Source organism: Burkholderia sp. WSM2232, from assembly GCF_000472545.1.
In the GTDB taxonomy this organism is placed as follows: Bacteria; Pseudomonadota; Gammaproteobacteria; order Burkholderiales; family Burkholderiaceae; genus Paraburkholderia.
Genome location: NZ_AWZV01000010.1, coordinates 113692 through 170400, shown reverse-complemented (window position 1 = coordinate 170400; position 56709 = coordinate 113692). Strand labels below are relative to the sequence as shown.

Here is a 56709-nt window from a genome sequence, read left to right as displayed (position 1 = left end):
TTCAGATCAAGGTCAACCATGCGTTCATTGCCCAAATTCCTCGTTCCGCTTTTCTTCGCACTTCCGGCACTCGGGCACGCTCAATCGAACGAAACGCTCAGCCGCAGCCAGGCGCATGAGCATCTCTTGCAATTGGAGAAAGCTGGCTATAGTCCCCTGGTGAACGATCCGCTGTATCCGCATCGTCTGCAGGCAGCTGAAGCAACGTTGTCCAAGCAAAAAGCCGCAGACGCGGCATATGGACCCGAAATGGAAGGTACGGTGCGTTCGGGTCGATGATCGTTCATTGCTCACATCGAGAGCGCGCCGCGACGCGCGCATAACCGATTTAGACGACTGCTTCGTCGCGCACCTTCGGCGCCCATTCGCGTCGCATGAGAATCACCGCGCTCGCTGCGCCAATGAAGAGAAAGACACAGACCGACAGCATCGGCAAGGTGTAGCTGCCACCACCGATATGCAGCAGCCAACCGCATAGACTCGCAGACACCCCACCCGCAAGGCTCGTTGCGATCGTTAGCAAACCGGTGTTCAAGCCGACCGCGGGCTTTGGGATCAACGTCAGCTTTGAGAGCGCCAGATTGTTCGCAGTGGCAATTCCCGCAAGCGATAGCGATGCGACATTCCAGAACAATGCCATCTGCTGCGACTCCACATACGCGCCAAATATCACGGTCATGCCGCCCAATGCGCCCGTCACCACGAAAGCCTTGCGCACGATCAGTGGATCTTTTCCCCGTGCGATGATGCGATCCGCAGCCCAACCTGCCACCACAGCCACAATGGCGACGGAAATAAAGCTGACGAAGGTCAGAAGGCCGGACCTCATGAGGCTGAGGCCGCGCTGCTCGACCAGATAGGACGGCATCCAGGTCGCGCAGTAAAACACAAAATAGGTGTAAGAGAAGGTCATGAGGAATCCGCCCCAGACCACCGGACTCACGAGCAGATTTTTCAGCGGAACACTCGTCGCACGACGCCTCGCCAGCGCGAGTTGCTCCTTCGAGGGGAAATCATTTTTGGCCATCGCGAGCCACGGCATCAACCAGATCAGGCCCAGCAATCCGGTGATAACAAACATCGCTTTCCACGAGTAGGCCACGATTAGCCACGCCGCCACTGCCGCACCGATGGCCGGCCCGATCTTGCCGCCCAGCGAAAACACCCCGGTCGCCGTTCCCTTGTGCGACTCCTTGAAGTTGTTCGCAATGAATCGGTAGCTGGCAGGGAGCACCACCGCTTCACTTGCACCGATTAGCAGACGCACGACGATAAGCGAAGAAAGCGAATGCGTCAGACTGGTGGCGGCGGCTGCAAGACACCACAGGGCGAAGCAGATCGTGTAAGGCCACTTAACGCCAAATCGATCGACGACCCAGCCCATGGGCAACTGCAATATCGCATACGACCAAAATATCGCCGATCCGAGCCATCCGCGCTGCACAGTAGTCAACGCGAACTCATGGATAAATGCCTTGTCTGCCATCGCGGAGGACAGGCTCGTGCGATCGATGAACGAGATCATCCATCCGACCGTGAGCAACAAGAGGATGGTCCAGGGTCTGTCGGTCGACGTTTGTACTCTTTCGCTTGTTGCCGTCATTTCTAAGTTCCTATTCATGCTTTCTCCCGTCGCCATGCAAGCCCCCTTCCCAGACCATCCTTAGAAAGCGTGATTCAGACCAACTGTCGCGCCGATCTGATGCGGGATCTTCTGTGCATTCAGCGATGCGTTCGTGATGTAGCTTCCACCGTATTTCGTGTAATCCACTTCCCCGTACAGCAGGGTCCGCTTCGACAACGCATACGTGACACTCCCGACGCCGAGGCTTCGCTTGCCACTTTGATTCGGCAAGTCCGTAACGTAGTACGCGGCGCCTAAGCGGATGCACGGACTAAGGTCGTAAGTCGCACCACCCCAATAGTTCAGCGTTCGAACGTCGGACACCGGAGCGGCCTGCACCTGATTTTCGTTCATATAGCCGCCTGCAAAACGCACGGGGCCGAAGGTCAATTCGGCGCCGATTGTGTAGTAATTGTTTGGCCGATAAACCGTCGAGGTGCCCTGCTGAATGTCGCGATACTCGTAGGCACCGCCCACTTTGAGCCAGTTCCACTTGTACTGGACGCCTACACCACGCATCGCGGCGGCATTAAAATTGCCCGCCATGCCGCCGAACGAGTTCTCGGCCCGAACGTCGAGCCCGCCGACCTTCGCAATGTATTTGACGTCGTTGCTCACGCGAAAGCCCGCTGACGCTCCCGACACAGGAATCAGGGTTGGATAAAGAAGATTGAACGGGTCGTAATCATATGCGACATCGTGCGCGATGGTGAACTGACGACCCGCAATCAGCGTCCCGTACGGACCGCGCACGCCAAGATACGACGCGCGATTGAATAGTACATCGTTCGTGTTGTCCAACTGCCCGGTCGCCAGGAAGAATCCCGTCTCCAGCCGGAAGAACGTCGCCCAACCCGCGCCCAGATCCTCACTGCCTGAAAATATGACGCGATTCGAGCTGTACCAACCACGGTTGTTCGTCGAATAAGTGCTACCCGCTTTGGAATCCGTGTAGCGGATCCCGCCGTCGAGCACGCCCGAGAGCGTCACGCTCGATTGCGCGCATGCAATACCGGTGAACGATCCCAAGGCAAGGATCATTGAAATTTGCTTGATCATCTGTCTGTCTCCGAAATCATTATATTTTTTGTACCACTAATCGATATCTAACCGTAGCGGCTCTCACAGCCGCGTGACGATTCAGCCGAGCGCTCCCGTGACGTCATCGAACAGATCGTCAACGTTCAGTCGGCGTGGGATGATTTTCTGCTCAGACGCCCATTCGATGGCGAGTTCCAGGTTCTTTCTATTCGCTTCTAGTCCGATAGGCGGAAAAATCGGCGGAAGTCCTTCCGCGAGCTCACGGCTCTCGACGATCATGCGATAAATGTCCCGCACGATGTCGGGTCGTTGCCTCGACAGTTCCTCATGCACGACAAACATGTGATTGATGGGCACAACGCCCTCGCGTGCAAACCAATCTTTCGCGGCAGCGTGCGCGTCGGGAATCAGCGTGCGCACGGCTGCATTCTTCGGCATGTCCGGTGCTCCCAGCAAGGCTGCGGCCAGATCGCCGTCGAGCATGCGCTGCGCGATGGACGTTCCGTGCGGCAAGCGCTCGCAATCGGCGGGATCAACATATTCGGCAACGTGACCGTCTTCGAGCGTCATCCAGTGAACCTTGCCGAGATCGACGTTGTATTCGTGCTGCAAGATGCCTCGAACCCACAGGCCCGTGGTCTGTGCGTAAGAACGCACGCCTACCCGCTTTCCTTCGATATCCTTCGGCTCGAGCTCGCCGAACGTCGAGTTGTAGACCGCGCAATGATGTTGTAGCCGCCCGAGAATCGGCGCGGGCAACAGCACGAAAGGCTTGCCGTAGGCCTTTGCCTGAAGGAACGTGACGATGGCGAGTTCGCCGGCATCGAAACCGTTCTCTTGCAGCATCGACTTGAAGCCGTTGTGCGCGGGCGATGGTCCGCAATACTCCAGATTGACAAGGTCCGACTTCACGCGGCCGTCTCGCATCGCCTTCGAGATAGGATGCACGTCCAGATTGACGCGCAAGGTCGGCACTTCCTGACTTGTTGACATAGCTACTATCCGTTGATGAGTGAGAGCGAGTCGCCTCAATAGCCAGCGAGTTCTCGCGTCTCGCTGACAATGCCGTAGCTCCTGGAAGGCGCTGACATGAGAAAGCGAAAGCCCTCGCTCAGCACGCGCTGATGATTTTTCGACGTCACGTGGGGATGTCCGACGACCACGCCATGCTTCTTGCACGTTTCGACGATTTTGGCCATCGCGCCGAGCACTTCCGGATGTTCGTATTGACGCGGATAGCCGAGTTGCTGGCTCAGATCGCCTTCACCGATAAGGACGAGTCCGATCCCCGGAACGTTTGCCAGAATGTCGTCGAGGTTTTCGATCGCCTCGACGCTTTCGCACATCAGCCCTACGAGAATCTCTCCGTGCGGAGCCAGCGGCCACACGTCCGCTTTCGCGTAGTAGTCGGCGACATTGAGTCCCCAATAGCGTGCCGCCGTTCCAGGACCATCGCCGCGAACGCCTTTCGGCTCGTACAGCGGCGCGTTTTTCGGTCGGGCATAACGGCAGGAGGCCACGGCGTTATACGCCTGTTCGACCGTGGACACGTGCGGCCACACCACGCCATAGCAGCCCCGATCGAGCACTTGCTTCGCGAAGGCCTGATTCATTTCCACGCCATTCGACGGAATGCGGGCAATCGGCGTGACGCGCGGCGAAATAGAGCCCGAGATCGCGATCTCCTTGCGGTTCAACATGTATTGCAAGGCATCGCCGAGCGCCGCCACATCATACGGGTTATGCTCCATTTCGAAGACAATGCCGTCATAGGGCGCATCGCTCATCTCGATGGCCGTTTGTTTGTCGAGTTTCGAAAACGCCGTCAGTGCCGCCTTGCCGGATTCGAATGCACGGATAATGCTGTTGAGTCGCGCGCCGCTCATGATTGACGTCCTTGCGTGAAAGCTGTCGATTTCAAAGTTGGCAAAGCGCCGGATAGAGTCGCTGCGCTGTCTTGCCTAGAATCCATTCCCGGTCTTCCTCACTGACGCAGGCGAGGCTTTCCTGCATGCTTCGAAGAATCTCGCCGAGCGTGCCCGGAGAAGTCGGGTAGTTCGACCCCCAAGCCAGCCGACGCGCGCCGAATGCGTCGATTAATTTCGGAAAGAAGGTTTCAGGTGTCGCCAGTTCCGATCGCGCGTCCTCGCAGTTCTTCGGCGTGATCTTCAGGAACACGTTTTCAAACGAAGCCAATTCGAAGAAACCTTGTGCCTGACGATACGGCGCCCCGTCCTTGAGATTAGGGCGCGCCATGTGATCGATGACGACGGCGACATCGGGAAAGCGTTTCGCAAGCGCCTTGACCTCAGGCAGTCCAGCCGAGCTAGTCGTGATGCACATCGGCAGATTGAGTTCCGCGCACAGCTCCCAAGCCGGATAAGCGCGCGGATCTTCGAGCACACTCGCATCGAATGCCTGCGTACGGCCGCCCGTGAAGAGACGCAGACCGACCAGACCGCGGTCGACCCAGCTGCGGATCGCGTCTGGCGCGTTCGGATCAAGCACATCCACTGAGCCGACTGCCACGAGCCGGTCCGGATAACGCGCGCATCCGTCGACCACGTAGCTGTTATCGAAACCGTATGTGGTCGATGAATGTACAACGGCCGCCTTCGCGACGCCCGCACGATCCATCTGCTCCATTAGCGTTTCGACCGTTGTCGGCCGTTCCTTCGACCACTCGGAGCGTTTGCCGAACAGGGGCGCGGGCGGATAGCGGCCTTCGTCGTCGGAAATGATGTGCGGATGAATGTCGATGATCTGTGACATAGTCGGTGTCCTTACTTGCCGCGCGCGTTCAGACGCTTGTCGAGGCGCGGATAGACGCGCCGCACGTTACCTTCGAAAATCTTGAAGCGGTCTTCGTCGGTCAATGCCGGGCACGCGTCGATATACCGCTTCGTGTCGTCGAAATACTGGCCGGTGGACGGATCGCGGCCACGCACCGCGCCGATCATCTCGGAGCCGAAGAGCACGTTGTCGGACGGAATGACCTTCGTCAGCAACTCCACTCCGGGCTGGTGATAGACACACGAGTCGAAGAAAATATTGTCGAGCAGACCTTCCAGCGGCCGCTCGCGCATCTCCAGCGACATGCCTCGATAGCGCCCCCAGTGATAGGGCACCGCGCCTCCGCCGTGCGGAATCACGAAGCGCAGCGTCGGGAAATCCTTGAAAAGGTCGGATTGGAGAACCTGCATGAAAACGGACGTATCCGCGTTCAGATAATGCGCGCCTGTGCTGTGAAAACAAGCATTACACGACGATGCAACGTGAATCATCGCGGGCACGTCCAGATCCACGAGCGCTTCATAGAGCGGATACCACTCGCGATCCGTCATCGGCTTGCCGGTCCAGTATCCGCCGCTCGGATCGGGATTGAGATTGACGCCGACGAAACCCAGTTGCTCCACGCAGCGTCGCAACTCAGGAACCGAATGAGCGGGTGCCGCGCCCGGCGACTGAGGCAACTGGCAAACCGGCGCGAAGTTGTCCGGAAACAGCTCGGTCACGCGATGCACCAGGTCATTCGACAACTCGGCCCATTCGAGGCTGGTTCGCTCGTTACCGAGATGATGGCTCATCAGGCCGGCGATGGGGGAAAACAGCGTGAGATCGCTGCCGCGCTCGCGTTGCAGCTTGAGTTGACCGTTGATGATGGCGTCGCGTATTTCGTCGTCGCTGACGCGAGCCTCATCGCGCGATGGCGCGTTCGCCGGATCGCTTGCATGTTCGACTTGTTTCGCACGCCAGTTTTTGAAGGACGCCGGCACCGTCGTGAAGTGACCGTGGCAATCGATGATCATCTTGTCTTCCTTGACTCAGAATCCGAAGAGTTCGGCGGGGTTATCCACCAAAACCCGCTTGAGCGTTGCCTCGTCCGGAACGTAGCGATAGAGCAGTTCCAGCAGATCGGCATCGTTGGGCGGCTGCCTCGGGGACACTGGATGAGGCCAGTCCGTTCCGTATATGCAACGGTTCGGCGCCGCCTCGACGAGCTTGTGCGCGATCGGGAGCACGTCATCCCAAGGGCGGCCTTGCTTCGTAATTTTCTCGCCGAGAGAGAGCATCGTCCAAGTATTGCCTTCGGAGAGCATCTCCAGCACGACCTTCAGCGACGGATCGGCGGCGCCCGCGTCGGGATTCGGCCGGCCCATGTGATCGATCACGAGCGGCACGCTCAGCTTTCGGAAAGGCATAATCGTGGATGCGATGCCGCCCGGCTCCGGCTGCACTTTCACATACCAGCCGCGTTCCTTCACACGAGCCAGCGCTCGCTCGATGTCTTTCTCGTCCATCGATGGCCCGAGCCCTGCTCGCGAGAAGCGCGCACCACGCACGCCAGCATTGTGCAGTTTCTCGATGTAGGCGTCGTCACGCTCCTTGAGCACGACCGCATTCGCGCAGCCACGATAGTTCGGGCCGGCGGCAGCGAGCCCATCGAGCACGATCTGATGATCCGCGCCATAAGTGGTGGCCTGCACGATCACGCCGCGCGTAAAACCCAGCACCGAATGCAGATGCAACGCGCGTTCGATCGTCGCGCCAGGCATCTCATACGCTGCGCCTGGCAATACCGGATAACGCTCGGCGGGACCGAACACGTGGAACTGACTGTCGCAGGCAAGCGGCGGCGGCATCTTCGACGGCGTGCGCGGATTCGGGTCGAACGGCAAATAGTCTGACATGGATGTAGGTCCAGAGATCCGTTGATTTATCGCGGCAAGACCGCCATCACGTCGCATTGCACGAGTGATGGACCGTCAGCGGTCAAAGGAAGCGCATGACGCGCGGGTCGGTCGTCGTGATCCGGGAACAACTTGATCCACTCATCGTTGATAGGCTGTCGCTGAGAAGGATCACGTAGCCAAACGGTCATCTTGACGATGTCATCCGGCGTGCCGCCGGCGGCCTCGACGATTGACAGAACATGACCGAACATATTGGCGCACTGAGCCTGAATTTCGGGTGGCATCTCGCCGGTTCGCGGATCGACGCCGAGGATGATTCCCGACGTCAGCACGCCGTCGATCACGCATGCGTTCGGAATGGGGTTTTTGTGTTTGAAGCCGGGAATGTAGATGCTTTTGCGGCGAGACATGTCGTTCTTCCTCGTCAAATGAAGCGGCATGAAATCGAGCCGCATGGACCGTAGTCCGCGTGAATCACATCGCCTGCCGCGACATCGATCATTCGTGTGAACGATCCGGCAAGCACGATCTCGCCCTTCCCGAGAGATTGGCCATGTTGTGCAAGCCGATTTGCGAGCCATGCGACGCCCAAGGCCGGATGTCCGAGCACGCCAGCCGCGACACCGGTCTCGCTGATGGCTCCGTTGTGGTACAGCAGCGCGGAAATCCAGCGCAGATCGAAGTCGTGCACTTTGAAGGGCCGTGCGCCGAGCACGAGCGCGGCATTCGCCGCGTTGTCTGCGATGGTGTCCATGACCTTGCGTCCTCGTTTGGTCACCGGATCGACTCGATGCAGACGTGCGTCGAGAATTTCCAATGCGGGCACGACATAGCGCGTGGCATCCAGCACGTCGAACAACGTGCAGCCGGGGCCGGACAACGGTTTGTCAAGAATGAACGCCAGTTCCACTTCGATGCGCGGTGCACGAAAGCGCGACGCATCGATGCTGGCGCCGTCGTACTCCAGCATGTCGTCGAGCAACACGCCGAAGTCGGGTTCGTCGATTCCCACGGCATCCTGCATCGCCTTCGAGGTCAGACCGATCTTGTGACCAATCACCGAGCGGCCGTTTTCACACTTGATGCGCATCCATTCCGCCTGGATGGCGTAGGCATCTTCGATCGTGATGTCCGGATGAGCGTGCGAGAAGATGTCGATGGGTTTGCGGCTGCGCTCCGACTCTTCGAGCGATTGCGCCAGGCGGCTAATGATTTCGGGTGCGAGCATGGCGGTCACGCCTCCTGAGCCACGGTGTTTCGGAGAGTGCCAATGCCAGGCGACGAAATTTCAACTACGTCACCAGGCTTGAGCCAGCTCGGCGGATCCTGGCGCCACCCCGTTCCGGTCGGCGTGCCAGTGAGGATCAGGTCGCCCGGCTGTAGCGTGGCGAAGGTGCTCAGGTAGGCGATCAGCATATCGAACGGAAACATGAGGCGCGCGGTCGTATCGTTCTGGCGAAGTTCGCCATTCACGCGTGTCTGAATCGCGTGTTCGGCCGAAGGATCGCACTCGTCGGCGGTCACGATCCACGGGCCAAGGCTCCCCGATCCATCGAAATTTTTGCCTTGCGTGACGTTGAACTTGCCGTGTTTGAGCCAGTCACGCACGGAGCCTTCGTTGGCGAGCATCATGCCGGCGATATGCTCGAAAGCGTGTTCGCGCGGGATATGGCGCCCTGGCTTGCCAATCACCAAGACGAGTTCCCCTTCATAGTCGAGTTGCTCGGAGACGCGCGGGCGGATCAGCGCATCGTCGTGACCGACGAAGGAGCCCACGTTGCGCACGAAAAGGCTCGGATAGCGCGGAAGGTCCGAATTGTCCTGGTACTCCTCGTTGCGCTCCTTATAGTTCACCCCGATGCACCAGATCTTTTGCGGCGCGCTCAGCGGCGGAAGCAACTGCGCGTTAACAAGCGGGATGCGTGATGCGCCCGCCGCATCGATTGCACGATGCACGACTGCGTCCAGGTCGTTGGATGCGAGCAGGTCGTCCAGCGTCGCGACCTCGTTGATTTCGACGATGCCGTCGTCGAGCAAGACGCCGGTACGCGCGAGTGCGTCGCCATCGCGCAAAATAAAGCGTAGAAGTTTCATAACCTGTTCCTGATGGTCGTTGAATGAGGAGCCGTGTCTAACGACGCTGGCCGTTCTCGAGCTGAGGGATAGGGTGCGTGGCGAGCTCGGCTTCAGCCGCGCCCGCTGTCAGTCGGCGGCCGCGCGTCTCCGGCAACACGAAGGACACGACGATGAAAACGATGGCAGCCGGCAGCGCGATCAACATGCCGCGCTGTAGCCCATGGCTGAATGCTGCGGCGGCAAGGGGCACGAGCAGTGGCGCAAGACTTCCGGCCGCACGCCCGAACATGTAGATCGTCGAGACCGCAGTCGCCCGCACTTCGATCGGATATAGCTCCGAAAGCCATGCGCCAACCACACCGAGCGCGCTGCTGCCGATGGCGAAGACAATCGGCAGCCAGAAAATCGGCCAGGTCAAATACGATCCGGCGTAGCGGGCATCGGGCGCCACCAGCAAAAGGCTTAGTGCGAGGAGCCAACACACGCTCGGCGCGAGCGCCCCAAAACGGCGACCCAAGCGATCGTTGAGCCAGCCCATCACGATGTAGCTGACGCCGCCCACGATGGCCGCCGCCACGGTCGAAATGCGCACGACATCTCGCGGTGTCTTCAGCACGTTAAGCATGAGGCTCGGCACAAACACGACTACGGCGTAATAGCAGAACATGTAAGCGGTCAGCCACACGGCCGATGCGATTGAGATCGCCTTGAGGCGACCGCTGAACATTGAGGCGAAAGTGTTGGATTGGCTCGGCTTCAGACCCGCGCGGCGCGCCCGGTCGTATTGTTCCCATGCCTGTGATTCTGGCATCAAGAACCGAATGAAGACGACGAGGATGACGGGTGCGCCACCCGTCAGCAAACCTACGCGCCAGCCCCAATCGACGCTGAACGTCTGAACCGCCCACAAGCCGACGATCGACGCGCTCGCGCCCGCAAGCGTCGCCGAACCCTGGATGAGCGCAGTGCCGAGTCCCCGCCGTTGCGGGTTCCATACCTCGTTGAACAGCACCATGCCGGCGCCCCACTCACCGCCCAATCCGACACCGACGATGAAGCGCAGCACGGCAAGCGTCTCAAAGTTCCATGCAAAGGCGGAGCCGACCGATGCCGCTGCGAACACCGCAAGCGTCCATTGCAGCGCCGCTTTGCGCCCGACGCGATCACCGAGCCAGCCAAAGAATCCGCCGCCGACCACCGAACCAACGAGGGTAATGGTGGTGATACTGGCCGCCTCGCCGAGCGTCACATACATGGAGCGCTGAATCGACGGCATCAGGTACGGCATGATCAGCACGTCGTAGAGATCCAGCGCGAAACCGAGCATGCACGACACGATGATGCCCAGTCGTTGCGCGGGGGCATAAGGTGTGGCGGCGGTGTCGTTCATGCGCGTCTCCTACGGCGCAATCATCGTTGCGCTGTCGTTTCGTGTGGCTTGATGATTCCATTTCGAGGAATCGGGGGCCATCGCAAAACCGCACTAATTTCCGCAGGGTGGATTTTTTTCGAAGCGCGCCTGGTTGCAGATCAGCGTGACCGTGCGCGCCCGGCTCGCTGCATTTCCGTCAGTCTTTTGGTAATGAGAGCGGCCTTGTTTCGCATTGCTTTGACGATGCGCGGTAACTCTGGCTCTGCGAGGCGCTCCGCCATGGCGGCGACCGCGATGACGGCGACGGTCTTGCCCTCTTCGTCGAAAACGGGAATAGAAAGCGCCCGAGTGCCGTGCAGAACACCTTCTTCGGAATAGGCATAACCATCGCGCCGCGCCGCTTCGACCCGGGCACGGATGATTTCCATTGACGGCCCGTCCGGCGGCAGACGCGTGGCATTCATGTCGCAAATGTGATCCGCTTCCTCGCGCGGCATCGAAGCGAGCAACATGACGCCCGCGATGCTTACACCCAGCGGACGACGGGTGCCGACATCGATGGCGAGCACCTTAATCGGATACGAACCGGTCTTTCGTTCGATCGCGACCGAGTCCCATCCGGCGCGGATGGTCAGAAAAGTAGTGTCGCCAATTTCGTTCGCCAGTCCCGCGAGGTAGGGCTCAGCGGCGGTGCGCACCGGGAAATTCGCTGGCCGACTGAGCCCCAGAAGGCCGATTTCCGGCCCAACGCGATAACGCCGTGTGGCGATATCCTGCTCTCCGACGCCCTCGGAAATCAGCGTCTGCAAGATGCGATGCACGGTGGGATGACTCAGGCCGGAATAGGTCACGACGTCAGTCAACCTCACGCCGCGCTCGCCGCCCAGCGCCAGAATGCGGAGCACCTGAAACGCGCGGCCTATCACGCGTACGCTGGACGATTCCTCGTCTTCCTTCTTGATTTCCCGTGCGCCTTTCTTCTCTGCCATAGCTCTCGTCATCGCGTGTGATTGATCTCTCAAGATGAAACATTGCCCGTTGTCGGCGTTTGAGGCATGCGGAGATATCCTACATTTTTCCGCCTAGTGGACAATTTTGGTAGAGAGGACGCCGCCCCTGCGAGTTAGCCCACTAATCTGTGGGGCGTCGCGGTCGCTACTTCACGAGGACAAACATGGAGCTTCCATTCAACAGTTTCAAAAGAAGCCTTTCCGAAGGCATTCCGCAATTCGGGTTATGGGCCGCATTCGCGGACGGTTATGTGACCGAGGCCTTGGCATCGTCAGGCTTCGACTGGCTGTTGATTGACAACGAGCACGCGCCGAATGATCTGCGTAGCACACTTGCGCAGTTGCAAGCCATGGCAGCTTATCGCTCGCACGCGGTGGTACGGCCCGTTCGCAGTGATACCGCATTGATCAAGCAACTGCTTGATATCGGCGCACAAACACTCCTCTTGCCGATGATCGACACGCCCGAGCAGGCGCGTGAGGCCGTTGCCGCAACGCGCTATCCGCCGCATGGCGTACGAGGCGTGGGCGCAGCGTTGGGAAGGGCGTCGCGGTGGAATCGCGTTCCTGATTATTTGAGCCGAGCCGCCGATGAGATCTGCGTGCTGCTCCAGGTTGAAACAACGACGGGGCTGAGCAATCTCGCGCCTATTGCAGAGGTCGAAGGTGTAGACGGTGTGTTCTTCGGACCGGCCGATCTCAGCGCTTCGATGGGTTTGCTCGGCAAGGCTGGCGCAGAGCCGGTACGTGAGGCAATTCGAAACGGTATCGCGCTGGTTCGACAGGCGGGGAAAGCAGCAGGCGTGCTTGCGCCGAACGAGGCGCACGCGCGCGAGTATTTGGCTGCTGGCGCAACATTTGTGGCTATCGGGACTGACGTGAGCCTACTGACTGCAGCAGCCAGCAAACTGATCGCGGTCTATAAAGACATAAAAGATGCGAGTGCCGTGAGCGCAAGCAAAGGTGGGTATTGACTGCCGATCAAAGTTTTAGCGGCGCGAAAAGCGTGGCGACGATCGTGGCGGGTACAGTCTATCCAGAAGTACAGAACCGGAATCGCGCGTCGTGCTTGTCGCGTGTCACGCGACTGTTCATCACGGATGTCGGCTCAGCGTACGATAGCCGACATCGTGACGTCCAGATGCTTTCGCGTGCGGACGACTCTTCATGGCCGCATCCGGCCGACGGCGTGCGCACCAACCGCGCCCCCTCTCATAAAAGAGCGAACATCAGATCGTCCGCGAAACGCCCACCAGTCTCGCAATTTCGTGACCGTTTGTCGATCTGACAATATGCCGTTGCCGTCCGACATTTTTGCGTATACGGGTAAGTATACGCAGTCACCGCGAATCACAAAAATAATTTGCATTCAATTACTTGCACAGAATATTCGAGTCCTCTCCTGGCACCATCAGTAGTTCCGGCGTAAGCCGAAGAAGTTCGAGAAACCCCGTAAGATTAAGGTCTTACGGGGTTTTTTATTTCCACCGACGACTGTCAGGTACCGAGGGTATCAACGATTTTTGCGTAACACTTGCGCATACGCGAAAGCGAGGTGTTAGGCCATGCCCCAACGCGTCGAACCTATGTCTGAAGTGGTCTTTCGTGGCCCCAAGCCGCGCGGGCGTCCCTATTTGCTCGCGGATGGGAACGGGATCGGTTACAGCGATGCGCCCGTTGAACTGTCAAAGCTGCGCGGTGCGTCGCAGAGCTCACGCTGATGGGGGCTCACGAACGCGTGAGATTAATGGCTTGGTCCCTGAACGCCGAGTCGCTCTCCACGTTCACAAAGATTCCCACGCTTCACGACGCCCAGTAGCGGAGCGCCCCGCTGCATCAGCGCGAGAACGCCGAGCGTCGCCTACTCGCTTTTCTGCACGTCCCCGCCCGCGTGGTGATTCCCGCCCCCGCGGACTGAAGCAAAAGTCGCAATGTCGCTCAATTGACGCGCACAGTGGGCATCGCGGCCCACGGACCGGCGCGTCGAAACGTGCGCGCTAGCAGTCCACAAGGATCTCGGAGGTCGCGCTGCCCCCCCCCCGGAAATCTATCCGTGTGCTGACGGGCAGAAACCGACCCTGAGCAGCCCTTCGCTCGCCCCCAAAACGGTCAGTCAAGAATTTGCGCCGTATGTGCCATTGTTGACTACGCGTTTGCGTTTCCGCAGACGCGGAAGGCTTCAATGGATTCGACAACGGGTCTAAGGTAGCTGATGAAGGCGGAATACTCCCCCACGCGACTAACAAAGATGGGAGCGTTTCCGACCAGCGAGAAACCAGATTCTCCCGTTTCGAGAAAACGAGCTGACTGATAGTAGAAGACCCAGCCGACATCGAACTCCCGGGTGTATTCGTCGACGACAACCGCGTCGCAGCCTTCCCAACCTGCCTTGGTGATAGCACGTTGGGCAACTTCCTTTGCTCGCTCGGCTGTTAGTTCCATCAGACGTTAGTGTGGATGTATGTACGAACCGATTGTCACCAATCCAGATACTGAAGTCGAGCGGCCGATTGCGGCCGTTACAGGCTATCAATGTCGTTCTTTGAGGAGTTCACCGTCGAACCAGACATCCTCATAGTCCGGCGCCAGCAATACACGCCATCCCGGCGGCAGTGCCAAGTAAGGAACGATGTTTGGACAACGCTCGGTCAAGTGAGCGACATGAAGCGGCTGGTAGAAGTCAGCATCTGGTGAGTACTCGCCACCGTAGATATACCAACCGCTCGTACCGTTCCCGGGAGACAGCCTAACCGCGTGAAGCGGTAAATGCTCGAGGGATGCGAGCGAGATCCCTACCTTTTGGTTCGCCTCGGGCGGCATGTAGCCTGCGCCGAATCTTTGACAAACGTGTCTTTGTTTGTCGCACATGGTAGCGCGGAATATTTTCATCTAGACCGGATTGTCGCCGATCCTGCCGGCTTTGTTCGATGTCTCATGTTGGCCGGTTTCGTGAGTTCGCCATCGGCCGCTTTGTGGCGCTCCGTTCGAAAACCCATGGTTCGACTGACCGTCCGCTTTGGAGATGTTCGTCTGGCCGTAACGGGTCGAAGACTGACCGCTCCACAAGAGCAAAATCGATCTCCCTTTTGCTGAAGAGGAGATCGTCATGGAAACGCTTAAATCTTCCGGCGCTCGTCGGGTGCCGTGGAACAAGGGCAGGCTGACCGGCCAGAAGCCCCCGTTGAAGCTTCGAGAAATATGGGCGATCCGAACAAGACTGCAGATGTCGTCGAACGCCCGGGAGCTGGCGATGTTCAACCTTGCAATCGACAGCAAGCTTCGGGCGTGCGATTTGACCCGTTTGCAGGTTCAGGACGTTTGCATGGGAGGTCACGTGGTCTCGCGAGCGATCTTCATGCAGCAGAAGACGCAGCGACCAGTCCAGTTCGAAATCACGAAGCAAACCCGGCAGACGGTCGCGGCCTGGATCTCCGCACGGGGGCTGAAGCCCGGCGACTATCTGTTTCCCAGTCGCCTGCACGCGTCAGCCCACGTGTCGACGCGCCAGTATGTACGCATCGTCCATCGTTGGGTCGCATCAATCGGACTGGATGACGCCGCGTACGGCACTCACACGATGCGCCGCACGAAGGCAGCCCTGATATATCGACGCACTAAGAACCTGCGCGCGGTTCAGTTGCTCTTGGGGCATACGAAGCTCGAGAGCACAGTGCGAGACCGTTCGTTATTCGTTGTGTTTGTCGTTACTGGCCGAACTCCACCCAGTGAATTACCGCCTCCTCGAAGCGAGCGGGTGCTCATGGCGACTCTGCAGTCCCAGGTGCCGGCCCGCTACGCGAATGTCATAAGGCGACGGTCGGCCACGAGCGGTCGTTCGACATATCGCGGTCCGCGCTGGAAGTGCAGCCAGAAATAATCGATGCCGCGTGGATCGACCTTCGGCGCAATTTCGATGCCCTCCACCAGCCCGATGCCTCGCCGTGTCACGGTCAGTGGTCCGGCGGCCGAGGCATCGCAATCTGGAAGGTTCGCGTTGAGACATGTGGGCGTGTCATGCGAGATGGCGAGCACCCGGCGGATCACACACCGGGCGCGATTCACGCGCGGTGTCCCAGCGCACGCTATGGCGGCCGCTAAACGTCTTACAGAGCGCGATAGAAGGCAGGCTGAGCAGAAGGCCCGTCATCGCTGCACCGACGGTGCCGGAGAACATTGTCTCCACGCCCAAGTTCGTGCCGCGATTGATGCCCGACAAAACGAGCGTAGGTGGTGCGGCCTTCATCGGATGACGCACCGCGATTACGACGCAATCGCCGGGCGCGTCTTGCCGAAGCGCCGCTGCCCCTGACGCGAAATGCGCAGCGGCGAATTCAGGCTTATGGAATGCGACGTTCCGTTCTGGTCGTGTACGGGTGCAACGACCCAGACTTCGTGCGCAGTCTAGCTCCACGATGCTTCTGCCTGTGACCGTCACTCATAGGATCACAAGACGCCTTCTTCCCTCGTTTTCGTTTGCTTAAAGTGACACCACTGCAGCAGCTTTCCTTCTGTCCCGCTGCTGCAAGCACAGTTACTTCGCCACTTTATTCAACGACAACCTTTGGGAGAAATCATGAAATCGCTCATCAATGCTGCTGCAGTCGCCGCCGCCCTTGCCATCCCCGCAGCATCGTTCGCTCAGTCGAATGATCAGGTCACCCGTGCGCAGGTTCGCCATGAACTGGTGCAACTCCAGAAGGCTGGATACCGTGCTGGCCAAGGCGATCAAGCGTTCTATCCGGCTCAAATCGAGGCCGCCACTGCACGTGTGGCTGCGGAGGAAAAGTCCGCGAGCGGCTTCGGCGGTGTAAGCAGCGGTTCGTCCGCCAGTGGCGCACCGGCGACCAACAGCGTCCGGTCTCTGTATTCCGGCCGTTGATTCAACGCCGCGCATGATGTCACGACGAAATGAACGGACCTTGCTGCGCCCTAACCGATTGCAGAGGCGAAGCACTGACTGCATAGCCGTGTCGTCATGACAGCGTTGCCGGCAATTCGCAACTCAAATTCGCAACTGACCTATCACGCATTGGAGAACGACATGAAAGTACTGATGGTTTTGACCTCGCACGATCAATTGGGCAACACGGGCCGCAAGACCGGCTTCTGGCTGGAAGAACTCGCGGCGCCTTACTACACGTTCAAGGACGCGGGCGCCGAGATCGTGCTGGCCTCGCCGCAGGGCGGCCAGCCGCCGCTCGATCCGAAGAGCAACGAGCCGGCCAATCAGACCGACCAGACACACCGCTTTGAAAACGACGCGGCGGCCAAAGCGCAACTCGCGGCAACCGTGCGGCTCGACAGCGTCTCCCAGGTGGACTTCGACACGGTGTTCTATCCTGGCGGCCACGGCCCGTTGTGGGATCTGGCCGAAGACCCGCATTCGATCGCGCTGATCCAGTCGTTCATCGCCGCCGGCAAACCCGTTGCACTCGTGTGTCATGCACCGGGCGTACTGCGCCACGTCACCACCGCGGATGGCAAGCCGCTGGTCGAAGGCAAGAAGGTGACGGGCTTCACGAATTCGGAAGAAGCCGCGGTGGGGCTCACCGAGATCGTTCCGTTCCTCGTTGAAAACGAACTCAAGGCCAAGGGCGGCATTTATTCGAAGACCGTCGATTGGGCTCCGTATGTAGTCACCGACGGCCTGCTCATTACCGGACAAAACCCGGCTTCGTCGTCCTCGGCTGCCGCCATTCTGATGCAGCACCCGGTGCTCGCCGCGCAATAAAAGCCGCCTGTCTGCCGACGCGCGTTGCCTTCGGGCAAGCGCGCGGCGTTTTCACCAGAGAGCCAGTTAGCTGATCGCGCAGATCGCCATGATCGCGCAGCCGGCTCGATCGAGCCCGTCGCAATGCGCGACCTGGGTCCATTCGGGAGCGAAAAGAACATGGAATATCCTTCACTCTTCACGCCGCTTAAGCTCGGGCGGCACATCTTGCGCAACCGTATCGTGCTGCCGCCACTGACGCGCCAGAGAGCCGCCCAGCCCGGCGACATACCGACCGCATCGAGCGCGCTCTATTACGGCCAGCGCGCCGGCGCGGGCTTCATGATCAGCGAGGGCACGCAGATCGAACCGCGCGGTCAGGGCTACGCGTGGACGCCCGGCATCTACAGCGACGAACAGGTCGAAGGCTGGGCTCGCGTGACCGACGCGGTGCACGCCGAAGGCGGCGTGATCTTCGCGCAGTTGTGGCATGTGGGCCGCGTCTCGCATACCGCGTTGCAGCCCCACGGCGCAGCGCCGATTGCGCCTTCGCCGATCGCGGCACAGAAGGTCAAGGCGTTCATCGAAACCGGTCCCGGCACCGGCACGCTGGTCGAGCCTTCGGTGCCACGCGAGTTGAGCGTCGCCGAGATCGGCGAGTTGGTCGGCCTCTACGCAAAGGCAGCGCAGAACGCGCTGCGTGCGGGCTTCGATGGTGTCGAGATTCACGCGGCCAATGGCTACCTCGTGAATCAGTTCATCTCGGCACACTCGAACAAACGTGAGGACGAGTACGGCGGCTCGCTGCACAACCGCTTGCGCTTTCTGCGCGAAATCGTCGGAGCGGTCGCCGCGGTGGTCGGGCCTGAACGGCTGGGCGTGCGCTTCACGCCGTTGTTCACGAGCACCGACCAGGATCGCGTGTACATCGGCCTCGTCGAAGACGATCCTCATTACACGTATATCGAGGCAATCAAGGTGCTGGAAGCTGCCCGTGCGGCCTATGTGTCAATAGCGGAAGCCGACTGGGATAGCGCCCCCGATCTGCCCGCGGCGTTTCGCGAGGAAGTCCGCCGTGTGTTCAGCGGCCGCATCATCTATGCGGGCCGCTACACGGCCGAGCGCGGCGCACGCCTGATCAAAGCGAACCTTGCGGACCTGATTGCATTCGGCCGCCCGTACATCGCAAACCCGGATCTGCCTGAGCGCATGGCGAACGGCTGGCCGCTCAATGCCGTGAATCCGGCAACGTTGTATGGCGGCGGAAACGAAGGACTCACGGACTATCCGGCATACGCAGAATCGTTATCCGTTCAGGCAGACGAGGGGACCGCATGAGCAAGGAGGCGAAGCGGGCCATCGCCTATGCGATCGAGCAGCCCGACGACGTCGACATCAACGATGATCGTGCTTCGGCCCACACGCGAGGAGTTCTGAGCGAACGCTGACTCACACTTTCCAGCGACAGGGCCACGCGCAACACATTGTGCGCGGCCATCAAGCAAATGCGGCGCTTCATACGAGAGCGGTTTCGACGCGTTCGTATGAAGCGCCGCTAGTCGTCGTGGCACAGCCTGGACATTTTGCTGTGATAGTGTTCGCATTCCCGGTCGAGCCAGGCATGCCCGGGCCGTCAGTTGGCTGGTCGCAAGCTGCCTCGCGACGATGCCCGGCACGTCCGCCCGCCTGCCCATTCGCCGTTAACCGAGACACTATGTCCAGAAGACCCTCTGCCGAGCAGCGACGCGAACTTGGCACGTTTCTTTCAAGCCGCCGCGGCCGACTGCAACCTGCCGAATTCGGCCTGCCCGACGGCCCCCGCCGTACCCCCGGCCTGCGCCGCGAAGAGGTCGCTGTACTCGCGGGTGTCAGCGTCAGCTGGTACACCTGGCTCGAACAGGGCCGCGACATTCAACCGTCCGCCGATGCGCTGCGCAGAATCTCGCGCGTGCTCAAGCTCAACACCGTGGAATCGGCGCATCTGTTCGCGCTTTCATCGCGCGAGCTTTCGCAGGTAGCAACCGGCAGCGGCGTCACCGAAGGCCTCGAACGACTGGTTCGCTCGATCAACTTTCCGGCCTATGTCCGCAACACGCGGCTCGACATTCTCGCGTGGAACGATGCCATTGCCGACCTTTTCGTCGACTATGGATCGCTGGAGCCGCACGAGCGCAATACCTTGCGCCTGCTGTTTCTTTACAAACCCTATCGCACGCTGATTCTCGACTGGGAGCAGATGACGCGCGGCATGATCTCCGCGTTCCGCGCCGCGCGCGCGCAGGCACCGGACAAGGCGCCGTTCGATAGCCTCATCGACGAGCTCACCGAACTGAGCCCCGAGTTCAGCGACTGGTGGCAGGACACCGAGGTCAAAGGTTTCGATGAAGGCGACAAACGGCTTCGTCATCCAGCCGGCGGCCACATCGAATTCACTTACGTTGCGTTGACGCCCACCGGCAGACCGGACCTGTCGCTCGTGACTTACATTCCCCGGCACTCTGCCAGTGAGTCCGACTCATAGGATCACAAGACGCCTTCTTGACCCGCCCCGGTTTGCATAAAGTGACACCACTGCAGCGACTTTTCACCGCTCGTCACTTCACTCAATCGAGGCAAACATGTCGAACCTGAACCTTCCCACCGCCATCGGCGCAACGTCGCGCAATCCCGCAACCGGCGAGTTCATCGCGCACTATCCGTTTCAGACCGCCGACGAGGTCGAGCGCATGCTGGAGGACAACGCCGCGGCCTACCGGCTGTGGCGCGCGACGCCCATGGCTGTGCGCGTGGCAACTTACCGCCGCCTGGCCGCGACATTGCGCGAGCGTTCGGAAGCGCTGGCCGCGTTGATTACTCAGGAGATGGGCAAGACGCTCGCCGCCGCACGAGCCGAAATTGCCAAGTGCGCCAGCGCGATCGACTGGATCGCAGGGCATGGTCCCGCTTTCCTCGCCGACGAACCGGCGCCCGTCGAAGGCGACGATCAGGTGCATGTCTCCTATCTGCCGATCGGTTCCATCCTCGCCGTGATGCCGTGGAACTTCCCGTTGTGGCAGGTGATTCGCGCATCGGGTCCGATCATGCTCTCGGGCAACGGCTTCATCCTCAAGCATGCAGCCAATGTGATGGGCTCGGCGTACGCGTTGCAGGACGCTTATGAAGCCGCCGGCTTTCCAGTCGGACTCTTCGCCAACCTGAATGCCGATAACGAAACCGTGGCCCACGTGATCGAAGATCCGCGCGTTGCCGCCGTCACGCTGACCGGCAGCATGCGGGCCGGGTCCGCCGTCGCATCCACGGCGGGCCACGCGTTGAAGAAGACGCTGCTGGAACTCGGCGGCGCCGACGCCTTCATCGTCTTGGCCGATGCGAACATCGACCTGGCCGTGAAAGCGGCCATCGAGGCTCGCTTTCAAAACGCCGGCCAGGTTTGTCTCGCGGCCAAGCGGTTCATTGTCGAGAGGCCCGTTGCAGAAGAGTTCACGCGCAAGTTCGTGGCCGCCGCGCGTCAGGTCGTGGCGGGCGATCCGCACGATCCCGCAAGCACCATCGGGCCGATGGCGCGCGCCGACTTGCGCGACGAGCTGCACCGGCAGGTGCAACGCACCATCGAAGCAGGCGCGACGCTGCTGCTCGGAGGCAGCAAAGTGGAAGGCGCCGGGAATTACTACGAGCCGACTGTGCTCGCGGATGTCGCCCCCGGCATGGCTGCTTTCGACGAAGAAACGTTTGGCCCGGTCGCCGCAATCACGGTTGCCGACGACGCCGAGCACGCTATCGAACTTGCCAACACGAGCGACTACGGTCTCGGCGGCAGCCTATGGACGTGCGACGTCGCTCGTGCGCAGCGAATCGCGCGCCGGCTCGAAACGGGGGGCGTCTTTATCAACGGCTTCTCCGCTTCCAATCCGCGCATTCCGGTGGGCGGGGTTAAGAAGAGCGGATACGGCCGTGAACTGTCGCACTTCGGTCTGCGCGAGTTCACCAACGCTCAGGCGGTGTGGGCCAAGACCGTCGAGTGATCCGACGGTCCCCGATTCGCCCGATCACCCCGCGTATCGTTAAGGCATCCAAAACATTCGCGCAGGCTTTCGCATGGACCGTACTCTAGTGGGTCATCAGCGGCAATCTGAAAGCCGAACCATTGCAACCAATTTTTCAATCATCGTTAGCTTCTGGGGTCGAAAATGAAAACTATCAACGACATTCGCCGTTTTGCCGCAGCTTTGACCATTGGCGCCAGCGCATTCGCCACGCAGTTCGCCGAAGCCGCACCTGTCAAAAACATCGTCCTGGTTCACGGCTATTTCGCCGACGGCTCAGGCTGGCAAGCCGTGTCGAAGATCCTCGCGCGGGACGGCTATAAAGTCTCGGTGGTTCAGGAGCCGGAGACGTCGTTCAAGGAAGACGTCGCCGCGACTACGCGTATCGTCGATGCGCAGGACGGCCCGGCAATCCTCGTCGGCCATAGTTATGGCGGAGCGGTGATTACCGAGGCGGGCAACAATGCGCGCGTGGCGGGCCTCGTCTACATCGCCGCGTTCGAACCGGATGCGGGCGAAAGCCTCAAGGACCTGACGACGAAAATGCCGGCCGCGACAAAAGCCATCAAGGCAACCGACGATGGCCACCTCTACTTCGACGCAGGGCACTTCAGAGCCGACTTCGCTGCCGATGTACCCGCCGCGGAGGCCGCATTCATGGCGAGTTCGCAGGTCATGCCGGCGCATGAGTCGTTCACCGCGCCGGTGAGCCAGCCGGCCTGGAAAACGAAGCCGAGCTGGGCCGTCGTGGCGACTCAGGACCGAACCGTGAATCCCGATCTCGAACGTTGGATGGCGAGCCGCGCGAAGAGCACGGTCGTGGAGGTTCCGTCGAGCCATGTCGCCTATCTGTCGCATCCGGCAGAAGTCGCCCGGGTGATCGAGCGGGCGGCCACTGCAACGGGCAGCCGCTGAGAGGATCGGACCGGCTACTGGTGCGTAGGTACGCTGGACGAGCCGCGTGGCAGGACGCAGCGACCGACCGGCGACCGCTTCTTCCCTATCAAAAGACGCCGCCGTCGGGCGTCGAATGGCCGATAGAAGTCGGGGCCGAAAGTTAGAACCGGAGTCACCAGCGATGCGTGCGCGTCACGAGCGATCTTCGGCAACCGGCCACTATCACGGAGCCCTGTATAGCCTTCAGTAAAAGCTTCACAAGATGCGGTGCATACATTTCACGGTTTTTGTAATATTCGTGCTCAAGCTAATCCGTTGCTGTTTGTGACTCGACTCATTGCACGATCATGTGTGCACCCGCTCTACCCCATCCAACGCCTCCCGATATGACCGACACCGCATCCGTTTGCCGCTCTCTTGCAGAGGCCTTCGTCGACGATCCGTTTTATCGTGCGGTGACGGTCGAGTCTGCAACCGACGAGGCCCGGCGACAGCAGGTTCTCACTCGATACTTCGAGTTGGCCATTGAGGAAGGGAGCGCCATCGGCGAGATTCAATGCGCGGGAACTGACGGCGCGTCCGTCTGGATTACCAACGAGGCCAGCAATGCCGAAATCGCCAGGCATGGCGCTGCGAGGAGTCGGGCTCTTGCGACACTCCTCGGGGCTAAAGGCTACGCAAACTACTCGCGGATCTGCGCAGCGATGGCCGAGCGCGTGCCTGCCAATCTGGCTCAGGCTTGGTATTTGTCGATCTTAGGTGTGCGGCCTGCAGCGAGGGGCCAGCGGTTCGCGCATGCCATTCTCGAATCAACGTTACGACGTGCCGATCGACTTGGGGGTACCTGCTTTCTGGAGACGTTCAATCCATTGAGTATCCCGTTTTATGAGCGACTCGGCTTCGAACAAAAGATGAGTTTCTTTGAAGAGGTGACCGCTCGACCCTACTGGATACTGGCTCGGCGCGTCGTTTGACATGGCTGCAATCTTCGCTGCCCAACTTGAGAACCTAACCGAATAGCCGCTATTGCAAGACGCGAATGTCGCCTCCGGGCCGGGCCGCGTCAGTCCGCTCTTCCAATTCATCGCCGGAAACCGGCCAGTGGCATTTCGCTGCCGGAAACGGACAGTCGCCAGTGCGTACTTCCGACCCGTTACGGCCAGACGAACATCTCCAAAGCGGACGGTCAGTCGAACCATGGGTCTTCGAACTGGAGCGCCACAAAGCGGTCGTTGGCGAACTCACGAAACCGGCCAAGAGCGGTCCTTCGCGCGCCTCCCGAAATTCGTCGACAATCGTGACCTGCATTCACAAACAGAGGAGTCAAATGAGTGACATTTGCGACTGCGGAAGGATTCAAAATGTTCTCTGACTTTTGGACTGGATGGAAATGGGCATAGCGAACATCGATCATTGTCGCGTGTACGATTCATCGGATGACTTCTTTTCGCTCGGTGGCACTGTTGTTATGAAGCTCTCAACCGACGCGGCAATCGCAGTTTGTTTAAGGGCGGCTCAGCAAGGCTTCGTTGTCGCTCGAATTGAAGGCGGCATATGGCATTTTCCTGGTTTCGAAGCGACGCTCGATTGCATTTGGGATGGTGTCGCACCTCCCGTCGATCTAAATGCTGCAGAGCGAAACAATCAAGCTGCGGCCGAGTTCGTTCGGGCGGAGAGTCCCCCGCATGATGTTTTCTTGGTAACGGCTCCGCCGATTACGGGCTGAAAAAACAAATGGGAGCGGACTCTGATCCCGCATGATGCATTTCGATTAGGCGGAGCTACCCCGGAGTGAAAGTCCGATCACTTCTACGGCGCGCGTCCCCTATGCCAAGATGTGAAGGTCCAGTATAGGTAGCATGCTCCAACTATCCGAAGCCGACTGCATATGCGGGCTGAATGAGGCGCTGATCGGCCCATGAGCAGACGCTCAAGCTTCCCGAAAGAACAACCTCTCACATCGCAAGGTGCTCCAGAGGCTGTGGACCCGATAATCGTGGTTCCGCATTGCTTGATGGAGTCAAGCCCCAGCTCGTCGGGCATCCTCTGCGATGAAGGCCAGTCGACGCTGCGACGAAGTCGGCGACAATGTCCGCGTCAATCAATGTCAAGCATCGGAATAACCGCCTTTACTGACCGCGAACAGCGGAGCGACCACGAGGCGCTACCGGCAACGTCTCTAGACATACACTCTCCGGTTCCGCTGAATGGCAGGTCCCTAACGACGCTGGAGCGAAAATGACATTCCGCCCTTTGTCACAACGCGCAAAGCACAGACTAGAGATCGCGGCCGGGCTGCTGCGGGGTATGGGGCAAAAGGTCGACTTTCCGCCAGACCAATTCTACGACGGGGTGCAGCAGATTCTCTCGACGCTGACCGATCAACAGCGGGTGACGCTGAAGGAATTGACTGACTGGGTGGAGGACTACGATCGCGGAAGTGGTGCTCCATCGGGCCGAACAGATTCTGCCTAGCCATGTCCGACATTCTTTTCTGACGGTGGCTGATGACCTCCAGGCCACTGGAAGCCTCTGACGCGAGATCGCAGCTTCGGTGGGTGTGAAGGTAGCCACCGTCCAGCAATGGACCTCCAGATCCGGCCATTTTAAGACGGTCGACATGTCATCCACGTCGTCGACAAAGCGCCCCTTTGGGTTGCACCGGACCGAAGACCAGCTTGATGGAAGGAGTCCGGAATCCAAATTAACAGACGTCGACGCGTTAGCCGCCGCCCATGCCGGCCCATGCGAGCCTCTGCGAGCGCATCTTGACGTATGCCGGATCGGAGGACAACGCCGGAGAAACTTGACTCCAAGTCAACGCGGAAGGCGGTCCTAGATAAAGGATGGCGTCGAACTGCTCCTGCATCACAGGAGAGCGCACGGGATCGACATTAATTTCTACGATGACGTCGTCACGCCTAGTGAACATGGCGTGCGGGTAATAGGAGCGAAAGCTTGCTTCCCCGAGCGGGGTCCCGCGAATGTGCGCGAGGCTGGGAGTCGGCCAAGAGCTGACGTCGGCCTGTAGGCTTGCCGGATCAACAAATACTGGAACCCAGACAGAAAAGACTTCCACGTCCTGGCTTTCCAGCAACGAAACGATGCCAGCGGGCAGTGGGTTGAATTGCTGGTCCACCAGCTCTTGGTTTGTCGCGTGCCAGTAGACGTTCTTTCTTATCAAATGCATGCCGCCGTAGATGACCAAGGCGCGACGCTGTTTGGCCAGCACTTCACGTTGGATAATTTCTGCCGGGCAGCTGTCACGGTCGCCAACGGCATTCCAGGCTTGAGCGAGTTCTTCGGCGCTGCTGATTTTCGACCAATCGATCGGCGGATCGCCCAACAAGATTCGAATCTGACGGTCTTTAGGGAGCGACGTATTCACCTCGCGGACTTCACGGAAAAGCCCCTCAAAGACAGGGCGATCCCACACGTTGTGGGGTTGTGTCGTGTTTTGCCATGCCTGTCGGAGTTTCTCTTCGGGAACGTCTTCCCCTGCAACGAACCGGTCCATCATCTCCTGATAAAGAGAATTGCCACTTTCAACCACGATGTCGTTCACCACATGAGCAAATCGAGGGTCCCGGATCAACGAAATCCGAAACGCATACGCTTGTTCACATCCGTGGCCGCCGTCGCAAATCGCGACAACATCGTGGGATGCAAAAGCGTCAAGGACACCGGTAACTGGATCGATAGGACTTGCAGCTGTTGTCATCGTGCGAGCTCCATTGTTTGGTGACCAATATACGATTTTTGACGAGCAGATTGATTTGCGCAGATCAGACAGACGGCAGTCATTGAGGTCGTTCCCCTCTCTCGAAAGCAGTCGTTCAAACTGCCCCTCGGAATTCTTAAACTGCTCTCACACCGAGCGTATGAATCGACCAATGCCCTCGACGGAATGCTGAACTCGTAAGCGACCAACTGTAACCCGAAGGGCGAGACGGCATTGTGTTTGACAGCGACGCGACCGATCATTTAGGATATGATCGTTTCCTAAATAGAACGATCACCATGATCCAAGCCGTTACAACTCGCTCTCGCGGACGACCCAGAGCATTCGACGAAGACCAGGTGCTGAACCGCGCGATTGATCTCTTTAGCGCTTCCGGGTATTCGGCCGCCGGGATCAGCGATCTCTCGCAGGCCACCGGGCTGACTGCCGGCAGCCTCTACAAGGCCTATCACGACAAGGAAGGCATCTTCGCAAAAGCGCTCGACCGCTATATCACGCGGCGAGAAGCCGAGATCGCCGCAATGCTCGAGGGCGCGGAGAATGGACGCGCCGGCATTGCGGCGCTACTGAGTCTCTATGCTCGGCTGAGCCAGGGCAAGGAAGGCAAGCTCGGCTGCCTGATGGTGGCGGGGATCGCCGAACTCCCGCAGTTCTCTCATGCGGGCGATGTGTTGCGTGGCCAACTTTCCCGGCGACAAAGCGCTTTGATCAATCTGGTCGTCCGAGGCCAGGCCGATGGCTCGATCACCACGACGAGCGCGCCGGCAACGGTGGCCGATCTGCTTCTGGCTCTTCTGTATGGCATGCGCGTTCTTGGCAAAGCCGGATCATTTAACGGCAACGCGGACGCATTCGTCGCGGTGGCGCTCAACATCCTGGAATGAACGTGAACAGCTCGATTTTCATTGCGCTGCTGGCCGGAACAATGTTGCCGATGCAAGCAGTCATCAATGCCCGCCTCGCCCGTCCACTGGGATCGCCGCTTTGGGCGGCCGCCATCTCCGGCGCGGTCACGACAATCGCTCTTGTCATCATCGGCTTGGCGGCAAGCCGCGGCCTGCCGCGCAGCGAAGGCGCCGCCGATGTGCCGCTTTGGTCGTGGACCGGCGGACTCTGCGGTGCCATAGCACTGACCGCCATGACCGCCACGGCACCGCGCCTCGGAGCCGCGACGATGATCGCCATGGTCGTCACAGGACAAGTCATGTTTTCCTTGTTGGTCGACCGGTACGCCTTGTTCGGCTCGGCGCCCTATCCCCTCACTCCACGGCGCGTACTGGCAGCTTGTCTGCTCCTGGTTGGCGCGCTGCTTTTTTCAAAGAGGACAAATCCGTGATTCATAGCGCACTCCCGGCGGCCCCCGAAGGCTTTGACCATAAATTCGCAACCGTGAAGGGTCTGCGGTTCCATTATGTCGAGGGTGGCGCGGACGGAGAGCACACCATCGTGCTCATCGCAGGGTTCCCCGAGAGCTGGTATGCATGGCGCAAGGTCATGCCGCTGCTTGGCAGCCGCTCTCGCATCATTGCCATCGACCTGCCGGGTCAGGGCGATAGCGATCGGCCGCTCGATGGATATGACACACAAACCGTCGCTCAACGCGTGCATGACCTATTGGCACATCTGGGGCTCAAGCGATATTGTCTCGCCGCTCATGACGTCGGCGCATGGGTCGCATTTCCTTACGCCCACCTGTTCGGTGAGGAAATCCAGGCGCTGACGCTGATGGATGCCGGCATTCCCGGCATCACCCTTCCGGACATGCTGCCATCTTCGTCCAGTTCGTCCTGGAAGACCTGGCATTTTTCCTTTCATGCCGTCCCCGACCTTCCGGAGATGCTCCTCGCGGGTCGGGAGAGAGCGTATCTCGAATGGTTCTTCTGGACCAAGACGGCCAATCCCGCGTGCTACGGCGAAGAAGACATTGCCGAGTACCTCAGGACCTATTGCGCCCCTGGTGGAATGCGGTCCGGCCTTGCGTTCTATCGTGCCGCGGCGCTTTCGGCCGAACAGAACCGTGCCATGTCGCGCGATCGAAACCTGACGATGCCCGTGCTCGGCCTCAGCGCGGACCAAGGATCCATTCCGGACATCTCGGCCGCGCTTCGTCCATTCGCAACGGATGTGAGGGGCGCGACCATCGCGAACTGCGGGCACTTCCAACCAGAAGAGCAGCCGGAGGCCGTGGCGAATGCATTGGCACGGTTTTTCGCTTCATGCCTGGATTGACGGGCTCTCCGACAGCGCCGCCCGATACGACACAAGATGCGTCCATCGACAAGGGGTTCATGAGCCAGCCGCTACGTCGGAATTTGAGTTCGTACGTTTCAGAGAGCAATGATTGACGGTTCACGCATGTGAGTCGAATGTCTCTTCCTGGGCCGATAACGGCAAGGCCAGCTCGTTGAAAAAGACCGTCGCTCTACGGCCAGCGGTAGTCGAGTACGCGATCAAGAGGATATGCTAGTTCCCCGACCTCTCCCAGTTGGTTGCCTCCGAACAGGTAGACGTTGTGGGCGTCGAGTCGAAGAAAAAATCCAACGTGCCCCTTCCAATCGACTGCGTCATCGGCAGTGAGAACTGCAACGCATCCAAAACGGGGCTCTGTAAGCGATTGCCCCCATGTCAGCCACGACCTGGCCAGAGCAGAGCCAGTTCCGCGAATGCCCGATTGTTTCATGCACCAGTTCATGAACGACGAGCACCATGCGATTTTGTCGTCGTAACCGGCAAGTTGTGTGCAGTCGTTGTATTCGGAGATTCGGGGATTAGTCTTTCCCGCAGGGTAGCGCTTGACGCCTCGTTCATTGAGCGCGACGCTCATCCACAAAGGCGTGTCAGGGTTCGCTGCCAGTGCAGCATGGCTCATGGGTACGGCTCCTCAGAGATCGTCTTCCTCAACCGGTCCGTAAAGCGCACGTTGTGCTCCACAAATCACCGCGCAATACCTATCCCCGTACGACCAATGCCACCACTCCGACGAATAGTTGATGAAGCCGGCACCTTGCATCGCCTCCTTCAACACCTGCCGGTTATCTCGTGCGTAGCAGCTGATGAACTGACATTCGGTGTAGCACGCACCGGAAGATTCCTCATCGGTTGCATTCAAAACGCTTCCCATGTCCAGTTCGACGCCTTCAACGGTCGCGAGTGTTAGATCCACGGCCGCGCCGGTAGGATGCGCAGCGACCTCCGGCGGTGCGGCGTAGCGACTTGCTAGCTCGAACAAACGATCTTCCCATGCCGACGGATATTCGTCCCGCAGCTTCACGAGGCGACGGTCAAAGTATGCGCGTTGAAGGGAAAGCGGTCGGTATCCCTCTTTGACGAGCAAACGCAATCCTCGATTCGCGAGCGTCTCAGACGCGGCAGCCAGGCGAGCAGCAACGCCCTTCCTAACTTTCAGGAAATGCCTGCTCTGGTTAGATACGACCTTGCGGGTGCGATCCACTAGGAGAAGATCGCCGAAGTCACCGAGATCGACGAAATCTTCGGCCGTATCTACGAGTCTGGCGGCTCTAACGCGCGGATCGGAAAGTGAAATCACGAGAAGAACGCAAATTAGCGAAAAGGTGACCGTCAAGAACCGAAAGTGTCAACGATCCTTCCGCTACTGTCGAGTGGCCGGTTTTGGCCGGGTTGAGGCGGTGCTCCCGGCAATTCGCTCGGCGGAAAACCTGCCGTTGACCGAGGGCAAACGAGACCGTGGCTGACCAAACTGGATGTCGCCCTCGACCGGCGGCTCCTGGCCGACTCTCGCCTGATGCGGCTTGCATAGAGAGGCTGGCGTCTTGACGCCGAGGTCGGTGCTTGGATTCCGCATACAAGCTCGTTATGAGCTCTTATTCGACGCAGGAGACCATGACTCACTCTGTCGGAGCTTCGCCACCAACCACCAAGACGACAAACAACGAACAACGAACAACGAACAGTCTGGCAAGGGACGCAAAAAATCGCGAGCGACAATAACCACTCCATGCGGCACCGTAAAGGCTCACCGTTTTCGTCGTTGTCACAGCATCCTACCAACTCGCACGGCGATAGAGGCCGAGACGGTCTACGCGGAAAAGTCGCGCCGGGCGCTGTGCACCGCCCTGAAATTCGTCCGTGGCTATGATGACGCCTGCTTCGTCGGCCGCCTCGCCCGCTTGCACATCCCCCACCCTCAAGCCCAGCCTCGTGCGGAATGTTCCGCGCGAAACGGCTTCGCCAAAAATCTGCTCGTAGGTGCGCTGCAATTGGGTAAGGGTGAACTTTTCTGGTAAGAGCCAGCACGGTAGCGTCGAGTAACTCGACTTGTTGCGAACGCGTGTCACGGCCTCAGCGACCTGCTCGTTGTGATCGAAGGCGAGTTCGGGCAGCGCGTCGACGTCATAGAACGACAGGACCTGCGCACACTCGGCGACCAGTTCCTCGTACGGGACGAGCGCGACGTGCGAAATGGCGACCGTGAATCCGCGCGTCGGATCGCGCCGCCGCCCGGAGAAGGTCTTGACCTGCTCGAGGTAGCGTGGGCGCAACCCGGCCTTTTCCTGCAACACGCGATATGCGGTGTCCTCGACGTCCTTCTCGTTGGGGTCATCGACGTGCACGTAGCCGCCGATAAGTGCGGTCTTTCCTGCTTCGGGTGCCCTTGCCCGCACGTGCGTTGCGACGTGCAGGCCGCCGTCGATCAGGGTCAACAGCACCACGTCCACGCTCACGTCGGGCTTTTCAAACTGCTTGCCCATTATTGGGCCCCTTCGATATCCGTCATGCCAAAAATTTTACCATAGATAGTTGCGTTTTACGACTAAGTAGCTGTACACTAGCGTCATCTTAGTCGCAAACGACGACTAACTCACCACGAGCCTGTCACATGATCGAGATCACAGCGTTATCCCGCGACGGCGCCAGCCGGGCGATCCAATTACAGTGCCTGAAGTTCCCTGGTGGCGAAATGCATGTCACGGTGGACACGAGCGTGCCCGCTGACGAACTGCTTATCACCGCTCATCTGCCGGACTCGGCGGCCGTCATGACACTGCTGATGGCCACGGACGCACTGCGCCGCGCCTACATGGGTGCTCCGGTCGCGCTCAGGATGCCGTACGTGCCGTATGCGCGTCAGGATCGCGTGGCGAACGTTGGCGAAGCACTCAGTGCCAAAGTTTTCTGCGACCTCATCAACGCCCAGCGCTATGCACGCGTGACGATCGAGGACCCGCACAGCGACGTTGTCGCCGCCCTTCTGGAGCGCGTCGTCATAGACGATCCCGTGCCGTCACTCCGGCGCGCCGTCGCGCATATCGAGCGCCCGACATTGGTCGCCCCGGACGCTGGCGCCCGTAAGCGCGTATCCAGGCTTGCAAAAGCGCTCGAGCTCGACGTCGTGTTCGCAGACAAGATGCGCGACACGCGCACCGGCAAGATCACTGGCACGCAGGTTCAGGGCGAATTGCCCGACACCCCGCTGCTGGTCGTGGACGATATCTGCGACGGTGGCCGCACTTTCACTGAACTCGCCGATGCGCTGCGTGCCCAGCAGGCCGTCCAGGGAATCCACCGTGAGTTGTATCTCTACGTGACTCACGGCATTTTCAGCAAGGGCCTTGACCCGTTGCTCACCCGTTACGCCACTGTCTTTAGCCGAAACAACTGGACCAGCGACAGCCGCTGCGTGCTGGTCTGAAAACCAATCGCGCCCGGAGAACCACCATCATGAATGCACCTACGACATCCGCCCTGACCGAGAAGAACGGCCTTGTTCCCTTTAACCTCGCAGACTTCTACAAGACAGGCCACCCGTCGATGTACCCGCAATCGACGACGAAGCTGGTAGCAAACCTGACGCCGCGCTCGGCAAAGTACGCGCCAGTGTTGCCCGAACTGTTCGACGGGAAGGTGGTCGTGTTCGGCCTCCAGGGCTTCATCAAGGAGTTCTTTCTGGACGTATTCCAACGGGAATTCTTTGGCGCGAAGACAAAGGCGGCGGCGGTGCGCAAATACAAGCGCCGCATGGACAACTCGCTGGGCAAGGACGCTGTGTCGACGGGCAACCTCGAAGCGCTCTACGAGCTCGGCTACCTCCCGCTCGAAATACGTGCTCTGCCGGAAGGCTCGCGCGTGAACGTCAAAGTGCCGCCCTACATTTTCATCAATACCCACAGCGACTTCCCGTGGGTCGCGACCTACTTTGAGACGATCGTCAGTTGTGAAAACTGGAAGCCATCGACGGTTGCCACCATCGCATTCGAATTCCGCAAGCTGCTCACCTATTTCGCGAAGGTGACGGGCTCGCCCGAAGAATTCATCGACGTACAGGGCCACGACTTCTCGATGCGCGGCATGAGCGGCGTGCACGACGCCATGCGCTGCGGCGCTGGCCACGACCTGTCGTTCGTGGGCACAGATACGATCCCTTCCATCGACTATCTGGAAGATTACTACTGCGCCGATTCCGACCGCGAGCTCGTCGGCTGCTCGATTCCCGCGACCGAGCACAGCGTCATGACGCTTCGCATCCTGCTGACCCTGAAGCACATCGCTGCTGATCCGGCGAACGCCGGCAAGAGCGAGAAAGCACTTCGCCGCATAGCGGAGCGCGAAGTGATCCGCGAGCTAATAACGAAGGACTATCCGGCGGGCATGATCTCGATTGTCGCGGACAGCTTTGACTACTGGAACACGGTCACGGCAGTGGCCCGCGAACTGAGAGACGTCATCCTCGCACGCGAGCCCAACGAACTCGGCCTTTGCAAGGTAGTATTCCGCCCCGACTCGGGAAACCCGGTGCTGATCCTGACTGGCTATTTCCCTGAGGAGCTTGTCTGCGACGCGACCGGGGAACCGATCGTCGGCGAGGACGGCATGTACACGGTGAACGACAGCAGCGGCACGCGCATCACAGAGGCCGAGCGCAAAGGCTCAGTCGAATGTCTGTGGGATATTTTCGGCGGCACCACCACTGCCAGGGGTTTCAGGGTGCTGGATAGCCACGTGGGCCTGATCTACGGCGACAGCATCAGCCTGCCGCGCGCACGCGATATCATGCTGCGACTCGCGCGCAAAGGATTTGCGTCGTGCAACGTTGTATTGGGCATCGGCTCCTACACGTATAACATGCTCTCTCGTGACACATTCGGCTGGGCAATGAAGGCGATCTATGCCGAAGTGGGCAACGAGTCGATTGCGATCTACAAGGACCCCGCCACGGACGACGGCACCAAGAAGTCGGCCAAGGGCCTGCTGCGCGTGGAGAAGCAAGGCAACAACTATGTGTTGCACGAAGAGCAGACGCTCGAGCAGTTTGAAGGCGGCGAGCTGTTGCCGGTGTTCCGGAACGGCGAGCTCCTCGTCGAAACCACGCTCGCTGAAATGCGCGCACGGATCCGCGCTTCGTGGACGTGTCCGGAACCCGGATCGATCGAGTGGACTGCCTGATGCTCGTACCTGCTCGGGGTGGCCGCCATGAAAAGAGATTCCGCCGCTAGCCTACGTCCTTCGTTGCGGACATCGCCGACATGAAAGCCGCCGGCCAGTTAATGCATTAGTATTCGTCGACAACCGCCTCTCATCACTCGAACAATGGCAGTCCGACACCAGAAACATGGCGCACGCCCGTCCAAGGCGCAATCTGAGTCACCTAAGGTGGACGAGCAACGGCCGCTCCCCGACGACGTTGTGAACCACTTGAGAAGCGCCCAGATTGTCCGAATAGAAGGACGGGTCGCGGGCCTCGAGTGCACGAGAACTGGCGTCAAGACAGAGGTAACGCAATACGGGGCGACCGGAGGAATGATGCGTGCCTTCCGGTTCCGGGTGAATGAAACGCCTGTTGTGTTATACACGCCCGACAGCGCCATCCCGTACTACAGCAAGGTGGAGTTTCCGCTCGCCGACGGAGACGAGGTATGTCTCGCCATCGCCTCCGAGGCATCATTCGGAACGCACATTGTCTATGGCCTTCGGCATCCCGCAGATCTGCGCCTGTTCGTCGCCTTCGCGGTGGGATCTCTTGAACTCAAGCCGGAGCAGCAAATGTACTATCTGCCGCGGCTGCCACGCTTCTGGGGAGTGGCACGATGGAGACGGGTCGGCCGGCTTGGCTTCGGTGCCGCGCTGGCGGTCGGGGTTCTCGGCTACCTGGCCCACGGCGAACCGCCCGGAAAGGCCACCGGGGCGCTCGTTCTGTTCGGCTCTATCCTCGCGGCGGGCATAGGGGTCGCGCTCCTACCGATCGTTCATGAGACCCTGCGATGGCAGTTGAAACTACCAACGCGCCGCCAGCGCCAGCTTCTCGCCGTACTACGCGCCCTTGATGTCGCCAGCAACGCCGCGACGGAGGCGACCATATGCGCGATTTAGGCTGCGCTCGACGGCCCGCCCATCCGGTGGCGCCCGTCCTCTCGGATAAGCCGTGTCGCAACGCCCTGATGGCGACTTACCAGAGTGCTTCCTGCCGCTCGCAGACTTCCGCTTCATTCCACGCCGCGCCTCGCTAAACCGATAGCGGGTTCGGACAATACAAAGCTTTGGGCCGTATCCTTGCCGGATTGCCGCTCTCTGCGTCCAGCCGGCGGCTCGTGAGCGCAGCACCTCAGATGTGCTGATGTACCACTTTCGCCCGGCCCAGCCTCGGGGGTTCACTCCAAATTACTGCGTAGGGTGGGTCAGGATTCAGTGCAAATCAACAGCAGGGAAGCTCTGCGCCCTCACGGCCTGTCCGCCAATCTGCTGCAGTTGTGACTGTCACAGTACGACGGTGGTGAGCTGACTGAAGAGGTCGCGGCAGCAAGCGTGGTGGCGGAATACGAGGCGAAGATTGCTGCGCTGGAGAAGAAGGTGGGGCAGCTGACAATGGAAAACGACCTTCTTAAAAAACTCCGCGACTCTGTCTCGTGAGCAACAGCGAAAGCTCATCGATTGTTACCGGCCCACGTCCTCTCCATCAGGGGAGGATGCAAAGTGATTGACCTTCCACGTTGCACCTACTATTACCATCCGCACTCGTCGCAACCCGGGTCGACTCATCAGCGTCTGGCCGCATTGATTGACGATGTTCATGACGTGTTTCCTGGCTACGGATATCGACGCGTGACACGAGAACTCGCTGCCATGGGCATTGCGGTCTACCACAAGAGAATCGCCCGGTTATGCGCCATATGACCTCGTCGCCATACGTCGTCGCCAGTTCGTACGAACAACTGACAGCCGACACGATTGCCCCATCTTCCCGAATCTGTATGGAAACAGCATCCAAAGTTCCCCGGCAAGGTTCGAGTCGCGGACATCACCTACGTCGCGCTAGCATCCGGTTTTGCGTTTCTCGCGGCCATACTTGATGCCTGCAGCCGCACAGTCGTCGGCTATGCTATCGGACGACATATCGATACGAGCTAACGCTTGCGGCGCTGGAAGCAGCTGTGCGAACGCGCAAACCGGCGCCGGGGGAACTGCATTCATCATAGCGACAGGGACCGTCGGTATTTGAGCGCTGCTTACCGCGATGCCCTGTCGCGCTACGGGCTTGTCGGCTCGATGAGCGCCGTCGGCAATCCCTACGACAACGCTCAAGCCGAAGGCTTCATGAAGACCCCCTGAAGTTCGAGGAGGTCTACCTGTCTGGCGATGAGACGTTCTCGGATGCAGCATCGAGGCTGCCAGTATTCATCGAAGACGTCTACAACGCCCGGCGCATGCATTCCGCTCATGGATATCTATCCCCAACCGATTTGTGGCGTTACTTAGTCAGCAGGCGGCTTAGTTTGCGGATCTGAAACGGTCCAGCTTCAGAGGTTCACTCCGTTAGTGGGTCAGTTCTGCGCGGACATCAACAGCCAGCGCCCAGTCAGACGGTTAACCGCCATTGCTCGATTGCATCACGATGCTGCCGGCGCCATTAGGGCTGTGCCAGTTCCACGCGCTGATTTTCACGGGCCCCGCGGCCGTTCGAACAATGCGGGTCTCGTCTCTGGCAGGCACGACGCGACCATCGACGTTGACGAAAAGCGGCTGCCCTACAAAGGTGACGGCCGGTGCAATCGCCAGCGCGGCTGCCGCAATAGCAGTGCACAAGCGCATTTCATCCTCCGTTGATCGGGCCTTTCGCGAAGGCGTCGATGAATATGTCGCGCGAGGCTTAAAACGTCCTGAAAAAAGGCTCCGCACCACGGCGCACAAGCGCCGGGCTGAGTGCCGAACCGATGCCCGGACGCACGGCTGCGGCGAGCACATCCGCTCGCTTTTTTTCAGTCCTCATCTGTGCCGCACATATTGATCCTTTAACTTTTCGCGCTCTATGTTTATCTAATCCGCATTGATGCCAATTGGATTCTTCCGCTAAGTAAAGTACCAATACCACCGCACGTGACGTGTCCGCCTGGCAATTTGGGCAAAATCATGCGGTAAATAATGTGCCTGAAGACGTCACAAATATTTTATAGGGTAGGGATTAAGACCTGGTTTTTGCCGACCGATATCCACGTTTATAGACAGGACTGACCTCAAATCCGGTGACGCAGTTGCTCGCGATTTATCCGTCCGCGCGTAGCGACTGGACGCGAATCCTGTCGGATCCCCTTTTCAAGGACACTTTCATTATGCTCGGCAATATCAAGATCGGCATTCGCCTCGTCACCGCATTTCTCCTTGTCGCATCGGCCAGCGGTATCGTGGGCATGGTCGGCATCAGCAACGCCAGCAAGCTCAACGAGCTGGCCGATCGCATGTACAGCACCGAGTTGCTGGGCATGTCCTATATCAAGGAGGCGAACATCGACCTCATTTATATCGGGCGCGCCCGCTCCAATGCGCTGCTGGCCTCCACGGCGGAAGAACGCGCGAAGTTCGTCGACATGATGAACAAGTCTTTCGACTTGTTGAAAAGCAACATGGACAAAGCGCGTCCGCTCGTGACATCGGAAAAGGGCAAACAGCTGTTGGACAACTTTTCGCGAACCTGGGAGGCGTACATGCGCGATCAGGCAACGCTGGTCCCGCTCATCAGTGCCAGCAAACTAAGCGACCACGATCCCGCGTTGACGACTGCGCTCGCAGCGGTGCGCGACAAAGCGAACGTGCTCGACGACACGATGACGCAGCTTGCTCAACTGAAGGACGCCGGCGCGAAGGAGGCATCGCTGGAGACCGCCGCGCTGTACGAGCAAAGCCGCTCGCTGATGATCGGCACGATTGCGGCGGCTCTCGTATTGGGCGTGCTGCTCGGCTTCGTCATCAGTCGCGGTGTGAGCAAGCCTCTGGGGCTGGCGCTGGACGCTGCCAACCGGCTTGCTGAGGGCGATCTCACGGTGCGCGTCGAATCGAAGAACAAGGACGAGGTGGGCCAACTGCTGCGGGCGATGCAAAACATGATCGCGCGGCTCTCGGACGTCGTGGGCGAGGTCAATAGCGGCGCCGAAGCGCTGGCGGGCGCGGCCGAGGAAGTTAGCGCCACCGCGCAATCGTTAAGCCAGGCGTCCAGCGAACAGGCGGCCGGCGTGGAGGAGACGAGCGCGTCGATCGAACAGATGACGGCGTCGATTTCGCAGAACAACGAAAACGCGCAAGTGACCGACGGCATGGCGCAGCAGGCCGCGAAAGAAGCCATCCACAGCGGCGAAGCGGTCAAGTCGACCGTCAGCGCGATGAAACAGATCGCGCAGAAGATTGGCATCATCGACGACATCGCGTACCAGACCAATCTGCTGGCGCTGAACGCTGCGATCGAGGCGGCGCGAGCCGGCGAGCACGGCAAAGGCTTCGCCGTGGTGGCGGCCGAGGTGCGCAAGCTCGCGGAGCGCAGCCAGGTGGCGGCGCAGGAGATCGGCACCGTCGCGGGCTCCAGCGTGGAATTGGCGGAGAAGGCCGGCGCGCTGCTCGATTCGATGGTGCCAAACATCAAGAAGACATCGGAACTGGTGCAGGAAATTACCGCCGCATCCGAAGAGCAGTCTTCCGGCGTCGGGCAGATCAACGTCGCGGTCAGTCAGTTGAGCCAGACGACGCAACAGAATGCGTCAAGCTCGGAGGAACTCGCGGCGACCGCCGAAGAAATGAGCAGCCAGTCAGAACAATTGCGGCAAGCGATGACCTTCTTCCGCCTGGCCTCCGGCAGTAACACGGTGCGCGCGAACGACGCCGGCAACGTCCGCGCTTCGGCTACACGCACACGTGGGCGCACGGCCGTGAAACCAGCTGGCGGTCTCGCATTGGCACCAAGCCACGTGTTTGCCAGCGCCGAGTTGCCCGACGAATCCCAGTTCGCGAAATTCTGATCGGAGGGTCGAGCGATGAACCAGATTCCCGTTTCTGCAGGACCGCGGGGGCAGAACGACGCGCCCGAGGCCACGAACGTTACCGGGCCGGCGCAGGTGCTGACGTTCATGTTGGCTAACGAAGCGTTCGGCATCGGCATTCTGTCGATCAAGGAAATCATCAGCTACACCGCGATGACGACGGTGCCGATGATGCCGTCGCTCGCGCGCGGCGTCATCAATTTGCGCGGCGCGGTAGTGCCAGTGATGGATCTGCTCGCTCGCTTCGGCAGGCCCTCGTCCGAGGTGACGAAGCGCACGTGCATCGTGATCGTCGAAGTGCAACTGGCAGGCGAGCGGCAAGATATCGGCATCGTGGTGGATGCCGTGAACGAGGTGCTCGAAATTCCCGCTTCGGATATCGAACCGCCGCCGTCGTTCGGCTCGTCGATCCGTACCGAGTTCATTCAAGGCATGGGCAAGGTACGCGGCAAGTTCGTGATCCTGCTCGCGCTGCAACACATGATGTCGGCAAGCGACATGGCGGCGCTCCAGACCGCCGCCGAAACAGCGCATTGAAACCACAAACGCCATCGCGCCGCAATGGGTTACGCCTTTGCGGCGCGATGGCGTTTACACGTGGAAAAAGTTGGATGCAGCGGGAAAGAGTTCGAAGCGCCGCGCGGCAATCAGCTGCGTTGCGCCTGAACCAGCGCGATCTCCTTGCTGATCGCGGAGAGCGGCACCACCTTGTCGACGCCGCCGCGTTTGATCGCTTCCCGCGGCATGCCGAATACGACGCAGCTCTCCTCGTCCTGCGCGACTGTACGCGCGCCGGCGGCGTGCATTTCGGCGAGCCCGGCCGCGCCGTCGTCGCCCATGCCGGTCATGATGATGCCCAGCGCGTTCCGGCCCGCGCTGCGCGCTACTGAGCGAAACAGTACGTCGACCGAGGGACGATGGCGATTGACGAGCGGTCCGTCGATGACCTCGACGACATGTTGCGCGCCGCTGCGACGCACAGCCAGATGCTTGCCGCCCGGCGCGATCAGCGCACGGCCCTGCGTTACCCGGTCGTTGGACTGAGCCTCCTTGACCTCGATTTCGCAAAGGCGATTGAGCCGCTCGGCAAACGCCGCCGTAAACTTTTCGGGCATGTGCTGCACGACGACGATGCCAGGTGAAACACGCGGTAGCGCCGTCAATACGACTTCGAGCGCTTGCGTGCCACCCGTCGACGTGCCGATCGCCACAATGCGCTCGGTCATTTGCGAGAGCGCGCCCGATGTGCCGGGCACGCCCGGCGGCAACACCGCATCCGCCGTATGTTTGGGCACAGGAGCGGCTATGGGATGTCTGCGCGCTAGCCGCGCGGCATTCACACGCGTTGCAGCACGAATCGTCGTGGTCAATTCTTCGGCGCTCTCCAGCAGAAACTGCTTGAGACCAAGCCGAGGCTTGGCGACAACCGACACAGCGCCTGCCGCCATCGCGTCGATGGTCGTGCGGGCGCCTTTCTCGGTGAGCGTGGAGCAGATCACGACGGGCGTGGGCCGCTCCGCCATGATTTTTTTGAGAAACGTAATGCCGTCCATACGCGGCATCTCGACGTCAAGCAGGATCACGTCGGGCCAGCCGTGCACGAGACGGCTCATCGCTGCGATGGGGTCCGCGACCGCATCCATCACTTCGATACCAGCCTCCGTGAGCATGCCGGACACCACCTGCCTGACGACAGCGGAGTCGTCTACGATCAATACACGGATTCGAGCCATCGATATCGCCTCAATGACCGGCGCGGCCGGGCTTACGGAAAATCGAAGGGGCAACCGGAATCAGGTCGATGCCGAGATCATGCAGGCTCTCCGAGTGTCCGATGCAAAGATAGCCGTCGGGACGCACCATCGACACGACGCGCTGAACAACTTCGCGTTTTGTCGGCGGGTCGAAATAAATCATGACGTTGCGCAGGAACGCTACGTCGAAGCGCCCCAAGTCAGGCAACGGCGCGACGAGATTCGCCTGCGCGAAATGCACGTGCTGGCGTAGCGAGCGCTCGACGAGCAGCGTGCCCTCCTGCACACCCGTCCCGCGCAAGCAGAACCGTTTTCGGTAATCGGCCGGCATCTGGCGCGCGCGAATGTCGGGGTAATGGGCGCGCTGCGCGGCCTGCAGCATGCGCGTGCTGATGTCTGTGCCGATGACCTCGAACGGCCGGATGCCAAGGCGGTCAGCCAGGACCATCGCCATGCTGTATGCCTCTTCGCCGCTCGAGCATGCCGCGCTCCATGTGCGGAAGACCGTTGCCCGTGATTCGGACGCGACCGTGCCTAGAAAGTCGAAGTGCTTGGGTTCCCTGAAGAAGTACGTTTCGTTGGTGGTCAACAGATCGATGGCAATCTGTCGTTCGGCGCCATGCGCCTTGCTCGAAACTAGCGCGAAGTACGCACCGTAGGTGTCGAGCTGGCACGCGCGCAAGCGCTTGGCCAGCCGGCCGCTGACGAGCGCCTTCTTCGCGGGCGCGAGACTGATTCCGGCCGCGTCCAGAATGAAGGCTTGGAATTGCCTGAACTCGGTATCGGTAATTGCTTCCATCGGTCTGTGCTCGCTATTGCGCGGTGGCGAATGTCGCGCTGCCAACGTTCGGACTCGCGGGTCCGGCCATGGCCACCAGGTCGGCGATGTCGAGAATCAGTGCAACATCGCCGCTGCCGAGGATGGTCGAGCCGCTTACGCCGCGCACTTTGCCGAATACCTTCGACAGCGGTTTGATGACGGTCTGCGCTTCACCCAGGAGACGATCGACAACCAGGCCAAAACGTTGGCCCGCATGCTTCACGACGACGATGTTCGGGCGCGCGCTTACAGGCCCATCCAGTTCGAAACGTTCGCGTAGTCGAATGAAGGGCAGCACTTGTCCTCGCAGGTCGGTGAAGTCGTGCGCGCCGCTCACGGAAAATTCGACGCACTCTTCGACCGCATCGAGCGGCAGGATGAAGATGGAATCGCCGACGCAGACCTGGAAGCCCTCGATGATGGCGAGCGTCAGCGGCAATCTCACCGAAATCGTGGTGCCGATGCCCGCACGACTTTGAACGCCGATACTGCCGCGCAGCGCCGTGATGTTGCGCTTTACCACGTCCATACCGACACCGCGGCCCGACAGGTTCGTGACGCGTTCCGCCGTCGAAAAACCGGGCTCGAAGATGAGCGCATAGACTTCGTCGTCCGAAAGCGTTGCGTCCTGCGGCACCAGCCCGCGCTCCACGGCCTTTGCCAGGATGCGGTTGCGGTCGAGCCCGCCGCCGTCGTCGCTCACTTCGATCACGATCGAGCCCGAATCATGGAAGGCGTTCAGCGTGACCGTGCCCTGTCCGGGCTTGCCGCGCGCACGACGCACGTCGGCGGTCTCTATGCCATGGTCCATCGAATTGCGTACAAGGTGCGTCAACGGATCACCGATTTTCTCGACGACCGTCTTGTCGAGTTCCGTGTCCTCGCCCTGGACCACGAGGTCGATGTGCTTGCCAAGCTCTTGCGCGACGTCGTGGACCACACGACGAAAGCGATTGAACGTTCCGCCGATTTTAACCATGCGCAGTTGCAGCGCGCTGTCCCGCACTTTCTGTATCAGGCCGTTCAGCGTTGCCGCGGATTCGCGCAACTCGGTGTTCTGCGCCTTGCTCGCTGCTAGCTCCGTGCTGGCCGAGGCCGTGATGAGTTCCCCGACGAGATCAATCAGGTGGTCGAGCTTGTCTGCGTCGATGCGAATGGAGTGTGAGTCGGCAGACTTGTTTTCGCGCGTCGCGCCGCCGCTGCGCGTCGGCGTTGCGGTGGCAGTCGTTGCACCGTGGTCTTGGGGGCGGTGCTCCGTAACCGGAGCAATATCGTCCGGCGCTTCGGTAATGGGCGGTAACGGCGACGGCGCGGTTTCGTCGCTGTCGGTCGATATCTTGAGCTCGCAGTCGTCGCGAATGAACTCGAATGCGCCTTCGATGGCCTGTCTGCCCGCGTCGCTGAGCAGTTCGATCTGGAAGTCGAGAAAACAGGCTTCGGGATCGAGCGTGTCGAGCGACGGTACGCGGTCGCTATTTGCGCATACGCGTGCGATGTCGCCTAGCCGTGCAAGATAGAGAACGATCGAAAGGGGGTCCATCCCGTTGCGCAACACCGGCTCGCCACATTGCAGCGAGATCGACCAGCGTTGCATACCTGGCGCGGCACTGGCTGTGGCAGCATCGTCCGGCGTGACATCGCAGGCGGTTTGCGACGCGGGTTGCGGCACAGCCAGATAACGGCTCAGGGCGTCCACGAGCGGCTGTGCCTGCGCGAGCAGCGCCTCGTCCAGGCAATTGCCTGTTTCGGCCGTCAGCTCCACGAGCTGACCGATGTGATCCCCACACGCGAGCAGCAGCGAGGTCAGCGATTCGTCGATGCCGATCTCGTTGTCGCGCACACGGTCGAGTACGCTCTCGACTACATGCGTGAACTCCACAATGCCGTCGATACCGAAGAGTCCCGACGACCCCTTGATCGTATGCGCCGCACGAAAAACGGCGTTGATCTCATCGCTTGGGTCGGCGCTCTCGCGCATGCTCAACAGACCGTTCTCCATCTGCGCGAGCAGCTCGCGGCTTTCGGCGACAAAAGTTTGCAGTGCGTCGTCGAGATTCATCACGCGTGCTCCTGAAGAACCGATAGCGTTTCCGTCGACGGCTGCGCTTGCGCCAATGTCGATGGCACACCTAATAGCGCGAGTGTCGCGAGTAAAGCGTCGCTCGCGCCGAAGAACTCGCATACCTGCTGGCGCTCGGCCGCAAGGCGTCGCGCGGCGACGAGCAGTTGCACGCCGGCGCAGTCGATCTCTGGTACGGCGCACAGGTCGAAGTGAACGGAGACGCCGCGCTTGAGCGCCTCCAGCATGAACTCCTTGAGTTCAGCGGCGTGATAGATCGTCATCGGCACTTCGATCGGCGCGGTATAGGCGGCATTCATCGCACGTGTTCCGTCGTCAAGATTCAAGGCAACACCAGCTTTTCGACGGCGGCGAGCAGTTGCGGCGGCTGGAACGGTTTGACGACCCACGCCTTGGCGCCCGCCTGTTGGCCTTCGCGTTTCTTCGCGTCCTGGCTCTCAGTGGTCAGCATGACGATCGGCGTGAACCTGTAGGCGGGCATCTGCTTGACCGCCTTGATGAACGCAATGCCGTCCATGTTCGGCATGTTGAGGTCGCTGATCATCAGGTGAACCTTCTGGCCTTGCAGTTTCGCGAGCGCGTCTTTGCCGTCGCAGCCTTCGATGACCTGGTAGCCCGCGCCGCGCAGCGCAATTCCAACGACCTGGCGTACCGACGCAGAATCGTCAACGATCATGATGGTTTTGGCCATGCTGGTCCTCAAAAGAAAGTAATGTCGGAATTAGTGTTGGTCGATTGCGCCTGCACTTGCGCAGGGAGCTGCGCTTTGTCCCGATGCAGCGCGCGCTCCTCGTCCATCGCATAGGTGCGCTCAAGCTCGTCGAGCAATGCCGTGGCATCGAGCATCGGCACCGCGACGCCGGCTTCGTATTGCCCGCAGTGCTGATCGACAACGGCGGGAAGGCGCTCAATGTTGGCCTTCACGTGCTGCATGATCTGGCTCACGCGGTCCTGAAACTGCAATTGCACCAGTGCCTCGTAGACTTCGGCCTTGATGCTGCGGCTTTCGCCGCGCAGCAGTTCGGTAGCCGATTCGAGCGAGGACGTGAACTCGCGAAAGCGGATCAGGACCTGCTCGATGGCGCGTTGCGAGTCAGACATCGACACGGTGTCCTGCTCGGCGGTCTCTTCTGCTGCGTGACATGCGGAGACGATAGCGTTGCGGATCGTCTCGATCTTGGCGGCAATGCTCACGCCCGTTTCGCTCGACCGGCGCGATAGCGCGCGCACTTCCTGTGCGACGGTCGCGAATCCGCGACCCACGTCGCCGGCATGCGCGGCCTCAATGGCCGCATTGATCGCAAGCAGGTTAGTCTGTTGCGTAACGAGCTTGATCGCTTCGACCATCTCGCTCAGTTCATCGATAACGCCGTGCAGGCCCTGCACCTTGGCGAGCATTTCGGCCTTGCTATCCATGGCGGCGCGCAGCCGTTGCACGACGGCCTGCAATTCGAGTTCGCTGGAGACATAGACGTTGTTGCCACCGGACGCGCCTTCGCCGCTGGTCGAAACGCCCAGCACCGTGTCGAGCCGCGAAGCAATGTCGCCGAACCGCCCGCTCAACGCGGTGACGGCATCTTCCATTTGTGTGCGCGACGATTCGATATGGCGAGCCCAGACGGGCGCCAGTGTGTCGCTGAACGCGCGCTGGCTGTCGAGGTAACGGGACAATTGCCGCAAGAAGCGCGCGTCGACGTTGCGCTGCCGTACGCCGGCCAAGATGCCTGCGATTGCAAGCCCTGCGCCGATGGCGCCGCCGCTGGTGCTGAACGACGAAACGGCGAAGCAGGCGAGCGCACCGCCGCATCCCAGGAGCGGGGCCGCGAGCCACATCAATCTATTTTGCGTATGCTTCATCGCCTTATCGATTTTTAGATGCTCGGTAAATAATGCGGCTCAATATTCGGGAATACGAGAACGGCAGTTATGAGCGCGTTTACGTTCGCTAGTGTTTTTTCTTGATGGTAATAAATGGGGTGCGCGGGGTATGGCTCGCGAAAGATTGCCCGGTCGGCTCTCGTGAGCCGCGTGGATTTTTTCTTTCCATCTCCGAAGTGGAAGGCAGTGCTCCCTCGCCGCGCCCCAAAGACGCGGGTTCTTTGCTTATCGAGCGTCGCCGCTTTTTTTATTATCGTAAGCGCGCATTAAACGGCGTTCCTTCCGCATTGCCATGCTAAATGCATCAGGCCATGTTTGGATTCAGTCGCCAAGGCAGCAAAGCCTCGTAGTCAGGCAGCCGATATCGCAGCGTTCAAGGCGACTCATCTGCCAGTGGGCGATGATCAGCTACCGATGATTGAACAAACCAACGAGCTGGTGCGCCGATTAATAACACTGTCGACCTACCCGTTCTGGACGAGTGTGAGACGGTGCTGTCACCGGTCGCACGGCTACCCAGCATCGATGCAGCCAAGACAAGCAAATCCCTCGGAAACGCCATTACAGCAGGTGCCCCCTTGACGGTGACATCCGGCATGGACGTGCTGCACTGCCGGATGCCGCCGCCACAAGGCGCCCGGTGCGCGCGCTCACTGACTAGATGGCCCATGCTCGATCCAAAGCCCTGCTCTGCGCCTGGCTTCGGCGGAAAAAGACCGGATCGGACGACGCTTTTGAGGCCAGCCCCCCAAGGCCCGTGCATTCCTTGTCATTTCAACGAAAAGGCCCCTATTCCCCAAGCTGATCGCAACGTTGGGACCTGTCACTTTCGCCTAACCTGCACGTATCGATGCATGTCTTTGCAATCAGTACCGACCAATCGCGCGCTGTTGAATAACAGCCTAAGCCCGCTTTCTGCAAGGTTATGGTGAAACCAGTCCAACTTACCGCCGCGACAAGCGCGGCACTTGCCCTCTTCCTGTCCGCTTGCGGCGGAAGCACCTCGACGTCCACTTCGGGCGCCGTGTACATGGGGCCCATTGCCAATGCTTCCGTGAGCGCCTATGCAATCGCACCGGACGGTTCCGTGGCCGACACGCCGCTTGCGACGGGCAGCACCAGCAGCGACGGCACGTTTTCTCTTCTCGGTAATCTGCGCTACCCCGTGCTCATCCGGGCCACGGGCGGCGCCTATGAAGAAGAATCGACGGGTGAAACGACCGCGATGCCGGGCGAGATCGACGCCGTGTATCTCAGCGCGCCGTCACAGATGATTGTGTCCGTCTACTCGAACGCCGTGGTCGCGGATGCGCGGGCGGCGGGTGGCCTCACTACCGGCAACGTCGCTGTCGCCATGTCGCGCGTGAACGCCTTCGCTGGCGACATCGACGTGCAGCAGACGGCTCCTGCCTTCGTCACGTCGAATACGGCGAGCGGATCGGCTGACGTATCGAACGGCGCGAAAATGGCGCTCGCGCTCGGCGCGGAATCGCAAAGCCGGACGTCGACGGGTGTTTCCATCGCCGACAGCACGCAAAACATCGTGAGCCAGTCCGCGAACGGCGACACGCTCGCCGAATGCAACGTGGGCGCGGGCAACCCGTCGGACGACGGCACAATCGCCGCGCCCGCCGGCGCCAACTGTGCGGTCAGCACGGGCACGGTGGACTTCATGGGCAATCCGCGCAACCGTTCGGGCATCACATCGCTCGCCGCGCTCAAGCAGATTATTCCGGGCAAGACCGCCAACATTACGGTGAGCAGCCAGGCCTGCCACGATCGCATCGCGCTTTACAGCGAACAGCGCTCCCTCTTCATGGCCCGCCGAGACGATGTACAGGCGCGGTTGGGTGACACCCTAACGTCGGACAACTGGTCGAGCTTCCCCCACGCAGGTTCGTGGGGACCACGCGCCGCGCAGTACGGCGCCATTGCGACCAGCTCATGCGCCGCCGACGGCCCCACCTTCCAGCGTGAACTGCTGATGGCCGTCGAGAACTACTGGATCGACCAGAACCTCAACTATTGCCACCATCACATTCCTGGCTGGGTGCCGCCCGCCTCCCGGCCCTCGTTCTTCAACTCAGATGTGAAATCGACCAAGATGACCTGCGCGCCGCATCGTGCGAGCAACGGCGCGCAGACACTCGCGACGCTCACGAATGCCGATATCAAATGGCAAGGTGTCGATTGCTCGGACTTCACCTCGTGGGCCTACAACTTCGCGGGTGTCACGCACGCGAGCGGAAATCTGCAGACCGGCATCGGTACGCAGGCATGTTCGATCGGCACAGACCCGCTGGTGTCCGTGACCGATCAGGCTGGCGTCCTGCTCGACATCAATCAGGACAATGTCGAGCAACTGGTCGATCGCTTGCGGCCGGGCGACCTGTTGTACATCACGGAATCCGCGCTGCCGAAAATTGCCCCTGCGAACGTGGCGTCGGGGTTCGTGGTGTCGCACGTGGTGACATGGACGGGGATGCGTTTCAGCGACCTGCGCAACGGACCCGAAGGCCAGTACTACGATCCCGCGACGGCCGGTCAACCAGGCTCCCGTCTTGGCGTCGACTTCGCGAAGTACTTCAAGCGCGCTGACGGTTTGAAGACGAAGGTCGATCTGTCGCAACTGGGTACGACGGACATGGACCCGTGGATGATCATCGACAGTCACTACGCGGGTCCCGCGTATCGTCCGTTCATTCTGAAGACGTCGAAGCTGGGCGCGGACTGGTATGTAACGAGTTTGTCGAATGTGCGTCGCGTTATCGACGCCGACTCTGCCCGCAGCGACCCCGACCTTGCACCGCTCATTATCACCAAAGAAGCGACGAAGCAGGGGCAGTTCAGCAAGATGGTCACTTTGAGCTCGCAGCAGTCGCGCGATTCGTCGGCGGGACACAAGCTCGTCTATCAGGTCTCGGGCGCCACGGGTACGCCGACGTGTTACCGCGTCGCGACAAAGACGCTTGACGCCGCGAGCGCTTCCACAACGGCCGCCAGGTAACACGCCCAGCAGCGGAGCTTCACAGATATCTCACGTGCGGGCACACAGCAACGCGTTCGTTCTGAACGTCCTGTGTCTGCACGTGATGCATTGACGCCTCAAGTTCCGAGGGCTGAAGCCGTGATGCAAACGCAAGCACGGTGCAATCCCGCTCCTCCGAAGTGCCAGGCGGGTGCCCAGGGACACGCGCATCGGATGTCGAATAGCGGGAAAGTACTGGAATCGCGGCACACATCAGTTCAAGAATATAGCCGCCCCCGTGGGTCGCAATTCCGTGCATCAACAGCCCAGCGGAAGAAACACGCAATCAACGGCAGTTTCACGCTTTTGTTCGGTGCATCGCCAGGGTGACCGGTGCCTTAAGCTGTGGCGATTAACATGTCATGCCAGACGGCCGCCTCATGGACGAGCGAAACGCTGTCGCGGTGACCGCTCCCCGGAATTGATCCTGACGCCATGAGTATCCTCATCCTTACCGAACCGATACGATCCGTTTCCTCTCCCAAGTCCGACCGCGGCAAGAAGTGATGCGTGCTCTTTGCAGGTGGCGTTCCCCGAGCAGGATGGCACGCGGCCTTCTGGCCAGGATCGCGCTTGTCGTTCTGTCGGCAATCCTGACGACCATGCTCGTCCTCTGGTTGTTAAGGCCGGCGGTCCCGCGCAGCATCACCATCAGTACCGGTCAACCCGACAGCTCGCTCAACTGGATGGGCAGGCAATATGCCAAGGTCCTTGCGCGCTATGGCATCACGCTCAAGGTTGTGACCTCCGATGGCTCCCGGCAGAACCTCGAGCGTCTGCTCGATCCGGCTCAGGAAGTCGACGTGGCGCTGGTTCAGGGTGGTGTCGCCGCAGAGCAGCAAGCCGCCGAACTCATGTCGCTTGGCAGCGTGACTTATGTGCCGTTGCTGGTCTTCCATCGCGGCAATGTCTTGACGTCCTTGTCGCAACTCAGCGGCAAGCGCATCGCAATCGGCCGTGAAGGCAGCGGCACGCGCGAGCTGTCGCTCAAACTGCTGGCGGTGAACGGTGTGACGCCCGACGCAGACACGACTCTGCTCTCGACAGACGGCCTCGAAGCAGCCACTCAGCTCGTCAACGGCGACGCCGATGCCGTCATCCTGAGTGGAGATTCGGCCACGCGCGCGCTCATGTTGCGTCTGTACAAAGTACCGGGCATCTCCCTGATGGATTTTGCCGATGCTCCCGCCTACACGCGGCGCTTTTCGTATCTCGACGAGATCGACCTGCCGCCCGGCATACTCGATCTCGGCCGGCGTATTCCGCCGCAGACCGTGCACCTGATCGCGCCCACTGTCGAGCTCGTGGCGCGCAAGGGCCTGCATCCCGCACTTTCCGATCTGCTCATCGAGGCGGCACAGGAGGTCCATGGAAAGTCGACGATTATGCAGAGGGCAGGACAGTTTCCGAATTCGATCGCACGTGATTTTCCGATCAGCGAGGAGGCGACTCGTTACTACCGTTCCGGAAAGAGCTATCTGTACCGCAAGCTGCCCTTCTGGCTCGCGTGTGCGACGGATCGGGCGCTCCTGCTGCTCGTGCCGCTCATGGTGCTGATTGTCCCGGCGCTTCGACTCATTCCCGCGTTATATCGCTGGCGAATCCGATCGCGAATCTACTGGTTCTATGGCCGTCTGCTGGCGGTCGAGCGCAAGGCGCTCGCACTCGGCGACGACGACGACCGTTACCCGCTGCTTGCCGAACTGGTTTCCGTTGAACAGTCGCTGGACGGCATACGGCTTCCGCTTGCGTATGCGGACGCTCTTTACATCTTGCGCGAGCATATCGTCCTCGTGCGGACACGTCTTGGCGTCATGATAGAAGGCTCTCTCCAGGGATGAGCGCCTGGGCCCCAGCAAATCTATAACGCTTAAATATACAGAAATGCGACGATTTATCGGCACTCTCATTGTTTTCGCGCTTCCTTTGATGTCGTACGGAGGAAGCGCCAATACGCCTTCGAATCGAGCCGACGCGACGTCATCGACGGAGGGGACGTCTGCTGCCGCTCGAACTCATCCAACGACGACGGGTGCCAACAACGTATTGCCAGTGAGCGTTCGGACACCGAATTACGACATCAACCGGGCTCTCGTCAGCGTCACAGTCTGCGTGCCTGGCACGTCGTTGTGCGAGACAGTCGATAACGTCATGGTGGACACTGGCTCTGTCGGCTTGCGATTGCAGCGTTCTGCCCTCAAGCATCCCGAACGCTTCGCGGCAATGGCAGGACCAGACGCCCACGCGCTGGCCGAGTGCTATAGGTTCGTCTCCTCGGCGGCCTGGGGAATCGTCACTCGCGTGGATCTCCGGTTGGCGGCCATCCAGGCATCGAGCATTCCGGTTCAGATCGTCGATGAATCAAACGCGTCGTATGATGATCATCCTCGTCCCGACTCCTGCTTGAAGGGCAGTAAGCCCACATCGAACGGAACCCTCGGCATCGCTGCGGTGTCGCTGAACGACTGCAAGGATCCGTGCTTCATTTCGCTCAAGACACCGCGTTACTACCAGTGTACTGTGGATGGCTGCACACCCGTCGCCAGGGCCGTGGCGGCGAATTTCCGGGTCGTGCATCCAATCGCGGCGCTGCCCTCGGACAATAACGGGTATGTGCTCGACGTGCAGCCGGTTCCAGAGTCAGGCGCGACGTCCGCTCGGGGAACGCTTACGCTTGGTATCGGAACGCAACAGAACAATGTGCTCGACGTGACGAACGTGGTCGATCTCGCGCCGAATGGAACGTTCACCACGGTGTGGAACGGGCAGTCCTACCCCGCGAGCTACTTTGACACAGGCACCGAAGAATATTATCTCGCCACAGCGCCAGTTGGAGCGCAAGAGTGCGGCTCCCATTGGTGCGCAACGCCCGAAGCAGAGTTCTCCGCAACGCTGAAGGGCCAAACGACGGATGCGACCGCAAAACTCCGCGTCGGCGATTCGGCCACGTTGGTGCGCAGCGGCAAGGGCGCGTTCAGAAACGTGGCCATCGTCGCTCACAGGGACTCGCGCGCCGTCGTGTGGGGCATGCCCTTCTTCATCGGACGCAAAGTCTTCGTCAGATTGACTGACGGGTCCAGCGGATCCGGCAATGCATATTACGCGTTCTCCAATGCGGTTTTTCCCTAGCGCCCGTCGAGCACCCTGGGCCAGGCCTGGTAACCTGGGGGCGTGATGCCCCGCAAGCCGTATTCACGGATGTATCCGACGAAGGATTCTCGCCGCCGTGTATCTCACGTGAATGATTGGAGGCGCACGATAGCTTCTGTAACGCATGGTCCGTTCAACTTTATAGTTGCTGTCAATGTGTGACCCGTCAACGTCCGTGGGAACGACTGGTTAGCGGGCGCGACGACAGTCGCGCCATCCACCTTGCCGATTTGTTCTTGGGCCGTCGCAAGCAGCGGCGCAAGGAGGCAGACAGCCAGTATCGCGAGCTTCTTCATGTTCACTGTTTTCCGGCTACCGGCCAGAGTGCGGAGGGCTCACGCGCTGGTTGATTTCCCGCGGTTCAATATCTGTTTATGCTGATGCGGCCCTAACCCTGTTATGCGCTTTCACTCGCTTTCCGCTGGCATCAACCCTGTGCTGGATCGGCCGGCAACATGGTAGGTTTGATGGTATAGCCGGCCGGTTCCAGTAGGTGAATCAGGCCAGCGCGGCCGGCGAAGTGTGCGGCACCGACCAGCACGAGTGCGTTCCCTTGGTCAGCGGTGCTATCCACGCCCGGTTTCCAGTTTCCACCATGATCCGGTAGAAGGTTGCAGCGTCGGCCGGATCGGAGTAGCCCTTATTCTGCTCATCGAGCACCGCATCATAGTCACCGCGGTTCACCTCGCTGACCGTTGCAAGGTACCCACGTTCAGCGTCGGGATCCAGTGCCATGTGCAACTGCTTTTCGTAGATGCGATCCGGTACGGTCTTGCTTTGTGTATCGACGGCAACCTGCGTTTCCAGCGTCTCGACCGGCACGCCGTACCGGTTGGCTGCTTGCACAAAAATACCGTCGCGGGAGAGTTGGCCGGAAGCGGCGCAACGCCGGGCTGCTAGGGACAGCGCGCCGGCTGCGCTCTTCATCGCGAGCATCACGTCGATCCCTGCGCTATTGACTGCGGGCCGAGTGCACTTCCCAGGATGCCTGAGCCGCGCAAGGTTGTCGTCGGATAATGCATTCGCCCATGGCGCTCGCTCCAGTTGTCCCTGCTTCAAGAGGCTCGTGTAGGAATTCCGAGCCAAAACCACCCGCAGACTCGCCTGCGGGGGCTGTGGGCCCTGTGTGACCGAACTCTCGATGACTAGCCGCGCCCTGCCGTGGAGCACGGCCGGCAGCGGCTGGCGCATGTGTGTTGTACTGGGACGCTGGGCGGCTCAATGGTGCCTCTCTTTCGGCCGACGAGTCGGGGGAGATTGAAGACCCTTTCGAGGTAGACGACGTCTTGCCAGAGATTCGACACGCCGTATCGCTCTGGCTGATGCGCCCCACTTTTACTTTCCGACCTTCCCTTCTCGAGTGGCTCCGCGGCGCGTCTGCGCAACAGCCGCCCCCCCGCACACCCGGCCGGGGCGCTTAGCGATCCAGAACGACCACGGGCCTTCCGGCCGACAGCGGCCAGCGCATTGTCGCCCGATAGCCGCCCGCAATATCGGCTGCGCGAATGAAGACGAGCGAAACGTGTACTGGCGGGAAGGTGTGGGGAAACCGCTTGTGGTTGGCGCGACGACACAGGGACGTAGCGACGGGCGTCTGTTTACGACCCCGAAGGGACCTTCGATTCGCCCGATAGCGGCCGTTAAAAAGCTGTCGTATGGTCGCTTATACTTTGTCGTCCACTACAAACAAAAGCCGCCTGCATGAAGCCGGTTCCACAAGATTTGCAAGCAGACTTTATAAGGCACTTGCAGTCTCGCTACGACCAGACGGGTCCAGCGTCGTTGCTTTCGGTACACGACCTCGAACATTGGACCGAGATTGTCGGATCGACGAGGCGTGAAGCATACAACGCGGTAGCTCGGCAGCTGGCAGTCGGGTTTCACGAGGGCCGACTTCCCTTCTGGTTTTGTGACGCGGTAGCGATCGCTGTTGTCGGTTTCGTGTATGACGATTTTGCCTCGCACGGAGAAGAGGCTTGGCCCAGGCTCTTCAACGAAGTCTATCTAGCCTTCGACGCCGGCGAAGTTGGTCGAACCGGAGAGGACCCGGTCGAGAAATACACGCGGCCGATGATAGAGAAAACTGCCCACGAATTAGAAAACGGCACCGGTTGACTATTCCTGGCCGCATACGGCCTGATGCGTTTTGCACGGCCGTTGGTGGCCGTGTAGGCGTTTGGTTTCTTAACTGTAAACCGACCACCGAAACATTCCCCCGCGTCAGCGGCGGTTTAGTGACGTCATGGCTCAGCGGGTGCGACTGCGCGACAAGGAGCCATTCACAAAAGTCTTGAACGTCGTTTTCGGCGCGGAAAGCGCCACCGGGAGCTTGTCCCATCGCTTCACTCATACTGCGATCAAGGGCATCTACGCCCCGGTTTTTGCATGTGGCCGAGCGGCTAGTGATAAGTCACGCCACTCTATCGACCCACAATGCAAGGCTACCGGGGCCCGTTACGTCGGCACTGGCTCTCGGTATGCCGTCGGCGACTGTTCGTCTCAATTGGTCGCTTGAATGATCACCTTCCCTCGGACATGACCTGCCATACTTTTCGCCAGTGCTTCGCCTGCACGTACAAGTGGGTACACCGAATCGATCTCGGTGCGTAGCTGCCCTGACTCATACAGCGACGCGAGTACGGACAACTGTTCGCCGTCCGGGCGTGTGGCGAATCTCTTGCCGATGGCGCCGACATCCGCCCCGCGGCTTGCATCCGGCAGGCTAACCGTCGAAACAAGTGTGCCGCCACGCCTGAGCACAGACCACGAACGCGTTTGCGTATCGCCTCCAACGAGATCGAGCACGATATCGACGTCGGACGCATTCCGCTCGAAGTCATTTGCCGCATAGTCGATAACCGTCGATGCACCGAGGCTTTTGACGTATTCGAGGTTGCGTGCGGATGCAGTAGCGATGACCTCTGCCCCGGCAATCCTGGCGAGTTGCACGGCAACGCTGCCGACGCCGCCCGCCGCGCCGTGAATCAGGACTCTTTGGCCGGCACGCAAACCGCCGTGCTCATGCAGCGCCTGCCACGCGGTCAGCGCAGTGGCGGGAATACCACCCGCTTCAAGAAAACCGACGTTCTTGGGTTTCAGCGCAAGGCGGTCGGCGCTTGACACCGCACGCGTTGCATAACCGCCGGTGATACCGATAAAGCCGAAAACCTCAGCGCCCACCGCTAGCCCGGTGACATTGCGTCCAAGCGCGGCCACCGTCCCTGCCACATCCACGCCAGGGGTAAAAGGCAATGGCAGCGGAATGAAGCCTTTCATCATGCCCGTGACGATCTTCCAGTCGACCGGATTAACCGACGTACTGGCTACGTCGATCAGCACCTCTTCGTCGCCGACAGGCGGTTCTTCAATGTCTTGCAGTTCGAGTGATTCAGGGCCGCCGTAGGCGGCAACACGGATAGCTTTCATGAACTTCTCCACAAATGTCTGAATACCGCTGGTCAGTCGAGGCCGACGATGGCCGCGTCGAGCGCTTTCGCGGCCTGTACCGGATCGAAATACTCGCGCAGATGCGCGATCTTGCCTTCCCGCGCGCCGAGAAACACTACGTACTCCTGCTGGTAGATCCGGCCGGTTGGTTTGATCAAGCCCTCGGCGCGCACCTGCGCAACCGCCTGCTCAGGGTTCGCCCCGGGCAGCAGGCGCAGATCAAAGAACCGGAAATCCGCGACCGCGCCAACGAACCAGGAGGCGTGGCGAAAAACCTCTTCCCTGCCGGTAAGCCGGGCGGGATGTCCGATACCCGCTGCGTAGGGCAGCTCCCACACTACGTCGTCGGCAATCAGCTTCTGCCACGCTGCATTGTCGTCAACGAGCAATTGAAGGTGTTGCTGTAGCAATTCTGATGCGGTGCTCATTGTGTTCCCTGTGTCGAATGTTGATCAGATTTCGAAGCCAACAATGGTCATGCCCCCGTTCACACTCATGCCGCCGGGTCCTGTCGATGCCGCGACAGAGGCGGTGTTTGGTAAGCGCACTGCCGCCGCTGCGCTTCATCAAGGGAAGCTCGTATTTCATCGCAAGGAAACATCATTGCGCCGACGCGATCCGGGCGGCGGTTGCCTTGCCGCGATTGTCAAAGCTGTACGCGCCGGCCCCGAACGCGACCACCTGAAGAAGGCCGCCGGACATTGCAAGGTTCTTGAGGAAGTGGAACATCTGGTTCTGGTCGCCCAGCGCATGGTGAAAGATCAACGCCGTGACGATCGAGTACACGGCCAGCAATGCCGCGATGAGTCGGGTGCGATAGCCGACGATCAGCAGCACGCTCGCTGCGAGTTCCAGTGTCATTGAGCCGATGTAGCCGAGTAGTGGGACGGGCAAGCCAAGTGAGGCGATATAGCCGATGGTCGGACCAGGGGCCATCAGCTTGCTGAAGCCGCTTACGAGAAAAATGGCGGCGAGAAGAACGCGCCCAATCAAAGGGAAGGCCTGATATGAATTTGCCGATGTCGAGTTGAAGTTCATGATGTGCTCCGAGTTTGCGTAAAAAAGAGAATGGGAAAAGCAGATACGTCAATTGTTGCCATTTAGCGCAGGCGGCCGTTCTTCCGCAGCTGTTGGCCAATACTCGCGATCCCGGCTTCTCCCCTGGCGAGCGCCTCCTTCGAGGTGTGGACCGAGTAGTGGCCAAGCACGAGGTCGTGCGGGTGCGGGACGGCGGATGCGACGATGAAATCCGCGTCCGCCTGAGCCGTAAATTCCAGGGCATCTTCGGACGGAACAAAGACAGCCAGCTCGTCTTGCAGCAGCTCGCGGGAGACTTCGACGCAACCCGTGTTGATATGGGCCCACGCTACAGTGTGCCCAGCCGGCGGTTCCCAACGCCACGATTGCCCGGCTTGCAAACGTACATGCAGCAGGTTCATCCCCACTGGTGCAGCAATCGGGCTCTCCAGCCCATCCAGGCTACCAAGCACGACACGCACCGGCGACTTGCGCGGCACGGCCTCTGGCGGAAGATATTGACTATGAGGCGTGCCGTTTTCCAGGCTGCGCGGCAACGCCACCCAAAGCTGATAGCCCTGAAACCGGCCCGGACCTGCGGGGCTGGCGTCGTGCCAGATGCCGTTTCCCGCGCGCATCCATTCGAGGCTGCCCGCCGGCAACACCCCTGCGGCGCCGGTCGTGTCTTCGTAACGCAGTTCGCCCCTGAGCAATACAGTGAGCGTCGCGATGCCGGAGTGCGGGTGCATCGGAAACAATGCGTTGCCCGACGACGTGAAGTCGAAGTAATCGAGAAAGACAAACGGCTTGATGAGTTCACCGATATCGGCGGGGCTCACGACCCGTGTGACGGGCCCGTGCGCCCGCCCTCGGGTGCGCACGGCGATTGGGCGGCCGACCAGGTGGTGAACGCTTTCTGTGGCGAGTTCCATGAAAATCTCTCTCGGGGTTGGGATGAGTGAAGGTTAAGTGCTTGACATCTCCCGGAGAAGCCTATATTTCTCGATGAATCCCATCTAGGAAACCGATACATGCTCGACGGCGTATCCAT

At 60.1% G+C, this 56709-nt stretch carries 55 protein-coding genes and 3 pseudogenes (2 of these 58 cut by a window edge); 27 read left to right on the top strand and 31 right to left on the bottom strand.

Annotated features, from left to right (window positions below; all coding sequences use genetic code 11):
- Positions 1-279: the 3' portion of a DUF4148 domain-containing protein gene (locus tag F757_RS33370; protein WP_232221387.1), read on the top strand. 93 nt of this gene lie to the left of the window's left edge; only the last 279 of its 372 coding nucleotides appear in the window; the start codon falls outside the window, past its left edge; its stop codon occupies positions 277-279.
- Between the two features lie 49 nt (positions 280-328).
- On the opposite strand, the gene F757_RS0110900 is transcribed toward F757_RS33370, so the two are convergent.
- From F757_RS0110900 to F757_RS33360, 12 genes are all read right to left on the bottom strand, one after another.
- Positions 329-1603 (bottom strand): MFS transporter, encoded by a 1275-nt coding sequence (locus F757_RS0110900; protein ID WP_035466640.1) that lies wholly within the window; start codon positions 1601-1603, stop codon positions 329-331.
- A gap of 60 nt (positions 1604-1663) precedes the next feature.
- Positions 1664-2683 (bottom strand): porin, encoded by a 1020-nt coding sequence (locus tag F757_RS0110895; RefSeq protein ID WP_035466639.1) that lies wholly within the window; start codon positions 2681-2683, stop codon positions 1664-1666.
- An 81-nt stretch (positions 2684-2764) separates the two neighbouring features.
- A complete protein-coding gene (locus F757_RS0110890; protein WP_027211420.1) occupies positions 2765-3658 on the bottom strand; it encodes a phosphate ABC transporter substrate-binding protein in 894 nt (297 codons plus the stop codon).
- Between the two features lie 35 nt (positions 3659-3693).
- Positions 3694-4551, bottom strand: coding sequence for an HpcH/HpaI aldolase family protein (locus F757_RS0110885; RefSeq protein ID WP_027211419.1), 858 nt, complete (start codon positions 4549-4551; stop codon positions 3694-3696).
- A 31-nt stretch (positions 4552-4582) separates the two neighbouring features.
- Positions 4583-5437, bottom strand: a complete 855-nt coding sequence (locus tag F757_RS0110880; RefSeq protein ID WP_027211418.1) for an amidohydrolase family protein — start codon at positions 5435-5437, stop codon at positions 4583-4585.
- An 11-nt stretch (positions 5438-5448) separates the two neighbouring features.
- Positions 5449-6474: an amidohydrolase family protein gene (locus F757_RS0110875; protein ID WP_027211417.1), complete on the bottom strand. Its 1026-nt coding sequence runs from the start codon at positions 6472-6474 to the stop codon at positions 5449-5451.
- Positions 6475-6489: 15 nt separating this feature from the next.
- Positions 6490-7356, bottom strand: coding sequence for an amidohydrolase family protein (locus F757_RS0110870; protein ID WP_027211416.1), 867 nt, complete (start codon positions 7354-7356; stop codon positions 6490-6492).
- Between the two features lie 26 nt (positions 7357-7382).
- On the bottom strand, positions 7383-7769 hold the full coding sequence (locus tag F757_RS0110865) for a RidA family protein (protein WP_027211415.1): 387 nt from the start codon (positions 7767-7769) through the stop codon (positions 7383-7385).
- Positions 7770-7783: 14 nt separating this feature from the next.
- Positions 7784-8587 (bottom strand): 2-oxo-hept-4-ene-1,7-dioate hydratase, encoded by an 804-nt coding sequence (gene hpaH, locus F757_RS0110860; protein WP_027211414.1) that lies wholly within the window; start codon positions 8585-8587, stop codon positions 7784-7786.
- Between the two features lie 5 nt (positions 8588-8592).
- Complete coding sequence (locus F757_RS0110855; RefSeq protein ID WP_442856636.1) at positions 8593-9396, bottom strand: fumarylacetoacetate hydrolase family protein; 804 nt, start codon at positions 9394-9396, stop codon at positions 8593-8595.
- A gap of 94 nt (positions 9397-9490) precedes the next feature.
- Positions 9491-10825: an MFS transporter gene (locus F757_RS33365; RefSeq protein WP_198021381.1), complete on the bottom strand. Its 1335-nt coding sequence runs from the start codon at positions 10823-10825 to the stop codon at positions 9491-9493.
- Positions 10826-10965: 140 nt separating this feature from the next.
- The gene (locus tag F757_RS33360) at positions 10966-11796 is read right to left on the bottom strand and encodes an IclR family transcriptional regulator (protein WP_084530810.1); all 831 of its coding nucleotides are present in this window, start codon (positions 11794-11796) and stop codon (positions 10966-10968) included.
- Between the two features lie 185 nt (positions 11797-11981).
- Between F757_RS33360 and F757_RS0110840 the strand changes: the two genes are divergently transcribed.
- Entirely contained in the window at positions 11982-12791 is an 810-nt protein-coding gene (locus F757_RS0110840) for an aldolase/citrate lyase family protein (RefSeq protein WP_027211412.1), read from the top strand.
- Positions 12792-13962: 1171 nt separating this feature from the next.
- Here F757_RS0110840 and F757_RS33355 read toward each other — a convergent pair.
- Positions 13963-14259 (bottom strand): YrhB domain-containing protein, encoded by a 297-nt coding sequence (locus F757_RS33355; protein WP_035466637.1) that lies wholly within the window; start codon positions 14257-14259, stop codon positions 13963-13965.
- Positions 14260-14346: 87 nt separating this feature from the next.
- On the bottom strand, positions 14347-14685 hold the full coding sequence (locus F757_RS37035) for an immunity protein Imm33 domain-containing protein (protein WP_084530828.1): 339 nt from the start codon (positions 14683-14685) through the stop codon (positions 14347-14349).
- Positions 14686-14923: 238 nt separating this feature from the next.
- On the opposite strand from F757_RS37035, the pseudogene F757_RS33350 reads away from it, so the two are divergent.
- A pseudogene (locus F757_RS33350) lies at positions 14924-15493 on the top strand (tyrosine-type recombinase/integrase); the annotation flags it as partial.
- A 167-nt stretch (positions 15494-15660) separates the two neighbouring features.
- Here the strand turns inward: F757_RS33350 and surE are convergent.
- Positions 15661-16215, bottom strand: a pseudogene (surE, locus tag F757_RS33345) (5'/3'-nucleotidase SurE); the annotation flags it as partial.
- A 175-nt stretch (positions 16216-16390) separates the two neighbouring features.
- Here surE and F757_RS0110815 point away from each other — a divergent pair.
- The 9 genes from F757_RS0110815 to F757_RS35765 all read left to right on the top strand — a co-directional run bounded on the left by F757_RS0110815 (position 16391) and on the right by F757_RS35765 (position 24942).
- Positions 16391-16696: a DUF4148 domain-containing protein gene (locus F757_RS0110815; RefSeq protein ID WP_027211410.1), complete on the top strand. Its 306-nt coding sequence runs from the start codon at positions 16391-16393 to the stop codon at positions 16694-16696.
- Between the two features lie 162 nt (positions 16697-16858).
- Positions 16859-17548, top strand: a complete 690-nt coding sequence (locus tag F757_RS0110810) for a type 1 glutamine amidotransferase domain-containing protein (RefSeq protein WP_027211409.1) — start codon at positions 16859-16861, stop codon at positions 17546-17548.
- Between the two features lie 159 nt (positions 17549-17707).
- Positions 17708-18865, top strand: coding sequence for an alkene reductase (locus F757_RS0110805; protein WP_027211408.1), 1158 nt, complete (start codon positions 17708-17710; stop codon positions 18863-18865).
- A 376-nt stretch (positions 18866-19241) separates the two neighbouring features.
- Positions 19242-20048: a helix-turn-helix transcriptional regulator gene (locus F757_RS0110795; protein ID WP_027211407.1), complete on the top strand. Its 807-nt coding sequence runs from the start codon at positions 19242-19244 to the stop codon at positions 20046-20048.
- Between the two features lie 97 nt (positions 20049-20145).
- Positions 20146-21549, top strand: a complete 1404-nt coding sequence (locus F757_RS0110790) for an NAD-dependent succinate-semialdehyde dehydrogenase (RefSeq protein ID WP_027211406.1) — start codon at positions 20146-20148, stop codon at positions 21547-21549.
- Positions 21550-21714: 165 nt separating this feature from the next.
- Positions 21715-22485 carry an alpha/beta fold hydrolase gene (locus tag F757_RS0110785; protein WP_027211405.1) on the top strand — a complete coding sequence of 257 codons (771 nt, stop codon included), beginning with the start codon at positions 21715-21717 and terminating at the stop codon, positions 22483-22485.
- Positions 22486-22853: 368 nt separating this feature from the next.
- Positions 22854-23441 carry a GNAT family N-acetyltransferase gene (locus tag F757_RS0110780; RefSeq protein ID WP_027211404.1) on the top strand — a complete coding sequence of 196 codons (588 nt, stop codon included), beginning with the start codon at positions 22854-22856 and terminating at the stop codon, positions 23439-23441.
- Positions 23442-23857: 416 nt separating this feature from the next.
- Positions 23858-24193, top strand: a complete 336-nt coding sequence (locus tag F757_RS35055; protein WP_084530826.1) for a colicin immunity protein — start codon at positions 23858-23860, stop codon at positions 24191-24193.
- Between the two features lie 512 nt (positions 24194-24705).
- The gene (locus F757_RS35765; protein WP_156923596.1) at positions 24706-24942 is read left to right on the top strand and encodes a hypothetical protein; all 237 of its coding nucleotides are present in this window, start codon (positions 24706-24708) and stop codon (positions 24940-24942) included.
- A gap of 247 nt (positions 24943-25189) precedes the next feature.
- Here the strand turns inward: F757_RS35765 and F757_RS0110765 are convergent, their stop codons facing one another.
- Complete coding sequence (locus F757_RS0110765) at positions 25190-26188, bottom strand: hypothetical protein (RefSeq protein WP_027211402.1); 999 nt, start codon at positions 26186-26188, stop codon at positions 25190-25192.
- Positions 26189-26487: 299 nt separating this feature from the next.
- Between F757_RS0110765 and F757_RS0110760 the strand changes: the two genes are divergently transcribed.
- Genes F757_RS0110760 through F757_RS0110750 form a run of 3 tightly spaced genes read left to right on the top strand, consistent with a single transcriptional unit; the run spans position 26488 to position 28438 of the window.
- Positions 26488-27093, top strand: coding sequence for a TetR/AcrR family transcriptional regulator (locus F757_RS0110760; RefSeq protein WP_027211401.1), 606 nt, complete (start codon positions 26488-26490; stop codon positions 27091-27093).
- 2 nt (positions 27094-27095) lie between these two features.
- Positions 27096-27545, top strand: coding sequence for a DMT family transporter (locus F757_RS0110755; protein WP_027211400.1), 450 nt, complete (start codon positions 27096-27098; stop codon positions 27543-27545).
- On the top strand, positions 27542-28438 hold the full coding sequence (locus F757_RS0110750) for an alpha/beta fold hydrolase (RefSeq protein ID WP_027211399.1): 897 nt from the start codon (positions 27542-27544) through the stop codon (positions 28436-28438). Before F757_RS0110755 ends, F757_RS0110750 begins: the two co-directional genes overlap by 4 nt.
- Positions 28439-28631: 193 nt before the next feature.
- Here F757_RS0110750 and F757_RS35050 read toward each other — a convergent pair whose 3' ends face one another.
- The 3 genes from F757_RS35050 to F757_RS0110740 all read right to left on the bottom strand — a co-directional run bounded on the left by F757_RS35050 (position 28632) and on the right by F757_RS0110740 (position 30939).
- Positions 28632-29078: a TIGR02594 family protein gene (locus tag F757_RS35050; protein WP_035466633.1), complete on the bottom strand. Its 447-nt coding sequence runs from the start codon at positions 29076-29078 to the stop codon at positions 28632-28634.
- A 12-nt stretch (positions 29079-29090) separates the two neighbouring features.
- Positions 29091-29792: a M15 family metallopeptidase gene (locus F757_RS0110745; protein ID WP_232221386.1), complete on the bottom strand. Its 702-nt coding sequence runs from the start codon at positions 29790-29792 to the stop codon at positions 29091-29093.
- A gap of 439 nt (positions 29793-30231) precedes the next feature.
- A complete protein-coding gene (locus F757_RS0110740; RefSeq protein ID WP_027211397.1) occupies positions 30232-30939 on the bottom strand; it encodes an NUDIX hydrolase in 708 nt (235 codons plus the stop codon).
- Positions 30940-31067: 128 nt separating this feature from the next.
- Between F757_RS0110740 and prs the strand changes: the two genes are divergently transcribed.
- From prs to F757_RS0110705, 6 genes are all read left to right on the top strand, one after another.
- Positions 31068-31880 (top strand): ribose-phosphate diphosphokinase, encoded by an 813-nt coding sequence (gene prs / locus F757_RS0110735; RefSeq protein ID WP_051376739.1) that lies wholly within the window; start codon positions 31068-31070, stop codon positions 31878-31880.
- Positions 31881-31909: 29 nt separating this feature from the next.
- Complete coding sequence (locus F757_RS0110730; protein ID WP_027211395.1) at positions 31910-33631, top strand: nicotinate phosphoribosyltransferase; 1722 nt, start codon at positions 31910-31912, stop codon at positions 33629-33631.
- 354 nt (positions 33632-33985) lie between these two features.
- Positions 33986-34555, top strand: a complete 570-nt coding sequence (locus F757_RS0110725; protein WP_156923594.1) for a hypothetical protein — start codon at positions 33986-33988, stop codon at positions 34553-34555.
- Between the two features lie 600 nt (positions 34556-35155).
- The gene (locus F757_RS37030; protein WP_198021380.1) at positions 35156-35356 is read left to right on the top strand and encodes an IS3 family transposase; all 201 of its coding nucleotides are present in this window, start codon (positions 35156-35158) and stop codon (positions 35354-35356) included.
- A gap of 1433 nt (positions 35357-36789) precedes the next feature.
- Positions 36790-38463, top strand: a complete 1674-nt coding sequence (locus tag F757_RS0110710; protein ID WP_027211393.1) for a methyl-accepting chemotaxis protein — start codon at positions 36790-36792, stop codon at positions 38461-38463.
- 15 nt (positions 38464-38478) lie between these two features.
- A complete protein-coding gene (locus F757_RS0110705; RefSeq protein ID WP_027211392.1) occupies positions 38479-39021 on the top strand; it encodes a chemotaxis protein CheW in 543 nt (180 codons plus the stop codon).
- Positions 39022-39131: 110 nt separating this feature from the next.
- On the opposite strand, the gene F757_RS0110700 is transcribed toward F757_RS0110705, so the two are convergent.
- The 6 genes from F757_RS0110700 to F757_RS0110675 are packed head-to-tail and all read right to left on the bottom strand — an operon-like array spanning position 39132 to position 44995.
- Entirely contained in the window at positions 39132-40217 is a 1086-nt protein-coding gene (locus F757_RS0110700; protein ID WP_027211391.1) for a protein-glutamate methylesterase/protein-glutamine glutaminase, read from the bottom strand.
- 10 nt (positions 40218-40227) lie between these two features.
- On the bottom strand, positions 40228-41037 hold the full coding sequence (locus tag F757_RS0110695) for a CheR family methyltransferase (protein WP_027211390.1): 810 nt from the start codon (positions 41035-41037) through the stop codon (positions 40228-40230).
- A 13-nt stretch (positions 41038-41050) separates the two neighbouring features.
- Entirely contained in the window at positions 41051-43117 is a 2067-nt protein-coding gene (locus tag F757_RS0110690) for a chemotaxis protein CheA (RefSeq protein ID WP_027211389.1), read from the bottom strand.
- Positions 43117-43437 carry an STAS domain-containing protein gene (locus F757_RS0110685; RefSeq protein WP_027211388.1) on the bottom strand — a complete coding sequence of 107 codons (321 nt, stop codon included), beginning with the start codon at positions 43435-43437 and terminating at the stop codon, positions 43117-43119. Before F757_RS0110685 ends, F757_RS0110690 begins: the two co-directional genes overlap by 1 nt.
- A gap of 23 nt (positions 43438-43460) precedes the next feature.
- Positions 43461-43829 carry a response regulator gene (locus tag F757_RS0110680; RefSeq protein WP_013339683.1) on the bottom strand — a complete coding sequence of 123 codons (369 nt, stop codon included), beginning with the start codon at positions 43827-43829 and terminating at the stop codon, positions 43461-43463.
- An 8-nt stretch (positions 43830-43837) separates the two neighbouring features.
- Positions 43838-44995 (bottom strand): methyl-accepting chemotaxis protein, encoded by a 1158-nt coding sequence (locus F757_RS0110675; RefSeq protein ID WP_027211387.1) that lies wholly within the window; start codon positions 44993-44995, stop codon positions 43838-43840.
- Between the two features lie 363 nt (positions 44996-45358).
- Here F757_RS0110675 and F757_RS35035 point away from each other — a divergent pair.
- The 4 genes and pseudogenes from F757_RS35035 to F757_RS0110660 form a co-directional block, all read left to right on the top strand.
- Positions 45359-45591 (top strand): annotated as a pseudogene (locus tag F757_RS35035) (tryptophan--tRNA ligase); the annotation flags it as partial.
- Positions 45592-46046: 455 nt separating this feature from the next.
- Positions 46047-48023: a hypothetical protein gene (locus tag F757_RS0110670; RefSeq protein WP_027211386.1), complete on the top strand. Its 1977-nt coding sequence runs from the start codon at positions 46047-46049 to the stop codon at positions 48021-48023.
- Between the two features lie 563 nt (positions 48024-48586).
- Positions 48587-49885, top strand: a complete 1299-nt coding sequence (locus F757_RS0110665) for a TAXI family TRAP transporter solute-binding subunit (protein WP_232221385.1) — start codon at positions 48587-48589, stop codon at positions 49883-49885.
- 43 nt (positions 49886-49928) lie between these two features.
- Complete coding sequence (locus tag F757_RS0110660) at positions 49929-51173, top strand: DUF3443 family protein (protein WP_084530806.1); 1245 nt, start codon at positions 49929-49931, stop codon at positions 51171-51173.
- Positions 51174-51621: 448 nt separating this feature from the next.
- Here the strand turns inward: F757_RS0110660 and F757_RS37025 are convergent, their stop codons facing one another.
- On the bottom strand, positions 51622-51735 hold the full coding sequence (locus F757_RS37025) for a hypothetical protein (RefSeq protein WP_442856635.1): 114 nt from the start codon (positions 51733-51735) through the stop codon (positions 51622-51624).
- Entirely contained in the window at positions 51693-52130 is a 438-nt protein-coding gene (locus tag F757_RS36530) for a hypothetical protein (RefSeq protein ID WP_027211383.1), read from the bottom strand. Before F757_RS36530 ends, F757_RS37025 begins: the two co-directional genes overlap by 43 nt.
- Positions 52131-52895: 765 nt before the next feature.
- Between F757_RS36530 and F757_RS0110650 the strand changes: the two genes are divergently transcribed.
- The gene (locus F757_RS0110650; protein ID WP_027211382.1) at positions 52896-53309 is read left to right on the top strand and encodes a hypothetical protein; all 414 of its coding nucleotides are present in this window, start codon (positions 52896-52898) and stop codon (positions 53307-53309) included.
- Positions 53310-53693: 384 nt separating this feature from the next.
- On the opposite strand, the gene F757_RS36815 is transcribed toward F757_RS0110650, so the two are convergent.
- From F757_RS36815 to F757_RS0110630, 4 genes are all read right to left on the bottom strand, one after another.
- Positions 53694-54620 (bottom strand): NADP-dependent oxidoreductase, encoded by a 927-nt coding sequence (locus tag F757_RS36815; protein ID WP_027211381.1) that lies wholly within the window; start codon positions 54618-54620, stop codon positions 53694-53696.
- Between the two features lie 32 nt (positions 54621-54652).
- Entirely contained in the window at positions 54653-55069 is a 417-nt protein-coding gene (locus F757_RS0110640) for a nuclear transport factor 2 family protein (protein WP_027211380.1), read from the bottom strand.
- Positions 55070-55241: 172 nt separating this feature from the next.
- On the bottom strand, positions 55242-55679 hold the full coding sequence (locus tag F757_RS0110635) for a DoxX family protein (RefSeq protein WP_035466627.1): 438 nt from the start codon (positions 55677-55679) through the stop codon (positions 55242-55244).
- A gap of 62 nt (positions 55680-55741) precedes the next feature.
- Complete coding sequence (locus tag F757_RS0110630; RefSeq protein ID WP_051376738.1) at positions 55742-56590, bottom strand: pirin family protein; 849 nt, start codon at positions 56588-56590, stop codon at positions 55742-55744.
- A gap of 99 nt (positions 56591-56689) precedes the next feature.
- Here F757_RS0110630 and F757_RS0110625 point away from each other — a divergent pair, with 99 nt between their 5' ends.
- Positions 56690-56709, top strand: partial view of a LysR family transcriptional regulator gene (locus F757_RS0110625; protein WP_027211377.1) — the 5' portion only. Its footprint extends 889 nt past the window's final position; the window shows 20 of its 909 coding nt (coding positions 1-20); the start codon lies at positions 56690-56692; the stop codon falls past the right edge of the window.

What these genes read in the sequence shown, in the direction of transcription:
- F757_RS0110900 (WP_035466640.1), bottom strand. Translation starts at nt 1,603, where the DNA reads ATGACGGCAACAAGCGAAAGAGTACAAACGTCGACCGACAGACCCTGG.
- F757_RS0110895 (WP_035466639.1), bottom strand. Translation starts at nt 2,683, where the DNA reads ATGATCAAGCAAATTTCAATGATCCTTGCCTTGGGATCGTTCACCGGT.
- F757_RS0110890 (WP_027211420.1), bottom strand. Translation starts at nt 3,658, where the DNA reads ATGTCAACAAGTCAGGAAGTGCCGACCTTGCGCGTCAATCTGGACGTG.
- F757_RS0110885 (WP_027211419.1), bottom strand. Translation starts at nt 4,551, where the DNA reads ATGAGCGGCGCGCGACTCAACAGCATTATCCGTGCATTCGAATCCGGC.
- F757_RS0110880 (WP_027211418.1), bottom strand. Translation starts at nt 5,437, where the DNA reads ATGTCACAGATCATCGACATTCATCCGCACATCATTTCCGACGACGAA.
- F757_RS0110875 (WP_027211417.1), bottom strand. Translation starts at nt 6,474, where the DNA reads ATGATCATCGATTGCCACGGTCACTTCACGACGGTGCCGGCGTCCTTC.
- F757_RS0110870 (WP_027211416.1), bottom strand. Translation starts at nt 7,356, where the DNA reads ATGTCAGACTATTTGCCGTTCGACCCGAATCCGCGCACGCCGTCGAAG.
- F757_RS0110865 (WP_027211415.1), bottom strand. Translation starts at nt 7,769, where the DNA reads ATGTCTCGCCGCAAAAGCATCTACATTCCCGGCTTCAAACACAAAAAC.
- hpaH (WP_027211414.1), bottom strand. Translation starts at nt 8,587, where the DNA reads ATGCTCGCACCCGAAATCATTAGCCGCCTGGCGCAATCGCTCGAAGAG.
- F757_RS33365 (WP_198021381.1), bottom strand. Translation starts at nt 10,825, where the DNA reads ATGAACGACACCGCCGCCACACCTTATGCCCCCGCGCAACGACTGGGC.
- F757_RS33360 (WP_084530810.1), bottom strand. Translation starts at nt 11,796, where the DNA reads ATGGCAGAGAAGAAAGGCGCACGGGAAATCAAGAAGGAAGACGAGGAA.
- F757_RS0110840 (WP_027211412.1), top strand. Translation starts at nt 11,982, where the DNA reads ATGGAGCTTCCATTCAACAGTTTCAAAAGAAGCCTTTCCGAAGGCATT.
- F757_RS33355 (WP_035466637.1), bottom strand. Translation starts at nt 14,259, where the DNA reads ATGGAACTAACAGCCGAGCGAGCAAAGGAAGTTGCCCAACGTGCTATC.
- F757_RS37035 (WP_084530828.1), bottom strand. Translation starts at nt 14,685, where the DNA reads ATGTGCGACAAACAAAGACACGTTTGTCAAAGATTCGGCGCAGGCTAC.
- F757_RS0110815 (WP_027211410.1), top strand. Translation starts at nt 16,391, where the DNA reads ATGAAATCGCTCATCAATGCTGCTGCAGTCGCCGCCGCCCTTGCCATC.
- F757_RS0110810 (WP_027211409.1), top strand. Translation starts at nt 16,859, where the DNA reads ATGAAAGTACTGATGGTTTTGACCTCGCACGATCAATTGGGCAACACG.
- F757_RS0110805 (WP_027211408.1), top strand. Translation starts at nt 17,708, where the DNA reads ATGGAATATCCTTCACTCTTCACGCCGCTTAAGCTCGGGCGGCACATC.
- F757_RS0110795 (WP_027211407.1), top strand. Translation starts at nt 19,242, where the DNA reads ATGTCCAGAAGACCCTCTGCCGAGCAGCGACGCGAACTTGGCACGTTT.
- F757_RS0110790 (WP_027211406.1), top strand. Translation starts at nt 20,146, where the DNA reads ATGTCGAACCTGAACCTTCCCACCGCCATCGGCGCAACGTCGCGCAAT.
- F757_RS0110785 (WP_027211405.1), top strand. Translation starts at nt 21,715, where the DNA reads ATGAAAACTATCAACGACATTCGCCGTTTTGCCGCAGCTTTGACCATT.
- F757_RS0110780 (WP_027211404.1), top strand. Translation starts at nt 22,854, where the DNA reads ATGACCGACACCGCATCCGTTTGCCGCTCTCTTGCAGAGGCCTTCGTC.
- F757_RS35055 (WP_084530826.1), top strand. Translation starts at nt 23,858, where the DNA reads ATGGGCATAGCGAACATCGATCATTGTCGCGTGTACGATTCATCGGAT.
- F757_RS35765 (WP_156923596.1), top strand. Translation starts at nt 24,706, where the DNA reads ATGACATTCCGCCCTTTGTCACAACGCGCAAAGCACAGACTAGAGATC.
- F757_RS0110765 (WP_027211402.1), bottom strand. Translation starts at nt 26,188, where the DNA reads ATGACAACAGCTGCAAGTCCTATCGATCCAGTTACCGGTGTCCTTGAC.
- F757_RS0110760 (WP_027211401.1), top strand. Translation starts at nt 26,488, where the DNA reads ATGATCCAAGCCGTTACAACTCGCTCTCGCGGACGACCCAGAGCATTC.
- F757_RS35050 (WP_035466633.1), bottom strand. Translation starts at nt 29,078, where the DNA reads ATGAGCCATGCTGCACTGGCAGCGAACCCTGACACGCCTTTGTGGATG.
- F757_RS0110740 (WP_027211397.1), bottom strand. Translation starts at nt 30,939, where the DNA reads ATGGGCAAGCAGTTTGAAAAGCCCGACGTGAGCGTGGACGTGGTGCTG.
- prs (WP_051376739.1), top strand. Translation starts at nt 31,068, where the DNA reads ATGATCGAGATCACAGCGTTATCCCGCGACGGCGCCAGCCGGGCGATC.
- F757_RS0110730 (WP_027211395.1), top strand. Translation starts at nt 31,910, where the DNA reads ATGAATGCACCTACGACATCCGCCCTGACCGAGAAGAACGGCCTTGTT.
- F757_RS0110725 (WP_156923594.1), top strand. Translation starts at nt 33,986, where the DNA reads ATGATGCGTGCCTTCCGGTTCCGGGTGAATGAAACGCCTGTTGTGTTA.
- F757_RS0110710 (WP_027211393.1), top strand. Translation starts at nt 36,790, where the DNA reads ATGCTCGGCAATATCAAGATCGGCATTCGCCTCGTCACCGCATTTCTC.
- F757_RS0110705 (WP_027211392.1), top strand. Translation starts at nt 38,479, where the DNA reads ATGAACCAGATTCCCGTTTCTGCAGGACCGCGGGGGCAGAACGACGCG.
- F757_RS0110700 (WP_027211391.1), bottom strand. Translation starts at nt 40,217, where the DNA reads ATGGCTCGAATCCGTGTATTGATCGTAGACGACTCCGCTGTCGTCAGG.
- F757_RS0110695 (WP_027211390.1), bottom strand. Translation starts at nt 41,037, where the DNA reads ATGGAAGCAATTACCGATACCGAGTTCAGGCAATTCCAAGCCTTCATT.
- F757_RS0110690 (WP_027211389.1), bottom strand. Translation starts at nt 43,117, where the DNA reads ATGAATCTCGACGACGCACTGCAAACTTTTGTCGCCGAAAGCCGCGAG.
- F757_RS0110685 (WP_027211388.1), bottom strand. Translation starts at nt 43,437, where the DNA reads ATGAATGCCGCCTATACCGCGCCGATCGAAGTGCCGATGACGATCTAT.
- F757_RS0110680 (WP_013339683.1), bottom strand. Translation starts at nt 43,829, where the DNA reads ATGGCCAAAACCATCATGATCGTTGACGATTCTGCGTCGGTACGCCAG.
- F757_RS0110675 (WP_027211387.1), bottom strand. Translation starts at nt 44,995, where the DNA reads ATGAAGCATACGCAAAATAGATTGATGTGGCTCGCGGCCCCGCTCCTG.
- F757_RS0110670 (WP_027211386.1), top strand. Translation starts at nt 46,047, where the DNA reads ATGGGGCCCATTGCCAATGCTTCCGTGAGCGCCTATGCAATCGCACCG.
- F757_RS0110665 (WP_232221385.1), top strand. Translation starts at nt 48,587, where the DNA reads ATGGCACGCGGCCTTCTGGCCAGGATCGCGCTTGTCGTTCTGTCGGCA.
- F757_RS0110660 (WP_084530806.1), top strand. Translation starts at nt 49,929, where the DNA reads ATGCGACGATTTATCGGCACTCTCATTGTTTTCGCGCTTCCTTTGATG.
- F757_RS36530 (WP_027211383.1), bottom strand. Translation starts at nt 52,130, where the DNA reads ATGCTCGCGATGAAGAGCGCAGCCGGCGCGCTGTCCCTAGCAGCCCGG.
- F757_RS0110650 (WP_027211382.1), top strand. Translation starts at nt 52,896, where the DNA reads ATGAAGCCGGTTCCACAAGATTTGCAAGCAGACTTTATAAGGCACTTG.
- F757_RS36815 (WP_027211381.1), bottom strand. Translation starts at nt 54,620, where the DNA reads ATGAAAGCTATCCGTGTTGCCGCCTACGGCGGCCCTGAATCACTCGAA.
- F757_RS0110640 (WP_027211380.1), bottom strand. Translation starts at nt 55,069, where the DNA reads ATGAGCACCGCATCAGAATTGCTACAGCAACACCTTCAATTGCTCGTT.
- F757_RS0110635 (WP_035466627.1), bottom strand. Translation starts at nt 55,679, where the DNA reads ATGAACTTCAACTCGACATCGGCAAATTCATATCAGGCCTTCCCTTTG.
- F757_RS0110630 (WP_051376738.1), bottom strand. Translation starts at nt 56,590, where the DNA reads ATGGAACTCGCCACAGAAAGCGTTCACCACCTGGTCGGCCGCCCAATC.